This is a genomic window from Arsenicibacter sp. R0_47, assembly GCF_057652235.1.
In genome coordinates this window covers 1-57671 of the sequence record NZ_JBYFCJ010000038.1, presented here as the reverse complement: position 1 = coordinate 57671, position 57671 = coordinate 1, and the positions used below count along the sequence as shown (strand labels likewise).

Annotated in this window: 44 protein-coding genes and 1 other RNA gene (1 of these 45 running past the window's edge); 20 read left to right on the top strand and 25 right to left on the bottom strand. The window is 54.1% G+C overall.

Annotated features, from left to right (window positions below; translation table 11 throughout):
• Nucleotides 1-1193: the 3' portion of a DUF3344 domain-containing protein gene (locus tag AC23NW_RS32615; protein WP_487454835.1), read on the top strand. Its footprint begins 385 nt before the window's first position; only the last 1193 of its 1578 coding nucleotides appear in the window; its start codon lies beyond the left edge, outside the window; its stop codon occupies nucleotides 1191-1193.
• Between the two features lie 440 nt (nucleotides 1194-1633).
• On the opposite strand, the gene AC23NW_RS32610 is transcribed toward AC23NW_RS32615, so the two are convergent.
• The 3 genes from AC23NW_RS32610 to AC23NW_RS32600 form a co-directional block, all read right to left on the bottom strand.
• A complete protein-coding gene (locus AC23NW_RS32610) occupies nucleotides 1634-4042 on the bottom strand; it encodes an ABC transporter permease (RefSeq protein ID WP_487454834.1) in 2409 nt (802 codons plus the stop codon).
• Nucleotides 4043-4145: 103 nt separating this feature from the next.
• The gene (locus AC23NW_RS32605) at nucleotides 4146-6314 is read right to left on the bottom strand and encodes a cation:proton antiporter domain-containing protein (RefSeq protein WP_487454832.1); all 2169 of its coding nucleotides are present in this window, start codon (nucleotides 6312-6314) and stop codon (nucleotides 4146-4148) included.
• A gap of 13 nt (nucleotides 6315-6327) precedes the next feature.
• Nucleotides 6328-6897, bottom strand: a complete 570-nt coding sequence (locus tag AC23NW_RS32600; protein ID WP_487454830.1) for a hypothetical protein — start codon at nucleotides 6895-6897, stop codon at nucleotides 6328-6330.
• A 231-nt stretch (nucleotides 6898-7128) separates the two neighbouring features.
• Here AC23NW_RS32600 and AC23NW_RS32595 point away from each other — a divergent pair, with 231 nt between their 5' ends.
• From AC23NW_RS32595 to AC23NW_RS32575, 5 genes are read left to right on the top strand one after another with little or no spacing between them, the layout of a single operon-like run.
• A complete protein-coding gene (locus tag AC23NW_RS32595) occupies nucleotides 7129-7740 on the top strand; it encodes a hypothetical protein (protein WP_487454828.1) in 612 nt (203 codons plus the stop codon).
• A 9-nt stretch (nucleotides 7741-7749) separates the two neighbouring features.
• Nucleotides 7750-8892, top strand: a complete 1143-nt coding sequence (locus AC23NW_RS32590) for a serine hydrolase domain-containing protein (protein WP_487454826.1) — start codon at nucleotides 7750-7752, stop codon at nucleotides 8890-8892.
• Entirely contained in the window at nucleotides 8889-9620 is a 732-nt protein-coding gene (locus tag AC23NW_RS32585) for a hypothetical protein (RefSeq protein WP_487454824.1), read from the top strand. Before AC23NW_RS32590 ends, AC23NW_RS32585 begins: the two co-directional genes overlap by 4 nt.
• 6 nt (nucleotides 9621-9626) lie before the next feature.
• Nucleotides 9627-10694, top strand: coding sequence for a sensor histidine kinase (locus AC23NW_RS32580; RefSeq protein ID WP_293843917.1), 1068 nt, complete (start codon nucleotides 9627-9629; stop codon nucleotides 10692-10694).
• Nucleotides 10691-11470 (top strand): LytR/AlgR family response regulator transcription factor, encoded by a 780-nt coding sequence (locus AC23NW_RS32575; protein ID WP_487454822.1) that lies wholly within the window; start codon nucleotides 10691-10693, stop codon nucleotides 11468-11470. Before AC23NW_RS32580 ends, AC23NW_RS32575 begins: the two co-directional genes overlap by 4 nt.
• Nucleotides 11471-11537: 67 nt before the next feature.
• On the opposite strand, the gene AC23NW_RS32570 is transcribed toward AC23NW_RS32575, so the two are convergent.
• Both AC23NW_RS32570 and AC23NW_RS32565 read right to left on the bottom strand, forming a co-directional pair.
• Nucleotides 11538-12683 carry a glycerate kinase gene (locus AC23NW_RS32570; RefSeq protein WP_487454821.1) on the bottom strand — a complete coding sequence of 382 codons (1146 nt, stop codon included), beginning with the start codon at nucleotides 12681-12683 and terminating at the stop codon, nucleotides 11538-11540.
• Between the two features lie 8 nt (nucleotides 12684-12691).
• Nucleotides 12692-14338, bottom strand: coding sequence for an L-lactate permease (locus tag AC23NW_RS32565; RefSeq protein WP_487454819.1), 1647 nt, complete (start codon nucleotides 14336-14338; stop codon nucleotides 12692-12694).
• Nucleotides 14339-14775: 437 nt separating this feature from the next.
• On the opposite strand from AC23NW_RS32565, the gene AC23NW_RS32560 reads away from it, so the two are divergent.
• A complete protein-coding gene (locus AC23NW_RS32560; RefSeq protein ID WP_487454817.1) occupies nucleotides 14776-15735 on the top strand; it encodes an OmpA family protein in 960 nt (319 codons plus the stop codon).
• 7 nt (nucleotides 15736-15742) lie between these two features.
• Here AC23NW_RS32560 and AC23NW_RS32555 read toward each other — a convergent pair whose 3' ends face one another.
• Nucleotides 15743-16327 carry a hypothetical protein gene (locus tag AC23NW_RS32555; protein ID WP_487454815.1) on the bottom strand — a complete coding sequence of 195 codons (585 nt, stop codon included), beginning with the start codon at nucleotides 16325-16327 and terminating at the stop codon, nucleotides 15743-15745.
• Nucleotides 16328-16492: 165 nt separating this feature from the next.
• On the opposite strand from AC23NW_RS32555, the gene AC23NW_RS32550 reads away from it, so the two are divergent.
• A complete protein-coding gene (locus tag AC23NW_RS32550) occupies nucleotides 16493-17728 on the top strand; it encodes an MFS transporter (RefSeq protein ID WP_487454814.1) in 1236 nt (411 codons plus the stop codon).
• 56 nt (nucleotides 17729-17784) lie between these two features.
• Here AC23NW_RS32550 and AC23NW_RS32545 read toward each other — a convergent pair whose 3' ends face one another.
• The gene (locus AC23NW_RS32545; RefSeq protein WP_487454812.1) at nucleotides 17785-20208 is read right to left on the bottom strand and encodes a beta strand repeat-containing protein; all 2424 of its coding nucleotides are present in this window, start codon (nucleotides 20206-20208) and stop codon (nucleotides 17785-17787) included.
• Between the two features lie 628 nt (nucleotides 20209-20836).
• Nucleotides 20837-21052, bottom strand: coding sequence for a hypothetical protein (locus AC23NW_RS32540; RefSeq protein ID WP_293844803.1), 216 nt, complete (start codon nucleotides 21050-21052; stop codon nucleotides 20837-20839).
• 197 nt (nucleotides 21053-21249) lie between these two features.
• On the opposite strand from AC23NW_RS32540, the gene AC23NW_RS32535 reads away from it, so the two are divergent.
• Nucleotides 21250-22107 (top strand): SMP-30/gluconolactonase/LRE family protein, encoded by an 858-nt coding sequence (locus AC23NW_RS32535; RefSeq protein WP_487454811.1) that lies wholly within the window; start codon nucleotides 21250-21252, stop codon nucleotides 22105-22107.
• An 89-nt stretch (nucleotides 22108-22196) separates the two neighbouring features.
• Nucleotides 22197-22526 (top strand): hypothetical protein, encoded by a 330-nt coding sequence (locus AC23NW_RS32530; protein WP_293844797.1) that lies wholly within the window; start codon nucleotides 22197-22199, stop codon nucleotides 22524-22526.
• 137 nt (nucleotides 22527-22663) lie between these two features.
• On the opposite strand, the gene argH is transcribed toward AC23NW_RS32530, so the two are convergent.
• From argH to AC23NW_RS32510, 4 genes are all read right to left on the bottom strand, one after another.
• Complete coding sequence (gene argH / locus AC23NW_RS32525) at nucleotides 22664-24013, bottom strand: argininosuccinate lyase (protein ID WP_487454809.1); 1350 nt, start codon at nucleotides 24011-24013, stop codon at nucleotides 22664-22666.
• Between the two features lie 107 nt (nucleotides 24014-24120).
• Nucleotides 24121-27273, bottom strand: coding sequence for an efflux RND transporter permease subunit (locus AC23NW_RS32520; RefSeq protein ID WP_293843962.1), 3153 nt, complete (start codon nucleotides 27271-27273; stop codon nucleotides 24121-24123).
• A gap of 52 nt (nucleotides 27274-27325) precedes the next feature.
• Complete coding sequence (locus AC23NW_RS32515) at nucleotides 27326-28522, bottom strand: efflux RND transporter periplasmic adaptor subunit (protein ID WP_487454807.1); 1197 nt, start codon at nucleotides 28520-28522, stop codon at nucleotides 27326-27328.
• A gap of 284 nt (nucleotides 28523-28806) precedes the next feature.
• Nucleotides 28807-29454: a hypothetical protein gene (locus AC23NW_RS32510; RefSeq protein ID WP_487454806.1), complete on the bottom strand. Its 648-nt coding sequence runs from the start codon at nucleotides 29452-29454 to the stop codon at nucleotides 28807-28809.
• A 77-nt stretch (nucleotides 29455-29531) separates the two neighbouring features.
• Between AC23NW_RS32510 and AC23NW_RS32505 the strand changes: the two genes are divergently transcribed.
• Both AC23NW_RS32505 and ssrA read left to right on the top strand, forming a co-directional pair.
• Complete coding sequence (locus AC23NW_RS32505; RefSeq protein ID WP_487454805.1) at nucleotides 29532-31940, top strand: TonB-dependent receptor; 2409 nt, start codon at nucleotides 29532-29534, stop codon at nucleotides 31938-31940.
• Between the two features lie 69 nt (nucleotides 31941-32009).
• Nucleotides 32010-32379: a transfer-messenger RNA gene (gene ssrA, locus AC23NW_RS32500) on the top strand.
• 361 nt (nucleotides 32380-32740) lie between these two features.
• Here ssrA and AC23NW_RS32495 read toward each other — a convergent pair.
• The 6 genes from AC23NW_RS32495 to AC23NW_RS32470 all read right to left on the bottom strand — a co-directional run bounded on the left by AC23NW_RS32495 (nucleotide 32741) and on the right by AC23NW_RS32470 (nucleotide 40377).
• Nucleotides 32741-33295 carry a hypothetical protein gene (locus tag AC23NW_RS32495; RefSeq protein WP_487454803.1) on the bottom strand — a complete coding sequence of 185 codons (555 nt, stop codon included), beginning with the start codon at nucleotides 33293-33295 and terminating at the stop codon, nucleotides 32741-32743.
• A 142-nt stretch (nucleotides 33296-33437) separates the two neighbouring features.
• On the bottom strand, nucleotides 33438-36977 hold the full coding sequence (locus tag AC23NW_RS32490) for an ABC transporter permease/M1 family aminopeptidase (protein WP_487454801.1): 3540 nt from the start codon (nucleotides 36975-36977) through the stop codon (nucleotides 33438-33440).
• A complete protein-coding gene (locus AC23NW_RS32485) occupies nucleotides 36931-37818 on the bottom strand; it encodes an ABC transporter ATP-binding protein (protein WP_487454800.1) in 888 nt (295 codons plus the stop codon). The genes AC23NW_RS32490 and AC23NW_RS32485 overlap by 47 nt, the downstream gene beginning before the upstream one ends.
• 168 nt (nucleotides 37819-37986) lie before the next feature.
• The gene (locus tag AC23NW_RS32480) at nucleotides 37987-38196 is read right to left on the bottom strand and encodes a helix-turn-helix domain-containing protein (protein WP_293843944.1); all 210 of its coding nucleotides are present in this window, start codon (nucleotides 38194-38196) and stop codon (nucleotides 37987-37989) included.
• A gap of 2 nt (nucleotides 38197-38198) precedes the next feature.
• Nucleotides 38199-38717 carry a DUF2975 domain-containing protein gene (locus AC23NW_RS32475; RefSeq protein WP_487454799.1) on the bottom strand — a complete coding sequence of 173 codons (519 nt, stop codon included), beginning with the start codon at nucleotides 38715-38717 and terminating at the stop codon, nucleotides 38199-38201.
• 130 nt (nucleotides 38718-38847) lie between these two features.
• Nucleotides 38848-40377: a M81 family metallopeptidase gene (locus AC23NW_RS32470; RefSeq protein ID WP_487454840.1), complete on the bottom strand. Its 1530-nt coding sequence runs from the start codon at nucleotides 40375-40377 to the stop codon at nucleotides 38848-38850.
• A gap of 512 nt (nucleotides 40378-40889) precedes the next feature.
• Between AC23NW_RS32470 and AC23NW_RS32465 the strand changes: the two genes are divergently transcribed.
• From AC23NW_RS32465 to AC23NW_RS32445, 5 genes are all read left to right on the top strand, one after another.
• Nucleotides 40890-41453, top strand: coding sequence for a hypothetical protein (locus AC23NW_RS32465; RefSeq protein ID WP_487454798.1), 564 nt, complete (start codon nucleotides 40890-40892; stop codon nucleotides 41451-41453).
• A 189-nt stretch (nucleotides 41454-41642) separates the two neighbouring features.
• Nucleotides 41643-42212 (top strand): carboxymuconolactone decarboxylase family protein, encoded by a 570-nt coding sequence (locus tag AC23NW_RS32460; protein ID WP_487454797.1) that lies wholly within the window; start codon nucleotides 41643-41645, stop codon nucleotides 42210-42212.
• Nucleotides 42213-42297: 85 nt separating this feature from the next.
• Nucleotides 42298-45090, top strand: a complete 2793-nt coding sequence (locus AC23NW_RS32455; RefSeq protein WP_487454795.1) for a TonB-dependent receptor — start codon at nucleotides 42298-42300, stop codon at nucleotides 45088-45090.
• Nucleotides 45091-45152: 62 nt separating this feature from the next.
• A complete protein-coding gene (locus AC23NW_RS32450; protein ID WP_487454793.1) occupies nucleotides 45153-46367 on the top strand; it encodes an MFS transporter in 1215 nt (404 codons plus the stop codon).
• A gap of 88 nt (nucleotides 46368-46455) precedes the next feature.
• Complete coding sequence (locus AC23NW_RS32445) at nucleotides 46456-47010, top strand: carboxymuconolactone decarboxylase family protein (RefSeq protein WP_487454792.1); 555 nt, start codon at nucleotides 46456-46458, stop codon at nucleotides 47008-47010.
• 195 nt (nucleotides 47011-47205) lie between these two features.
• Here the strand turns inward: AC23NW_RS32445 and AC23NW_RS32440 are convergent, their stop codons facing one another.
• The 4 genes from AC23NW_RS32440 to AC23NW_RS32425 form a co-directional block, all read right to left on the bottom strand.
• Complete coding sequence (locus AC23NW_RS32440; protein ID WP_487454790.1) at nucleotides 47206-47718, bottom strand: HPP family protein; 513 nt, start codon at nucleotides 47716-47718, stop codon at nucleotides 47206-47208.
• Nucleotides 47719-47729: 11 nt separating this feature from the next.
• Entirely contained in the window at nucleotides 47730-48731 is a 1002-nt protein-coding gene (locus AC23NW_RS32435; RefSeq protein ID WP_487454789.1) for a TSUP family transporter, read from the bottom strand.
• Between the two features lie 375 nt (nucleotides 48732-49106).
• A complete protein-coding gene (locus AC23NW_RS32430) occupies nucleotides 49107-49478 on the bottom strand; it encodes a hypothetical protein (RefSeq protein WP_487454788.1) in 372 nt (123 codons plus the stop codon).
• Between the two features lie 57 nt (nucleotides 49479-49535).
• Nucleotides 49536-51410, bottom strand: coding sequence for a glycoside hydrolase family 44 protein (locus AC23NW_RS32425; protein ID WP_487454786.1), 1875 nt, complete (start codon nucleotides 51408-51410; stop codon nucleotides 49536-49538).
• 90 nt (nucleotides 51411-51500) lie between these two features.
• On the opposite strand from AC23NW_RS32425, the gene AC23NW_RS32420 reads away from it, so the two are divergent.
• Nucleotides 51501-52415 (top strand): helix-turn-helix domain-containing protein, encoded by a 915-nt coding sequence (locus AC23NW_RS32420; protein WP_487454784.1) that lies wholly within the window; start codon nucleotides 51501-51503, stop codon nucleotides 52413-52415.
• Between the two features lie 72 nt (nucleotides 52416-52487).
• Nucleotides 52488-52952, top strand: a complete 465-nt coding sequence (locus AC23NW_RS32415; RefSeq protein ID WP_487454783.1) for a hypothetical protein — start codon at nucleotides 52488-52490, stop codon at nucleotides 52950-52952.
• Between the two features lie 108 nt (nucleotides 52953-53060).
• Here the strand turns inward: AC23NW_RS32415 and AC23NW_RS32410 are convergent, their stop codons facing one another.
• Together AC23NW_RS32410 and AC23NW_RS32405 are read right to left on the bottom strand one after the other, a co-directional pair.
• Nucleotides 53061-54455: a lactate utilization protein B gene (locus tag AC23NW_RS32410; RefSeq protein WP_487454781.1), complete on the bottom strand. Its 1395-nt coding sequence runs from the start codon at nucleotides 54453-54455 to the stop codon at nucleotides 53061-53063.
• Entirely contained in the window at nucleotides 54445-55152 is a 708-nt protein-coding gene (locus AC23NW_RS32405) for a (Fe-S)-binding protein (RefSeq protein WP_487454779.1), read from the bottom strand. The genes AC23NW_RS32410 and AC23NW_RS32405 overlap by 11 nt, the downstream gene beginning before the upstream one ends.
• Before the next feature lie 184 nt (nucleotides 55153-55336).
• On the opposite strand from AC23NW_RS32405, the gene AC23NW_RS32400 reads away from it, so the two are divergent.
• Nucleotides 55337-56281, top strand: coding sequence for an AraC family transcriptional regulator (locus AC23NW_RS32400; RefSeq protein WP_487454778.1), 945 nt, complete (start codon nucleotides 55337-55339; stop codon nucleotides 56279-56281).
• A 184-nt stretch (nucleotides 56282-56465) separates the two neighbouring features.
• Here the strand turns inward: AC23NW_RS32400 and AC23NW_RS32395 are convergent, their stop codons facing one another.
• A complete protein-coding gene (locus tag AC23NW_RS32395) occupies nucleotides 56466-57347 on the bottom strand; it encodes an SDR family oxidoreductase (protein WP_487454776.1) in 882 nt (293 codons plus the stop codon).
• Between the last annotated feature and the right edge of the window lie 324 nt (nucleotides 57348-57671).

Here is a 57671-nt window from a genome sequence, read left to right as displayed (position 1 = left end):
CGACGACCATCACGCTCGAAGTCCCTGGCATTGCGTCACAAGCAATAACGCCGGTTGATAACTCGACGGTTGCGCTGAATGGTACGTTTTACCAGACCGTATCGGATGTAACAGAGTTTGTTCAGCAACAGGGAAGCGGGAATTACAGAGTTTCGGGTGTCAGTAGTGTTGCGTTAGCTAACCTGAACGATGCTACTGTAGCCGTGGGCTGGAGCATGGTTATTGTGTATGAATCCTGCACGGAACCCTACCGGCAGATACAAATCAAAGATGGGCTGAACCTGATCATTGATGGAAGTCCCGCGTCAGTAACTTTTTCGGGACTCAACGTGGCCAGTGGAACAGCCTCTCTGGGTGTTTTTGCTCTGGAAGGTGATGATCCGTCGACGGGTGATGCGTTAAAACTAAACGGAACCGCCTTGTCTAATGCGCTAAACCCGGCGGATAACTTTTTTAACAGCACCCGTTCTTCCAGTGGTACGGCGGTGAGTGTTTCGGGAGATTTGCCCCGGCTAACGGGCGGTGCCAGAAGTATGTCCGGTGTTGATCTGGATATCGCTGATATTACCGGCAGCCTGACAACCGGGGATGCTTCGTTTAATGTACAGGCCGAGACTAGCGGGGATACGTATGTGGTTGGCTTGTTGGTAGCAGGCATACCGGCTCCGGAACCTGCCAGTGCGCTGACGGTCAGCATCGCTGCCACGCCAAGCCTTACGGCGGGGCAGGGCCAAAGTCTTACCCTGACCGCATCCGGCGCCGATTCGTACAGCTGGTCCGGCGGGGAAAGTACTACGGCTATCTCGGTTACGGCCAGCGGCACGTATTCGGTAACCGGTATAACCGGCTGCGATTCAGGTACTGCCCGTGTAGACGCTACCGTTCTGACGGCTCCTCCCTGTGATCCGACAGTAGTCGCCCGAGCCGTTTCCGTAACCCAGACGGCTGCCCTGGGCGTTGGTGCGTGTGCTGTGACTGTACAGGGTACCGGATTTGGAACCTCGTTCCGCCTGACCGGACCGAACGACTATGTCTACAGTGCAGTCTACCGCCGTCCGGGTAATTATAACCTGAATGCCCTTGCTGTCCGGCAACCGGGTACCTACACCTTCATGGCTGCCTATCAGGATGCCTGCGGGCAGGAAAGCACGCAAACCATGACTTTTATCGTTACTGGTACTGCCTGTCCGTAATCCGAAGTTGTCTGTAACATGCGAACTGCCGGTCAACCATGTGGTTTGGCCGGCAGTTCGCATGTTCGGGCTTTAGGCTAATGCGTGGTTGGATGTGACGTTGTGTTCGTTTGTCTTCCCGCCTGCCGGATGTAGAGACGCAACATCTTGCGGCTCCGGGTCGAAGTGGTGTTTTGGGGTACTGCCTGCCTGCCGGTTGTAGAGACGCAACATCTTGCGTCTCCGGGTCGAAGTGGTGTTTTGGGGTACTGCCTGCCCGCCTGCCGGTTGTAGAGACGCAACATCTTGCGTCTCCAGGTCGAAGTGGTGTTTTGGGGTACTGCCTGCCTGCCTGCCGGTTGTAGAGACGCAACATCTTGCGTCTCCGGGTCGAAGTGGTGGCACCATTGTTTTCTGGTACTGCCTGCCTGCCGGTAAAGGAGACGCAAAATGTTGCGTCTCTACTCGCCCTTCAGTACGTCCGTCGGGTTTGTTTTGGCGGCTTTCAGCGTCTGGGACCCGATCATCAGAAAGGCAATCAGCAGGACCGCCAGCAGCCCGGCTACCAGCTCGGTAAGGCCGATGGGGGTGTGGTAGGGAAAGCGGGTGAGGATCATCTTCTTAAAGTACAGGTACGTCACCGGCAGGGCAATCAGGGCCGAGGCCGACAGCTGGACGATGAACCCGCGGCTCAGGAGGTAAATCAGGCTAGCCCCGCTGGCCCCCAGCACTTTCCGGATGCTCAGCTCCTTCAGGCGGGTTTCGGTGGTGTAGGCCACCATGCCGAACAAACCCATCGACGCAATCGAAATGGCAAAGAACGACAGTAGCCCGATAATCCGGATCAGCATCGAAAACTCGCTGTAGGCAGCCTCAATGGCTTCGTCGTAGAACTGCGCCTTGAGCGGATGCACACGGTCAAGGGCCTGCCAGGCAGCTTCGATCCGGGCGCGGGTCGCTGCGGGATCGGCACTCTGAATCTTCACATTGACCACGGTCGGATCGCCGGGTGCCCAGGGCATAAACGCCACCGGCCCGATCAGGTTGTCGACCTTGCCGTAGTGAACGTCTTTCATCACGCCGACAATCGAAAGCCGCCGTGTCCCCCGGAAATTCCGGAAGGTCACTTCCTTGCCGATGGCCTGCTCAGGCTGGTTGATACCCAGGTTAAACCGCTTCAGAAACTGCTGGTTGACGATAATTTCGGTAGCCGCATCGGCGGTGACGGGCCGCGACCGGAAGTTTTGGCCGGCAAGCAGTTTATACTCGTGCAGCGTCAGGTAGTGTTCGTCTACATGGTTGGTCATGACCAGGGCTGAGTCGCGCGAATCGGTGTGCTTAACATAGCCGCCCCACGCATTGCCGATGCTCGTCACGATCAGTGAGCGTGAAACGGCTGTCACTTCGGGCATTTCGCCGAGGGTTTTCATCAGGGCGTCAGGTTTGTTGCCCTGCATGTCGATGTTCAGGATGTTTTCGGTCCGGAAACCGAGATCGAATGCCAGCATGTGTTTGTACTGAACGTAGCCGATGGCGGTGGTGGTGATGAAGATCAGCGTAACCGTGTATTGCAGCACCACCAGTGCCCGCCGCAGGGTCATGTGCCGGAACACCTTCACCGACGACACGTTCCGGAGCGCACTGATGGCGCTTACCCTGGCAAAAAACAGCGCAGGCATCAGACCCGCCAGCAGGCCTACCGCGCCGGCAAACAGCACGAAGGCGATTACCATCGGCAGTGTCAGCCTGAGCTGTACGGTACGCTGCATCTCCGGTGCCAGATTGATCAGGAGGGGACGCAGGCCCAGAAACAGGATAAACGATAACACCAGCGCGGCGAGTGCAATAAGGACTGATTCGGCCAGAAACTGCTGCCGCACCTGCGCCTTGCCCGCGCCGATGGCTTTGCGGAGACCAATTTCCTTGAAACGGCGCATAGCACGGGCCATCGACAGGTTAGTGTAGTTGAAACAAGCCGACAGGATCACCACAAGCGCCAGCCCGCCGAGCAGCCAAAGCACCCGCGGCGACAGGTGAGGGCCAGTTGCCCCGCCACCGCCTTCGGAACGGCGGAGCGTTTCACCGACGACTATATCGTACAGCGGCATCAGTTCCAGCTGTACCTGCGTCTGCTCGCCGGCCCGGTTTTCGGCTTGGGCCACGGCGTCGAGCTGCGTTTGCACGGCCGTCAGGTCGGCAGCGGGCGGGAGGCGGAGGTACACAAAATCCGACGATACCTTGCGTCGGGCATCGCCTTGCTGAACCGGTCCGAGGGTCGAAAGGGAAGCCAGCGCCTCAAACTGAATATGGGAGAAAAACGGCACATTCTGCATGACGCCCGTTACCTGATACGCCACCGAATCAAACCGCACCGACCGGCCGAGTGCCTGCCCTCCGCCGAAAAGTTTCCGGGCAGTGCTTTGGGTAAGGACGACAGAATACGGGTCCCGGAGGGCGGTTTCGGGGTTGCCTTCGAGCAGCGGAAAGGTAAACACCCGGAACAGCGAGGGGTCTGCCCAATAGCCCTTAACCGGCACAACGTCTGCACCGGCAGCGGCATCTTTCGAAAAGTCGGGCCGGAGAACCGTCACGTCCTCCACGCCGGAAACCTTATCGCGGATCAGCTGCGCGGTTGTCGGGGCAGTGGTAGCAAACTTGCCCTGGTCGCCGTTGGTTGTTACGACGCTGGTGATGCGGTAAATCCGGTCGCCGTGTTCGTGGAACCGGTCGTAGGTCCACAGGTCGAGCAGAAAGGCAATCATCAGCAGGCCGACCGACATGCTGATGGCGAGGCCGGCGATGTTGATGGCCGAAAACAGTTTGTTCCGCAGCAGGTTGCGCCCCGCTGTTTTAAGGTAGTTCCTGATCATGCGCTGGTTCACGGGTATGTTGTGCAGCAAGGTACCAGTCTGTCACAGTGTCCGGGCAAAAATGGGACGAACCAGCCTGAAAATGGGATGAGTCCGGTCCTGCTTACCGGAACACCTTTCCGATAATCTTGCCGATCTCCACAAAATCGCCGTGGTTACTCACCGAGCGTTCCTCAATGTACACTTCCTCATCGGCCGTTTGCGGGAACACAAGCAGGTAATTGCGGTCCGTAAAATGGTTATTGAGCATGTCGGGGATGACACGCATCTGCGGCATGTACGACACCATGTCGCGTTTGGCCATGAGCAGAATCAACCCTTCGTCCTTGCCGATAGTGCTGATGGCCCGCTCCATCTCGCGCCAGTTACTGACCGCCGTAAAGTCCGCCTCGATGGTAACTTTCCGCAAAATGTTCTGCAGCATATCAATCGTATCCTGCTCGCCATAGAAGCTGAGAACCGCTCCCGAGTTGCGCGCAATGTTCCAGATGCGGAGCAGGGCGTAGAAAAAGCCGGGCTCGGTATGCGACCGGAAGGGTAATATAACAACGTGGCGCTTTATGGTCGAAATCGGCTGTATGGCGTGGTAGACCAGTACATTCGTTTGTCCGCCAGGTAAATAGCCGTTGTACAGGTTATACACGAAAGATGGCGAAAAGCCCTTGCTGCCGTCGAGTCCGATCAGCAGGTCGGTGATTTTCTTTTCCTTAATCACGTTGTTGATGCCGTTGATGACATCGTTGTCGTAGCGCGTCAGCGGGGTAAGCGTTACATCGGCAGCAGCGGCAATATGGACGGCTTCGTGCAGGATTTTCTCCGCGTTTTTGAGCGACGATTCCTGCTTTTCTTCGTTAATGATGTTGAGTGCAAACAACTGATCGTGGTTGGCTTTGGCCTTGATGATTAAGGCCAGATTGACCATCCGCTCGACGGTTTCCGGGTAATTGACCGCCAGCAGAATATGTTCGGTCTCCTGATTGGCGTTAGCTGCCTGTGAGCCGGCCACCGGAATGCCGGCCACCGGAATGCCGGCCACAGTGTTTTCGTGGTCGGTTTCGGCAATTTTCCGGGCATTGGCCATTGACACAAACGACGATACGGTACACGATACCAGAATCATCAGGATGCTGCCGTTCAGTACGTGCTCGTTCAGTAACCGGACCGGTTCGCCGGTTTCGGTTTCCGAGATAATAATGTTGTAGCCCACCAGCACTGCCGCCAGCGTGGCCGCCGCCGAGGCCGAACTAAGCCCGAAAATAAGCCCGCCTTCTTCCTTCCGCAGCCGGAACGTTTTTTGCGTCGCAACGGCCGCCAGGTATTTGGCGCCAACCCCGACGAGGGTCATCAGGGCCGCTACCTTAAGCGTTTCCAGACTCTTGAAAAAGACAGAAAAGTCGATCAGCATACCGACGCTGATCAGGAAAAACGGGATAAAAATGGCATTGCCGACAAACTCAACGCGGTTCATGAGCGAGGAGGTGTGCGGGATCAGCCGGTTCAGGGCCAGCCCCGCCAAAAACGCCCCGATGATGGCTTCCACACCCGCCAGCTCGGCCAGCAGGGCCGCCAGGTAAATCATGACCAGCACAAAAATGTACTGCGAAATTTTGTCGCTCACCCGCTTGAAAAACCACCGCCCGATAATTGGAAAAATAAGCAGGACAATGAGTCCGAAGATCACCAGCGAAACCGACAGCCTGATCCAGAATTCACTGCCGACATCGCCCTGTGCCATACCCACCGATACCGCCAGCACCAGCAGGGCCAGAATATCGGTGATCATGGTGCCCCCGACGGTGATATTTACCGCCAGGTTTTTAGCAACCCCCAGTTTGCTCACCAGCGGATAGGAAATCAGGGTGTGTGACGAAAACAGACTCGCAAACAGAATCGAGGTCAGTGGCGTGAAACCGAGTAAATAATAGGCGCCGAGGTAGCCCAGCACCAGCGGAATCGTGAACGTATACAGGCCGAAGGTCAGGCTTTTCCACTTGTTCCGTTTGAAATCGCCCATGTCGATCTCCAGCCCGGCCAGAAACATGATGTACAGCAAACCGGTAGTGCCGGTGACGACAATGCTGCTGTCGCGGGCCAGAATATTCAGGCCGTTGGGGCCAATAACGGCGCCGGCAATGATGAGGCCAAGCAGGTGGGGTACTTTGATTTTGTTCAGCAGCAGCGGGGCAAACAAAATAATGACCAGCACGACCAGAAATTTCAGTACAGGGTCCTCAATCGGCAGTGTCAGGTTGTGTATATTCAGAAAAAGCATTGCGGTGGCGGGGTTAATTCGTGATACGGCTTAGTTCAACGGAGAATCGGGCCGCACATTTATTATCAACACTGATGTTGCGGGTGCCTTTGATTTTATCGCGGGAAATCTCATTCAGCAACACACTCATCTCAACCTGTTTGGCGGATGTGGAGTCTGTTCTGAAACTAAGGTTGATCTGGTTATCTGCGAAGGCCGCAGTATAGACCCTGACCAGCTTGTTGTTGTTGATGACCTTGGTGATAATCCGGGTCGAGTCACTGCTGAACTCCCAGACATCATTCCGCTGGTCGCCGATGACGTAGTCGGGGCAGGTCGATTCGGTGCAGATCAGTTTGCTGTTCCACTGCCCGGCAATATCAGCCGGCCACTCCCGCAGGAAGGCAATCGTATCATGGTTGGTAGTCAGGCTGTCGCGCATCCGGAGCAGTGACTGGTATTCGGATTCTTTAATGGCAAACCGGGCTTCTTTTTCGGCTAAGGCTTCTTCGCGGGCGGCCAGTTGCCGTTCGCGTTCCTTGTCGCGGCAGCTGGTCAGCAGCAGTACCGGAAGCAGGAAAAGCAGGGGGATGTATCGCTTCATAAGGTTGATTGGTTGGTGTCCAGAGTTGAGTAAGAGGGGTTAAAGTATAAAATATTGCCGGAAAAGCAAATCTGAACGGCAGGAAAGCCGGAATCCAGGGGCAGAGGGAGGGGCGTTCAGGCAGATTTCCCAACAACTCAGTCGCTGATTCTGACCCTTCGCACAGGCCATAGTTTTTGCCGGAGGACCTGCTTTTATTTTTGCGCCGTAAACAACAACTACACGAACATCATGTACAGAAACAGTTTGTTTGTGCTGCTATGGCTGGCGGGCTTGTCGCCCGTCGCGGTCGCACAACGCACAGCCCCAGGGCCGGCCGGCCGGCCCCTGACGGTATCCGTTTTTTCGCATGGCATCAGCCTGCCGACGGTCACGCCTCAATTAACCAGCCTGAATCCGGGCCTCCGGATCGGCACGGAAATCTATTACCGGAACCGGCGTCGCAGCCAGCTTTTCCAGACCCTGAATGCAGGCGGCTACCTGCATAAAAATCTCCAGAACGCGCTTTTTGTCACAACTGAACTTGGTTACCGGAAATTTATCGGCGGTTTTTTTGTGGAGGGAATGCTGGGTGTCGGCGCCCTGGGCGCGTCGTATTGGCTCAAACACTACCAGCCTGACGGTAACGGCGGGTATCAGGCGGCATCTCCGTTTGTGGTGAAAGCCGTTCCTACGGTGAGCCTTGGCGTCGGATATCGGTTTACGGGCGGAAGTCCGGTCAGTGTGTTTGTGCAGGAGAGTGCGTTCGGTGAAGTACCATTCGGTTTTCGCGGACAGCCGGTGCTGCCCCATGCGGCTCTGCACGTAGGTATGCGTATGTTTTTCAACCAAAACCAGCACTGATCACACGCCATGAAACGACGTTATCTATTACTGTTATACCCTCTGGTAATCGCCTGTCAGACAGAGGAGGTACCACAACAACAGGCCGGTACCTGTGCACCGGATGCCTATGCGCAACACGCCAAACACCAGACCTATCAGGCCGAACTGGCCCAATACCGCTCGGCAACCAATGCACCCGGCAGCCTGATGCGGATCGTGCGCCAGGGTGAAGCCATCTGGCAGGGAGTCGCCGGTCAGTCGAATCTGGAACACCAGACCAACCTTCGCAACTGCGATCAGTTCCGGGTCGGCAGCATCACCAAAATGTTTGTCGCCGTGGCAGTTATGAAGCTGAAGGAGCAGGGTAAACTGGGGCTGGACGACAACCTGGTGCAGGTCCTGCCGGATAAGGCCGGTAACATTCCGCAGGCAGACCACATCACCGTCCGGCAGTTGCTGTCGCATACGAGCGGGATTGTCGATCCGCCCAATGCCAGCATGACCTATCAGCTGAACATTGTCAGCCAGGCAGCGGCGCATTATAACAAATCCATCGATCAGCTACTGGCGGAGTACGTATACGGAAAGCCGTTGCAGTTTACGCCCGGCACCGGCTTTAGCTACAGCAATGCGAACTACTGGATTTTACAGCAGATTATTGAAAAAAAGACCGGTAAGCCGCTACACGATGTTCTGTCCGACGTGGTGTTCGGACCCCTTCAGCTGAATGATACCTATCTGGAACGGCGCGCCGACCGGAATGTGGTCCGGGGGTATGCTGATCTGTACGGCAACGGTAAGCTGTTCGACGTCAGTAGCTGGGACCGTGCCGAAGACGACGGTAAGGCTGCGGGCGGTATTATCTCAACGGCGGCCGATCTGACCGCGTTCATGAACGGCTTGTTTGGCGGGAAACTCCTGTCGGCCGCGAGCGTCAGCGAAATGATTGATTCGGTAAAACTGCCTGCCTGCCCCAACGGCGACTGTGAGTATGGACTGGGTATAGAAAAATGGTTTACGGGGGCAGGCATCGCCTACGGCCACAATGGCGGATCGGTAGGCTTTGAAGCAAACCTGTTGTATTTTGTGCATAACAAAGGCATTTTTATGCTCTACAAAAACAATGGCAACGGGTCGGATAAGCGACTGATGGACCGGTTAATGAAATGATACAAGCAGAGAGACAAACCGCTCCGGCTGCCCTACAGAAACCCGGACGAAACAGTCTGCTGGTCTATGCGGGATTTGTGGGCCTTGGCCTGCTGACCTGGCTGACCGGACTGTATCTGACGGGGCAGGGGAACACCGGTATCCGGATTTTCGGGCCGGAAGAAATCGGGATAATCCTCCTGGGAGGTGTGGGTATCTGGCTGGCTCCCCGCACCGGTTTCCCCGACCTGCTCGATGCCCGGATACCGGATCAACAGCGGTTTTTGTGTCCGTTCATTATTGGCCTTGGTTTTGCCGGGGCCGACATTGCCGTCTTTAAACTCGTCATGCACCCCGGACCCGTTACGGAGATGATGCCTTTTATGCAGCCTTTTCCGTACTCAGTGCTGTTATACGGGTCGGGTGCGCTTTATACCGACACTTTATACCGGCTGATCCCGATTCCGGTGCTGATGTGGGTGGGTGGGAAGCTGTTTCTGAAAGATGCAAAAAACGAGCATCTGTTCTGGGGGCTTGCCGTATTGACATCGCTCATTGAACCGATTGACCAGTTGATTACCGACTCGCCCGAACTGATTTTGTATAGTTTTATCACCGGCTATGCCATGAATCTGCTTCAGGCGCTTTATTTTCGTCAGTCGGGGTTTCTGGCCGGGCTGATGATACGGTTCGGGCATTATACGCTCTGGCATATCCTGTTCGGCCTGTGGGTTGAACTACTGAACTAACCGCGTATGAATCGCCTTAATGACCGGACATTACGGATTGCCGGCCCGCTGGTCCTGTGGCTCATCGGGACCGTGTTTTTCAACATGGACGTGATTTTCCGGAATGAGGTCCGGCTGGAGCGATTCATACCTTACGGTATCCTGACCCTGTACCTGAGCTGGTTTTCGATCCGGTGGCTGGTATTACAGGCGCAGCGACGGTATCCGGAGATTGAACGGACACAACGCCGCATCATCTGGATCGGCCTGACCGGCGTTCCGATGACCATGCTGTTGGTCGGGGTGCGGTTGTTACTGACGAAGTACTGGGTATTTGTGGGTGAAAAAGCGTGGGAGTACGGTGATATTCCGTTTATGGCCGGGATCGGGTTGTTTTACCTGACCATCATCGGGGCAATTTATGAGGCACGGTATTTTTTCGGGGCATGGCTGAAAGAGAAAATCATTTCCGAAGAGTTGCGGCGGTCAAAACTTGAAATGCAGCTGCGGTCGCTGAAAGAGCAGATCCAGCCGCATTTCCTGTTCAACAGCCTCAACTCATTACAGGCGCTGGTAAAAGCCAACGAAAATCCGAAAGCGGTTCAGTTTATCGGTGATCTGGCGCAGGTATACCGCTATCTGCTCCGGAGCAACGACGAACCACTGATCGCTCTCGACAAGGAACTGGCCTTTACCCATGCGTACCTTGGCCTGCTGAAAACCCGCTTCGAGGACGGTCTGCACCTTGATATTGCCATTGATCCCGCGTTCAGGACCTGTTATCTGCCATCGCTGACGTTACAGCTGCTGGTTGAGAACGCAGTCAAACACAACGTGGTGTCGATCAGTAAGCCATTGACAATTAAAATCTATACGCGCGGAGATGGATGCCTGACCGTTGAAAATAAGCTGCAGCGCAGACCCCGGCCGGATGTTACGTCGGACCGGAAAGGGTTGCTGACCATCAGCCAGAAGTACCGGTTGCTGGGGCACCCGCCGATTGACATTCAGGAAACGGAATCGGTCTTTATGGTAACCGTTCCGTTGATTCACGACAACAGCCTGCGAAAAGCAGCAGCACAGAGCCCGTTATGAATGTATTGATTATTGAAGATGAGCCCCTGGCCGCCCGCCAGCTCCGGACGATGGTGCTTCAGTGTGATCCGGCCATCACAATTGTGGCGGTGCTTGATAGTGTAGAAATGTCGGTTAACTGGCTGTCGGGCAATCCGCACCCCGATTTGCTGCTGGCCGATGTGGAACTGGTTGACGGGCAAAGCTTTGATATTTTCAATCAGGTGCCGGTCAGCTGTCCGGTAATTTTTACGACCGCTTATGACGAGTACGCGCTGAAAGCCTTTCAGGTACACAGTGTTGATTATCTGCTGAAACCGATCAATGAAGCGGCTCTACGCCGGAGTCTGGACAAGTTTCAGGAAATGCGCCGGTTATTCGGGCGGGGAATCCCTGCCCTGGACGTGCAGCAACTGATGGCCATGCTGCGGCCCGCACCGGCCCCGCAGCCTCCCGACTATCGGGAGCGGTTTCTGCTCCGGCAGGGTGCCCGGCTGATTCCGGTTGAGGTCACCGACATGGCTTACTTCTTCACCCGCGACCGTGTGACGTTTGTGCAGACGTGGGAGGGACGCACGCTGATGATCGATTACAACCTGGACGATCTAGGGCAAAAGCTAAATCCACAGCACTTTTTTCGTGCCAACCGGCAGTTTATCCTGAGTGCCCGGTCTGTCAGCGACGTACACCTGCATTTCAACGGCCGCCTGAAGCTGGACCTCACCCCGCCCGTCGGGGAAGAGGTTTTTATCAGCCGCGACCGGGCTGCTGACTTCAGGGCATGGCTGGGGGAATAGGGCACTTTTGATAGTAGTTAAGGTGGGTAAGGTGGAATCGGTTTTGGTTAAATCAGGGTGAAGAGGTTTAGCGGAGATCGTTTGTGTTGCGCCAGGCCAGTAAATTCCCGAGCTGCCGCGCCGTCCGTGACAGGTTCGCTTCGGTGAGGGTAAAGGCGGTGGCGAGGTCGGTGGGCTCGTGACCAATGGCGAGCAGCATATCAAACCAGGCTTCCAGATCATTGCTGGCAGTGACCGGAACGCGGCCGGCCAGACCAATTACCGGTAGCACCCGGCCTTTGGCGGCATGAGCGACGCCAAACGGGCCTTTGCCGTGTAAGGTCTGTTCGTCCAGGCTGCCTTCGCCCGTAATAACCAGATCGGCTTTGGCCAGGTGATTGGCAAAGCCGGTGAAAGACAGGAAAAAGTCGATGCCATTCACCAGCTGAGCGCCGAGTAAGGCATGCAGCGTGGCCGACACGCCACCGGCCGCGCCGCCGTGTTTTAGTCCGGCGATGTCGATGCCGGTACTTGCCTGTACCGATTCCGCCAGTCGTGACAGGCCCTCGTCCAGTTGCCGGACCATGGCCGGAGTCGCTCCTTTCTGCGGGCCGAAAACTGCCGCTGCACCCGTCGGCCCGACCAGCGGATTGTCCACGTCGCAGAGAATACGGATGTCGAGGCCCTGGAGGCGCGGATCAAGGCCGGAGTGGTCGATTCCGGCAAGGCTGGTAAGCTGCTCCGGTGCTTCGATGGGGTGGCCTTCCGGATCCAGGAAGCGGATGCCGAGCGCGCGCAGGATGCCCGTGCCACCGTCTACCGTTGCCGAGCCGCCAATGGCCAGAATCAGCTGGCTGATGCCGTGATCAAGTGCGGCGCGGATGAGCTGGCCGGTGCCAAACGACGTGGTCCGCAACGGGTTGAGTTCCTGACTGGTCAGCAGGTGAAGCCCCGAGGCATTAGCCATCTCGACCACCGCCGACTTCCCGCCGTTGACCAACCCGAACGATGCCCGGACGGGCCGGCCAAGCGGATCCTGTACATCAACCTGAATGCGTTCACCGTTCAGGTGGTGGATGATCAGGTCGCCGGTGCCGTTGCCGCCGTCGCCAATCGGGAAGCAGGTGCAGCGGCAGTCCAGTTTGCTGGCCAGAAAGCCGGTTTCGATGGCACGGGCGGCGGCGGTGGCGTCCAGGCTGTGTTTAAACGCATTCGGGGCAATCAGAATATGCATTTTGTTTTCTATGGGATAAGCAACTTAATGAGCAACACGTAGTTCGGAATAATCCATTTGATCACATAAGCCTGGGCGAGTGTGAGAACGGAAATGAATCCGAGCATGATAAAGCTGTGTTTGACGGTGAACCGGAACAGCTGCGCTTCCTGCCCGACGAGATCACCGGCTGCGGCGGCCACGGCAATCGACTGGGGCGAAATCATCTTACCCACAACCCCGCCCGATACATTGGCCCCGACCGTTACGACCGGATCAACGCCGATGGTTTGGGCGGTGGCGAACTGTAACTTACTGAACAGGGCGTTGGCCGATGTATCCGAACCGGTAATAAAAACGCCCAGCCAACCCAGCACGGGCGCAAAAAACGGGAACAGCAGGTCGGTGTTGGCCAGTACATCAGCGAGGGTGAGGGTCATGCCCGAATCGTTCAGCACATAGGCAAACGCCAGCACCGAGGCAACGGTCAGGATCGGGAAACGCAGCTGTTTCAGCGTACCGGCAAACACCTGCGCACCTTCACGCGGGCTGAGGCCCACGAGCGGAACCGACAACAGACCGGCCAGCAGAATAGCGGTGCCTGCCGCCGACAGGTAGTTGAATTTGAAAATTTTCGCAACGGGCATCCCGCTCTGGTTCAGAATGGCATTGTGCAGGCCCGGAAACTCAAACTGAAGCATACCGGTGGCATTGAGTGCGTCTTTAACGGGTTGCAACCCCCAGGCAATGATCAGCAGGGTAAGCACCACAAACGGCGACCAGGCCCGGATAATCTGCCCCGTCGAATACAGTCCGGCCGGCTGAACAACCGCCGCCGGTTCGTTGGCAAACCGCCAGACCTGCTTCGGTTTCCAGAAGCGCAGCAGCACCATCAGGCAGACAATTGATCCCAGTCCACCGATGACGTCGGGCAGTGATGGCCCCAGAAAATTCGACGACAGGTATTGCAGCAGGGCAAAGGACAAGCCCGACACCACGAGCGCCGGCATCACCTCACGCGCTTTGCTGACGCCCGAAATGATGGACACGAGGTAGAACGGCAGGAAGACAGAGAGCAGGGGCAAGGTACGTCCGACCATCTGCGAAATTGCCAGTTCGGGAATGCCCGACACCTGCGAGGCCACCGTAATGGGGATACCGATGGAGCCGAAGGCCACCGGCGCGGTATTGGCAATCAGGCAGATACCCGAGGCATAGAGTGGATTGAAGCCAAGGCCCACCAGCATAGCGGCGGTAATGGCGACCGGCGCCCCGAAACCGGCCGTTCCTTCCAGAAATGAACCAAAGGAAAAGGCAATGAGTAAGGCCTGTAACCGCCGGTCGTCGGTAATAGTGCCCATTACATATTTAATGATCTCAAACTGACCGCTTCGGACGGTGAGGTTAAACAGAAAAACGGCCATGATCACGAGCCAGCAAATTGGGAAGAGGCCGTACAGGGCACCGTGACTGACCGACAGCAAGGCGAGTTTCACCGGCATGCCATAGACCGTCAAGGCGATGATCAGGGCAATGGCGGTAGCGATGAGGCTGGCCTGATAGCCCTTCATTTTGCGGATGATCAGCGCCCAGAAAATAAACAGAATCGGGATGGAGGCCACGAGCAACGACAGGCCGATGGAATTGAGAGGGTCAATGGATTGTTGCCAGGTCATAGGCGTCAGGATCAGGAATCGGGACGGGTAGCCCGTTTGACAGGAAAAAGGCAATCACCGCCCCGATTTACCGTTACCCCGTAGGGGCAACCCCACGTGGTTGCCCTGATTACCCCACGTGGTTACCCGATCACTGATAATTTTGACAGGATTACAGGATTAACAGGATGTGACATGTAATCATAGGAACCCTGTCTGAAAAATACATGGACAGGATTGACAGGATGTAATATGTAATCATAGGAATCCTATCTGAAAAATACATGGACAGGATTACAGGATTAACAGGATGTATTGTGTAACATGGAAATCCTGTAATCCTGTCAAAAAACATTCCGGCTGTGACAGCAGAATAAATCCGTAATTTTGCGGCTTACTCAACAAATTTGGGTGTATTGATGATAAATAATGCAACAATTACCGTACTGATCAGCGCTTTGTGGACCATTCTATCGCCTGTAGAGGCACAAACCGTTAAACAGGTACGCGTGAATGGAAGCAGCTATAATGCCGGTTCCGGTGCCGATCTGCCGGTAAAAGTATCGTTTGGCGAAGGAAAAAAACGCACAAAACTCGGCGAAAGCAATGAAAAAGGCCGCTTCGATTTCAGGGTGCCATCCAGTGCAAACACCCTTATTTTTGACGCAAAAGGCTATCATACCATGACGATACCGGTGCATTTTGTCGGCGTCATCGATCCCGAGTATGTGTTTAACATGATCATTCCGATGCGGTCGAAAGATACCACAGCCGTCAGACCGACGAACCAGTTGTACATGGGATTCCACCGGAAGGATACAACCAATATTACCTACGAACTCCAGTACGGCAAAGAGCTGTCGCACGTCACTAAATTTACGTCGAAGCAGTTTAAGGGAGCGTCCAGCTTTCTGCTGCGCGATGCCCGTCCCGGGGAATATACCATTGCTGCCTGTACCGCCGATGGTTTTCTGTTGTTTCAGGAACGTTTTATAGTCGGGCCGGGCGTTAATTTTAAAGCCCTGGCGGTGAAAGGGATGGTGTACCGGAAGCCGGAAGTCGAGGAAAAGACGCCCCCGCCAACCGACGTTCAGGTGATCTATTTTGACCAGAGCAGCTACGACTTACGGGCCGACAACAAACCACCGCTGGACGTTATTGCCGGTTCCCTGCAAAAACACCCTGACTGGAAAATCCGGATTACGGGCTATACCGACAACGTTGGTCCGCGTCAGCCGAACATGGTGCTGTCGGAGTACCGGGCCAAAATTGTGGCCGGTTACCTGCGCATGAAGGGCATTCCGGAGCAGCAGATGGAGGTTATCTGGAAAGGCCCCGACAAGGCCGCCGCGCCGAACGATGACGAAACAAACAAGGAAAAGAACCGCCGCGTCGAGGTGCAGCTGCTGAGTCTTTGACATCTGACTACTTCATTTGCCGGTTAATGAGTTGCTCCGTCAGCCGGATAAGGACACTATCGCTTTTCGGGTATTGTTTCTCCAGCACATTGGAACCGTACCGGATAACTGAATCCGTTTTCCGGTCGAATACAACACTGGTATTGATTAGATAGCCTGTCTGATCCGGGCCGGTTGTGCCAAGATGAACCAGGCCGAAAGCAACATCGGCATCAGACTGGTTCAGCAGCTTCTTCACGGCAGAGGGCAGGGGAATGCCACGGATGTGCCCTTGTTTATCGATGGCTCCGAACACCGTAAACAACTCTGACCATAGCGAATCACGGGTAGCCGGGTCAGGTTTCGCAAGTATTGTTTTGTATCGGGCGGTTAATGTTCTTTCTGTTAATTGATTGAACAATAGTTCTTTTTGCTGAGAAAGAGTTGTGTCAACAGTTGTTTCCTGTTGTTGCGGGTTATGTTGCTTTATCTGAACATACACAGGAAAGAGAAGAACTGTTGCCGAAGGATTCACCGGTTTGCCGGTCCGGAAAGCGTGTTGACAGCTGTTAAGACAAATTAGTGAAAAGAGAAGCAGGGTAATTTTCGGCATATGGGTTTTTACATAGATGATGCACGTGCCAACCAAATTTCACAACCCTAAAAAATACCGCTAAACGGAACTGAGCGAACGCAGAATTGTTGACTAAATAACCCCTGACGATTCAGGTGCCCTGGTTTATCTGCAATTTACTGCCGGACTGCCGGCTTCTCTGGAATGGCTGACCCCTACGCTGCGTTACGAATACCCGATTTCCGTTTTTTTGTGGCCAACAGTTTTCTCATCACCGCTACCTTGCTGATGCAGGAGGTGATTCTGGGTTACGAACTGTATAAACTTACGCACGAACCGCTTGCGCTCGGCCTCGTCGGGCTGGCCGAAGCGGTGCCGTTTATTGCAATCTCGCTCTTTGGCGGTCACCTCGCCGACCGGCGCAACAAACGCCGGATTCTGCAACAAAGCCTTCTGGTGATCATGCTGGGATCGGTCATTCTGTACCTAGTATTTCAGCCGTCGGTGGTCGGGCAGATGAGTCAGACCGCGCAGCTGGGCATTATTTACGGGGTGCTGATGCTGATCGGAGCCGCCAAAGGCTTTTATTCGCCGGCCAGCTCATCGCTGAAACCGTTCTTGGTTCCCCGCGAACTTTACCCTAACTCATCGACCTGGAGCAGTTCGTTCTGGCAGGCGGGGGCCATCATTGGCCCGGGCATCGCCGGTTTTCTGTACAACTGGCTGGGCCTCGACCATACGCTGATTGTCATCATCGCCCTGTTTGTGGTCTGCTACATCCTGCTGTCGATGATCAAATCAAAGCCTGTGCCGACACCGGTGGATGGCGCATCGGTCAGTTTGTGGGAGAGCCTGAAAGAAGGATTTGACTTTGTGTTTAAAACCAAGATCGTATTTTATTCCATTTCGCTCGATCTGGCAGCGGTTTTGTTCGGTGGGGTAGTCGCCATTCTGCCGGTGTTTGCCGAAGATATTCTGAAGGTCGGCGCCGAAGGGCTGGGTTTCCTGCGGGCCGCACCGTCGGTCGGGGCGGTGCTGACAATGATCTTCATGACCCGTTTCCCACCCATCAACAATGCCTGGCGGAACATGCTGCTGGCGGTGCTGGGCTTCGGACTTTCTACGTTGATTTTTGCCATGTCGACCAACTTCTACCTGTCGTTATTGATGCTGGCGCTGACGGGTGCGTTCGATAGTGTGAGTGTGATCATCCGGCAGACGATTCTACAGATCTTTCCGCCCGATCACCTGCGGGGCCGGGTAGCGGCCGTAAACGGCATTTTTGTAAGTTCGTCCAACGAGATCGGCGCGTTTGAGTCGGGCCTGCTGGCGAGTGCCATGGGGGCAGTGCCATCGGTCGTGCTGGGCGGTTGCCTGACGCTGGTGGTCGTGACCTACGTTTATCTGCGGTCGAAAGAACTGCTGTCGGTGCGGTTGTGAAAAATGCGGATAAAAGACCTTCCTGGAAGTTTAGACCTTCCAGGAAGGTCTTTTATTTACGGACAAGCCGTCCCCGTAACCACATAGGTTATGATATCGGTACTGGTTTTCCCGCAGGCATTGGTGGCGCTGGCCGTAAAAGTATAAGTCCCTGGCTGTTTGATACCGGAAGCAGCGAAGGAATAGGTGCCTGTGCGACGGTAAACCGTACTGAATACATAGTTATCAGGACCAGTAATGACAAATGAACTGCCCGTTCCCTGCCCCTGAATATTGACCGAGCAGTTGCCTGGTCCTAACACGGTTACCACCGTTGCTGAAATAGCTTTTGCAATCGGGTCTGCACAGCTTACCGAAAGTGGCTGCGTTGCTACACCTACACAACCATTCCGGGTTCCAGTCACCGAATAGACCGTCGTCGAAACCGGCGAAACGGTGATCGGGTTTGCTGTCGAACTCGTACTCCACGTATAGCTATCGGCTCCAGAAGCGGTCAGGGTAGCGCTTTGTCCCCCGGATAATACGGTCGCTGATGCACCAACCGAGACGGTCGGCGAGTCCTTAGCCGAAATGGTGGCGGTAGTTGTTCCGGTACAGGTACCGTCATTGACGGTCAGGCTAATCACCGTACTACTGGTCGGGGTGAAAATTGTTGTTTCGCCGGTGCTGCCCGTCGACCAGTTGAATAGTAAGGATGGTGCGGCAAAAGTGGTAGCTACCCGTGGCGACAATCCGCCCGGCAGGCCAGTTGCCGTCAGGGTAACACTTTTACCGGCGCAGACGGTCAGAGCTGGTAAGGCAGAGATACTGGCCGTGGGCAAACTGCGGGCATCGAAATATACTGATGTAACAGCACTACAGCTGGATGCCGTTGTGCCGGTAACAGAATAGGTATTGGTTAGGCTGACGCTGATGGCGGCGGTTGTTTCTCCTGTACTCCAGCGGTAAGACCCGCCTGCACCCACGCCGCTGGCCGTTAGGGTAAGGGTATTGCCGGCACAGACGGTCAGTGCAGGCGATGCATACGGGCTGATGGTAATTGTAGGGGTAAGCGTATTTCCGTAAACAGTGGTTGTTGCCGTGGTCGAACAGCCGTTTCCGGTAGCGATCACCGAATATACGCCCGAAACACTAACCACGCGGGTGGCCGCCGTTGAGTTGTCATTCCAGGTATAGCCGCTGCTGCCGCTGGCGGTCAGCGTGACGCTCGGCTGACCACAGGTAATCGTAGCTGAGGGAGCCGCCGTAATGCTGACGGACGAGACTGATTTTACGGTGAGGCTGGTATTGATCGGCAGCGACGTACAAACCCCATCGTTGACCGTCAGGCTGATGACCGAATTGCTCGTTGGTGTAAAAATGGTTGAGGCTGTATTGCTGCCCGTCGTCCAGCTGTAGGAAACAGGCGGTGGGGCTTTTGTCGTAGCAATCCGCGCCGGTGTCCCTCCGATAGTGGCAGTCAGCGTAACACTCTGACCCTCGCAGACGGTCAGGCTGGGCAAGGCCGAAACCGTAGCCGTTGGCCGGTTGTACCGGGTGACGTTCACGGTGGCGGTTGCTGTACAGCCTGTAGGCGTCGTAATCGTTAAGGAGTAGGGTTGACTTATACTGACAATGATTGAGGCACTCGTATCACCTGTTTCCCATTGATAGGTGCCGCCACCCGACGCAGTAAGCGTCAGGCTGCTGCCTTCGCAAAAGGTGAGGTTTGTGTTCGGCGAAATACTGGCGGTTGGATTATCCACATTGAAGCTGACAGTACTGGTGCTGACCGGGCTGCCGCCCGAGCCCGTAACGGTGACCGTGAAGGTTTTGAGCCCCGACGTCAGGGCATTCACAGTGATAGTGCTGGTATTATTAGCGCCACTAATGGATGCGCCGGAGGGGGCATTCCAGAGATAGGTATATGGTGTTGATCCGCCCGTCGCCGTTACGGAAAGCGTGGCCGAGCTATTTATGCAGACAGAAGCTTTTGATGCTTTCGTTACAAGCGCAATGCCTGCCGGAGGCAGAATGGTAAATGGAGTGGTGCTGACGATTGTCGAAGTTCCGTTTAAAATGAATACGTTAATTTTTCGGTTGTTTCCGGCAGAACCCGATTCAAACGTAGCAACGATTGTACCACTGGTTACACCTGATCCCAGTGCCAGCTGGTTACCCGAAGGGCCGAAGTCCTGATTGCTATAGCCACCATCTCCGTCTATATCAAAGCCATAGCTGGTGTTTTCTCCTAAGTTTGTTACGGTAACGGTTACGCTTTGTCCTTCGGTGTAGTTCGGGGAGGCAGGGAAAATGGAAATGCCTGGACAGGTGTTGTTTACGCAAAACGGGGAAGAACCGGTGCAGGAATACTGACTGGCATCTGCAATCCAGCCGGTCAGGGGAACCTGGTTAGACGTTGACTTATTATAAAACGCCGGTACTGCCCCGCCAAAGTAGACAAACCACTTATTTTCTGTTTTGTCGAATACAAAACTCATTTGTGTTAACCCGAGGTCTTGAGTGGTTACGTTCCCGTCATAAATTGGCTTTGTCGGATCATCTTGCGACATTCCGGAATAAGAAAGGGAAAATGTTCCGGTGAGACACGCCCCCGAAACGGTAAGGGATGATGGAAAACTCTGTGCATTGACCATGTGCGCAAGGCATAGCATAAAACATACAGCTATCAACGAACGGAAGTAATCGCGCAACCTGTAATCGTTAGTCATAAGCGTAGTGTATAGAATTTGTTTTTGTTAATTGGTATGTGTGAAATAACCAAAAGGCAATAATTTACCTTTTGGTTAAATATGTCCTAAAAGTGTTACTACTTTTGATGATTTGCAACAAATACACATATAGAATTATGAAAAAAAAGGATTCGTGGCCTGATAAATAATAGATTGCAGATCAGGTAGTTATGTCAGGATAGCTGTAAGCGTCTGTATACCAGTTATTTTGTTAGTTATAAGCTTACAATTTTAATAGTAGTATGGCGTGGCCGAAGAGACGGGAATTTATATAAAAAGTATTGGAAATACGATTGGTAAGTGCACGCTTACGGGATATATAAAAATCAAAAAAGCGCTAACCCGGGGGGATAGCGCTTTTTCGTACCGTACCGGATTAAGCTTGACCATGCGGAGATGAGTGCTGAAGTTCGCGGATGAAGGCATCGACATTCACGTCCTGATTCAGCAGGACGCGGGTGTTAAAGACCTCCCAGAATAGCTCGTCAGAAAGTTGATAATTGGTTTGGAGCCGGATCATGTCCCGGATGCTTTGTTTGAGTTCCCGCGTAGCTAAGGGTGCGGAAACCAGTACATTGTGTTGAGAGTTCATGAGTTGACTAAGTTTTTTATCACGCATTGAACATTCTCATTATCAAATTGTTTGCCAGTTTTTTGTGCCTGTTGTCTCCATCTTCGAATAATGATAAACTACCCTCTGATCCCGGTTAATTAACTAACATTCGCACAGATAATTTGCAAGCATTTTTAATCTCTGCTTGTTTTGCGGAAAACTAAGCAGTACAAAAAATGCGAACAAAATACCTCATCTTGTGGACCCTGATGGGCATGGCCTGTCTCATGGCCGAAGCAAAGCCAAAGCCCAAAAAACTGGTAAAAGTCTGGGAAACAGATACTACGCTTCGGGTTCCGGAGTCCGTACTCTACGACAAACGCAGCAAAATCCTGTACGTAGCCAACATCGACGGCAAAGCTGATGCCCTGGATGGCAGCGGTTTCATCTCAAAAGTATCGCTGGATGGTAAGATCCAGAACCTCCGCTGGACATCGGGGCTTAACGCACCGAAAGGCATGGGTATCTACAAAAACATGCTGTATGTTACCGATATCTACCGGCTCGTGGCCATCAACCTGGAAACCGGTCAGGCCGAGAAGACGTGGGATGCGCCCGATCCGAAAAACGCGTTCCTGAACGATGTGACCATAACAAACGACGGAACGGTATATGTCTCCGACAACCGCTTCGACAAAATCTACCGCCTGAAAGACGGCAAGTGGGAGGTCTGGATGCAGGGCGAAGAACTGAACCGGCCAAACGGCTTGCTGGCCGTGAAAAAGAACCGGCTGATGGTCGGGTCAACAAAGATCGGGGCCCTGCGGGTACTGGACACGGAGACCAAAACCTTCATGACCATTGCCGATGGTATGGCGAATACCGATGGGATCGTGACGGATGGAAAAGACTATTTTGTCTCAGACTGGAGCGGACAGATTTTCTTCGTAACTGCGGAAGGCAATAAGGAGCAATTGCTGGATACCCGCGAACAGAAAGGCAACTGCGCCGATATTGAATACGTCGCCAAAGAGAAACTGATCATTGTGCCGACGTTTCTGAAAAATAAGCTGGTGGCCTACCGCGTCGAATAGCGCAATCATACCGATGTATGAGGGTAGTCATATATATGGCCCTGCCGGTGCTGTACTTTTGCTTCATCACAAGACAACACAGTACGGCCATGATTACCCAAACGACAACATCATATGCTCACGAAACCGAAACCGGTTTCATGGCAAAATATCATACATTTATTGAGAAAGCAGAGTTCACACGTACAGGCTGGGCGGCAACCGCGATGATGATTCAGGGTTGCATTTTATCGCCTGCTCTTCTGCTGTCGATGTCCTACCTTGGCGGTGGCGACTGGCAGTTCCTGGCGTCGATGCTTGGTTTCCTGACGGTACTGGTACCGATCCTGGGAGCCTTGCCAGTGAAATACATCGTGCCGGCCTTCGGGTTTAGCCTGACGCTGCACGTGCTCATCATTCTCAGTAATCTGCTCTTATAGGTTGAGGCTTACATGGAGAATAAGATAAAGCCCGGTCGATGACCGGGCTTTACTTTTTTGGTTTCGGGATGACGGCTTTAACCTTCCAGGAAGTTTTGAACTTCCTGGAAGGTTAAAGCCGTCATCCCGAAATTGACTTACGCCAGCAGCGCTGCCGTTGCCTGACTGATCCGGTCCATACCGAAACCAGCCATAGCCGTATCCATCTGCTCGACAATCAGGTCATTCCCTAAGTTGCCGATGCTGCCCTCGTGCGAATGCTTCAGCTCGCGGGAGGCTTTATAGGAACCTTCATTAATTTCTTTTCCGACAATCCGGTAGGCCTCGCGGAACGGTACACCCTGCAACACCAGTTCGTTGACCCGTTCTACACTGAACAGCAGGTCATATTTTTCGTCGGCCAGCAGGTTTGGTTTTACCTGAATGTTTTCGAGCGTAAAAGCCAGAATCTGCAGGCAGTCCAGTATCTCATCGAAGGCCGGCATCAGCACTTCTTTCAGAATCTGCATGTCGCGGTGATAGCCCGAGGGCAGGTTACTCATCACCATGGTGATCTCCATCGGCAGGGCTTTCAGGCGGTTGCTTTTGGCCCGCAGCAGCTCGGCGACATCCGGATTTTTCTTGTGCGGCATGATGCTCGACCCCGTTGTCAGGGCATCGGGCAGGGTCAGGAACCCGAAATTCTGGCTGTTATACAGGCAGATGTCCATCGCCAGCCGGGAAACCGTAGCAGCAATGGCGGCAATGGCATTCAGGGCAGTTTGCTCGGTTTTACCGCGGCTCATCTGGGCGTAGACCACATTGACGTGCATGCCCTCAAAGCCAAGCAGCTGGGTGGTCAGTGTCCGGTTGAGCGGGAACGAGGACCCATAGCCCGCCCCGGAACCCAGCGGATTGCGGTTGGCCAGCCGGAACGCCATCTGGAGTGTCAGCATGTCGTCGGCGAGGGCTTCGGCATAGGCCCCGAACCATAACCCGAACGACGATGGCATGGCAATCTGCAGGTGGGTATAGCCTGGCAACAGGTCGTTTTTGTGCTGCTCCGACCGCGCAATCAGCTGATCGAATACCAGGCGGGTGGCTTCGGCAACCGTCCAGAGCTGTGCGCGGGTATATAGTTTCAGGTCAACGAGGACCTGATCATTACGCGACCGGCCGCTGTGAATTTTCTTGCCAACATCCCCCAGCTTGCGGGTCAGCATCAGCTCTACCTGCGAGTGCACGTCTTCAATGCCGTCTTCGATGGTAAAGTTGCCTGCTTCGATGTCGGCGTAGATCGTTTTCAGTTCTGCCCGCAGTTGGGTCAGGTCATCGGCCGTCAGCAGACCAATGGTTTCGAGCATGGTCGCATGGGCGAGGTTCCCCAATACGTCGAACGGGGCGAGGTAAACGTCCAGTTCGCGGTCCCGGCCAACGGTAAACCGGTCAATTTTGGCGGCTGCTTCGGACGGTTCAGCCCCGAATCCTTCTTTTTGCCAGAGTTTCAAAGTAATGTATGTATGTTAACAATCTAGCTGCAAAGGTAGGGATTCTGATAACGAAAAGGGCGAACCGACTGATCAGTTCGCCCTTTTCTTCCGTTTACCGGCCGGAATTAATGGTCCAGCCGGACTTCCATTTGTTTTGGATCTTCCGAATCGCCGGTTGAGCGGCCGGCCGGCTGCGGAAGCGGCCGTTTGGCATCGGCCGGATGAATTTCGTCTTTACGACGCGTCATGTACGTATAAATCGCCGGAACGACGTAGAGCGTCAGCACCAGGGAGAACAACAGCCCGCCCACGATCACAATACCGAGCGGCATCCGGCTTTTAGAAGCCGCACCCAGAGCAAGGGCAAGCGGCAGGGCACCAAAAGCCGCCACGAGGGTTGTCATCAGAATCGGACGCAGACGCATGGCTGCCGCTTCTACGGCGGCATCGTACTTGTTCCTGCCTTCCTTGCGCTGTTCGTTGGCAAACTCCACGATGAGGATACCGTTTTTGGTAACCAGACCCACCAGCATGATGATACCGATCTGGCTGAAGATGTTCAGCGTCTGCCCGAATAACCACAGCGACAGCACCGCACCGGCAATCGCCAGCGGCACCGTAATCATGATGATAAACGGATCGACAAAGCTGTCAAACTGCGCCGCCAGAATGAGGTAAACCAGAATGAGCGCGAGGCCGAAGGCAAACAACGTGTTCGATGAGCTTTCGGCATAGTCACGCGACGGGCCCGAAAGCGCCGTCTGGAACGTATCGTCGAGGGTCCGGGCAGCAATGGCCTGCATGGCTGCTACCCCGTCGCCGATGGTTTTGCCGGGGGCCAGACCGGCTGAGATCGTCGCCGATTTAAACCGGTTGTAGTGATAAACCTGCGGCGGTGAACTGACTTCCTGAAACTTCACCAGGTTGTCGAGCTGAATCAGCTGCCCCTGATTGTTCCGGACGTAGAATGCCGCCAGATCGACCGGTTCGTCGCGGTTGGCGCGGTCTACCTGACCTACCACCTGATATTGCTTCCCGTTCATGAGGAAGTAAGCCAGACGGCGGTTACTGAGTGCTAACTGAAGTGTATTCGACACGTCGAGGACCGAAAGACCCAGACTGGTGGCTTTCTCCCGGTCAATCGTAATATTTAATTCAGGCTTGTTGAATTTGAGGTCAACGTCGGGGTTCTGGAACGTCGGATCTTTCCGGACTTCATCCATAAATACCGGCAGTTTTTCCCGTAGTTTTTCAAAATTCAGGTTCTGGAGGACAAACTGAACCGGCTGACCACCACCGCGGCCCACCTGAATGGTTTGTTCCTGAGTCGGGAACATCCGGGCATCACTGATCTTCCGCAGGTTGGCCGTCAGGAAGTCGGCAATCTGCTGCTGGGACCGTTTACGCTCGGATGGCTCCGACATGTTAATGAAAATAAAGCCGGAGTTTACCGCGCCGCCGCCCGAGAAGCCCGGCGCCACCACACTGAAGGTCAGCTTTGTTTCCGGAATCGAGTCGAGAACCAGCTGGGTAACGCGTTCGGTGATGTTGGCCATGGCGTCAAAACTTGTTCCTTCCGGAGCCGTAATCGGCACCCGCAGACGACCACGGTCTTCCAGCGGTGCCAGCTCGGATTTCAGCATGCCGCCGACACCGACAATGATCGCAATACAAACCCCGATCATCGCCAGTGACCAGCCCCGCGATTTCATGAAACTGCTCAGAGAACTCCGGTAGCTGCTGTCCAGCCATTGGAAGAACGGCTCGGTTTTCTTGTAAAACCATGAATCTTTACCGTGGTTTTTGCTGGTCAGCTTCACGCTCAGAACCGGTGTCAGGGTCAGGGAAACGAAAGCCGAAATCAATACCGCACCGGCAACGACAATACCGAATTCGCGGAACAGACGGCCCACGAACCCTTGCAGGAAGATGATCGGCAGGAACACCACCGCCAGCGTAATCGACGTGGCAATAACGGCGAAGAAGATCTCATCCGAGCCTTCCTTAGCCGCCTGTTCGGTGTCCATGCCCTGCTCAATTTTCTTGAAGATATTCTCCGTCACCACAATACCGTCATCCACCACCAGACCCGTTGCCAGTACGATACCTAACAGTGTTAACACGTTGATACTGAAGTCGGCAATGTACATGATGAAAAACGCACCGATGAGCGACACCGGAATGTCAATGAGCGGTCGGAACGCAATCAGCCAGTCACGGAAGAAGAAGTAAATAACCAGTACCACGAGCACAAACGAAAGCAGCAGGGTTTCGCCCACTTCTTCGATGGCTTTCCGGATAAACGTACTGCGGTCAATCCCGATACTCACCTGAATATCGTCGGGCAGTTCTTTTTTGAGCTGCTCATACCGCTTGTAGAACTCGTTGGCAATATCAACGTAGTTGGCACCCGGTTGCGGAATAAGCACCAGAATTACCCCCTGTATCCCGTTTTGCTTCGACTGGGTCTCTTCGTTTTCCGGCCCCAGAATGGCATTCCCGATATCCTTAAAGCGGACGATCTGACCCGACGTCTGGCGGACAATCAGGTTATTGAAATCGTCTTCGGTCAGCAGCCGGCCGACCGACTTAACGGTCAGTTCGGTATTGTTGCCGTAGATTTTACCGCTTGGCAACTCTACGTTCTGCCGCGACAACGCCTGTTCAATATCCTGAATCGTCATATTGTAGGCGGCCAGTTTCAGCGGATCAATCCACAGACGCATGGCAAAGCGTTTCTGCCCGTAAATGTTTACCTGGCTAACGCCCGGAATGGTCTGCAACCGTTCCTGCAACACGTTTTCGGCGTAGTCGGACAGCTGCATAATGTTGCGGCTCGTACTTTGCACCGGCATAAACACGATAGGGTCGGAGTTGGCATCGGCCTTGGTGACGACAGGCGGGGCATCAATGTCCTGCGGAAGCTGACGCTGCGCCTGTGATACCTTATCCCGTACGTCGTTGGCGGCCCGCTCAAGGTCAGCACCGAGTTCGAATTCGACGGTGATTGAACTAACCCCCAGCGAACTTTGCGACGAGATATTACGGATCCCTTCAATACTGTTGAGCGATTTTTCAATCGGCTCCGTAATCTGGGATTCAATGATTTCGGGGTTGGCCCCCGTATAGCTTGTCCGGACGGAAATAATCGGCGGATCAATGGCCGGATACTCCCGGACGCCCAGGAACGTAAAGCCAATGACACCGAACAGAACGATGACGATTGACATCACCATCGCGAAGACCGGCCGGTTCAGACTTAGTGAGGAAAGACTCATAACTTAGTTGATCTACGTTGTCAATAGCGGCAGTTTTCTGTCCGCTTACGCCCTAAAGCTTTGCCTGTTTTGTATCGGCGGCCGGTACACTGTCCGGTTGCGACGGTTTTGCGCTGCCGGGCTGTTCAATCGGTTTGATACTTTGCAGGGTTACCACACGGCTGACCTTCACATCACCGTCCGGTTTGAGGAACAGCAAGCCGGTGGTTGCCACCGTATCACCGACCTGAATACCCGATAAAATCTGGATTGTACTGGCCGAGCGGATGCCGGTGGTTACGTCTTTAAATACGGCCTTACCGTTTTTCACCAGTACCACCTGCTTACTGCGGGTTTGCGGAATGACGGCCTGAGTCGGCACAATCATGCCGCTTTCGTTCTGAATGGTCAGTGTTACCTTGGCAAACGAGCCCGGACGCAGCTGAGCGCCGGTATTATTTACGCGGGCGCGGATGCGGAGGTTACGGGTCGCTTCTTCGACAGACGGCTCGAGCGCATACACCTGACCGGAAAACGGTTTGCTGTAGGCATCGACTGTAAACCGCACGTCGCTGCCCTGACGAATCGACACCCCGTATTTTTCGGGAACCGAGAAATCAAGTTTCAGCGAAGAGGTCTGCTGCAGGCGGGCGATCAGCGTGTTCGGTGTTACATAGGCACCTAAGCTGACATTCCGCAGACCGATGACACCCGAAAACGGTGCCCGGATTTCGGTCCGGCGGAGGTTTGCCTTAACCACTTCGATATCGGCAAGGGCACTTTTGAGGTTCGTCACAACGATATCGTATTCCTGCTGGCTGATACCGCCGCGGGCCAGCAACTGCTTGTTCCGGTCTTCGGTCCGGCGGGCGTTTTCTTCCTGTACCAATAACCGCTGTAGCTGGGCTTTCAGGTCGGCGTCATAGAGTTTGACCAGCAGCGTACCGGCGGCAACCGGTTGTCCTTCGCGGATATTCAGCTGGGTAATCCGGCCTGATACTTCCGGAAAAATATCAACCTGCTCGTTCGCGAGCAGAGAGCCCGTCGCTACAACTTCTTCCTTCAGGGCCTGTTTGATAACAATAAAGCCGTTGACAGATGTAGGTCCACCGCCACCGGGGCCGCCTTTTCCTTTTCCGTCACCGCCTTTTCCGCCTTCTGCTGCCTTCCCTTCGGGGCCTTTCTCTGATCCTTTCTTAAAATACTTGTTGTACACAAAAAGCCCGCCGACGATCACAACGACAAGGCCTATAGCAGTCCATCTTTTCACGTTTATGCTGGAAACGATTCGTTAACTGAGTGCTAAACCGGAAAATCAACGCTTTGTTCAGGCCGGTAGCCGGAGCGTTTTACAAGCCGGAAAACACTATTTCACCAATAATTAAACGGAAAGTTATCCTTTATTCCCCGACGTAGACAAACGTGGCATAGTGAGAATATACTAACGGGGTGTTTTCATAGATGGAATAGAACCACAAATCGACCGGAAACGGGCCGCAAAACCGATGCTGACGGAGGTAGTTATTCGCAGTTACAAAAACAGATGAAGGGAGACTAATTGGCTGAATAATGCAACAGATAGGCAATGAGGCGTTCAAACTGCAGCTGTTCGTGGGGGTTCTGTGTCTGTCGCTGCAATTCGAGCCGGTACCGGTCAATCAGCCCGTCGAAGTGGGGATTGTGGTTGAGGTGTGCCGCAATGAGTCCTTTATAACAGCGATGCGTCTGGTTGTAGAGAAACTTGCAGGGCTGATCGGGCTGGCTGTTCAGCAGCGTGTCGATGGCATCAATACGCCCGTGTTTGTCGAGAAAAGCAAAGCCATCCTTCCGGAAAAACGATTCAACGTCGCGGCAAAGTGTTTCTGTCGATTCATCCGGTTTGAGTTTGTAGCGGAAATAAGGCGTGTCTCTGAATTTGCCGAGGGCAACAATTGTCGTGTTGGCATGGTCGCGGAATTCCGGGGTATTCCGCAGAAACTGTTGGGCAATCTGTTCGATCTGCTGGTTGCGGGTACCGAACAAAATATCTACCCAAATTTCATCCTGGTAAAAAGAAGGAGAAAAAATGACGTTTTGAAAGCCTGTAGGCGTAATTTTGCGAAATTGTTTTTGGTCAGCCAGTAACAAATAGTGGTGATCAGCAAAGAATTGCGACAAATGCCGGAAGAGGTTGGTTTCGAACGGGGTGTTCATGGTTGGCATAAGCGTACTTGTTTTGCACAGACTGATGAAATGACAAATTAACTCACTAACAAAAAATAAGTTTGCACAATCCCGCAATGCCTATCGTACGACACCTTTACATTTTTCTTATTTTGCTGGTTGGTCTTTCATCATCGTCCCTGGCACAGCTGGGACCAAGCCATCCGACCCAAACTATCCGCGGGCATGTGCTGGATGCTGATACGGAAAAGCCGCTGCCCGGTGCGGGCCTGCAGATCGAAGATGCCACCCAGGTGTATAACCTGACGACTGAAACTGACGGCAGTTACCGGATGCCGAAGCTGCCTGTCGGGCGCTACCAGCTTACCTGCCGTTTTGTGGGGTATGAAACACAGATTATTCAGGAAATTCTGCTCGAATCGGGTAAGGAGCAGATCATTGATGTCCGGCTGAAGCCAGGGAGTGAAATCCTGGCCGAAACGGTAGTGAAAGGGAACCGCCCCGATAATACTATCAGCAGCATTCAATCCATTTCGACGGAGCAGATTCTGCGGTTTGCCGCAACATACCTTGACCCGGCACGGCTGGCGACCTCCTTCCCCGGCGTGGTCAATACCAACGATCAGGCCAATAACCTGTCGGTGCGGGGCAACTCGCCGGCCGGCACCATCTGGCGGCTCGAAGGCGTTGAGATCGTAAACCCGAATCACCTCAGCAACGCCGGTACCATCGGCGACCGGCCCACGTCGTCGGGGGGCGGGGTAAATATCCTGAGTGCCCAGCTGCTGGGAGCCACGCGCTTTCTGTCGGGTGCTTTTTCGCCGGAATACGGCAACACCATCGGCGGTATTCTGGACATGCGGTTCCGGACCGGCAACAATGAGAAACACGAATTTACGGCCCAGGCGGGGCTGATCGGCCTTGATCTGGCCGCTGAAGGGCCGCTCAATAAAACCAGAGGCTCGTCCTACCTGGTCAACTACCGCTACTCATTTACGGGTCTGCTTGGTCTGATGGGGGTATCCTTCGGCGGCGAGACTATCAAATTTCAGGACTTGTCGTTTAACCTGACGCAACCGCTGAAAAAAGGCGGGACGCTGACCTTTTTCGGGATGGCCGGCAACAGCAGCAACGATTTCAAAGCCCCTGAAGACCCCGCCGAACGACTGGCCGACAAGGACCGCTACAATATTTATTTCAGCTCACGGATGCTGGCCACCGGCCTGACCTACAGCCGCGCGCTGAATGACCGCTATTCGATCAAAGTATCCGCAGTGGCATCGGCCAATACCAACAACCGATTCCAGTCGCCGGCAGAGGCGATGGCGGTGAATCTGCCGGCCTACGTGCGCGACCGCTCGACCAATGGCCGCGCCACCATTCATGCCGCCCTGACGCGCCGGATTACCGATCAGCGCCGGTTACAGACAGGCCTGTACCTGACACGCTGGTACGGATCGGCCGGTTTGTGGCAGAGCCAGACCGCATTTACCCCGCCGCCACGGCAGGGGCGGGTGCAGGAGGGCGTCTTACAGGCATGGCTGATTCAGCCTTACGCCAACTATCAGTGGACGCCGAACGAAGCGGTGATGATTAATGCCGGTCTGCACGCCAACCTCTTTACCCTGAACAGCAAAAGCCTGTCGCTGGAGCCACGGCTGTCGGCCCGCTTTGCGCCCAATGCGGTGAATACGCTGACTTTTGCGTACGGTCTGCACAGCCAGACGCAGCAGCCCATGACCTACATTGCGGCCAAAGGCTCACCGCTGGACGCCGTTAATGGGATCAGTAATACCGGCCTTGGCTTCACCAAAGCCCATCACGCCGTGGCGGGCTATACCCGTGCGCTGACCGAAACCTCATCCCTGAAGGCGGAAGTCTATTACCAGTATCTGTTTAAGGTGCCAGTTTCGGTAAATGCCGGCAGTGTGACGTCGGCCCTGAATTTTATCGACATCAACGAGTTTGCGGCCCGTCCTGAGCAGCTGGCCAACACCGGCAAAGGCCGGAATATGGGACTGGAACTGACGTATCAGCGGTTCCTGACCAAAGGCTATTACCTGCTGCTGACCGGATCGGTGTATGATTCGAAGTACCAGGCCAACGACGGCGTCTGGCGGAACACGCGTTTCAACGGCCGGCACACGCTCGCCCTGACCGGCGGTAAGGAGTTTACGCGGCTGAAATACGGCAGCACCCGTACGTGGGGTGTCAATGCCAAAATCACACAGCTGGGCGGCTACCTGGACCGCACGATTGATGCGGTTGGCTCAATGAATGCGGGCCGGACCGTATATAAAGGCAATGATTTTGATGTCCGTCTGCCGGATTATTTCCGTGCCGATGTGCGGGTTTACTGGCGGAAGAGCAAGCCGAAATACAGCCGGACCTTATCGCTTGATTTGCTGAATGCTACGGGGGCGAAGAATGCCGCGTACAGCTATTTTGATGCGTTGCAGGGCAAGGTTGTGCAGCAATACCAGCTTGGTCTGGTGCCGGTACTGAACTACCGGTGGGAGTTTTGAGGCGGGTTGGGATAGTGAAAAACCAAACTTTTTTCAGTACGTTTGCGTTTCTATAGTACACGCATATCTGGGGGCGACCGGAATTGACAGCTTGCAGAGGTCGCGTGTAAGCATGCCGGGAGTGGGCGACAGTTCCCGTCTAAACAAATCGTCGAACAATAACTGGCGAGTATAACTACGCCATGGCAGCTTAATCCCGAGCGGATAGCATAGCCATTGTCTCCCCGGCCTACGTGCTGCTGGCTGGATCAGGAGGCATCGACTCGCAGCGCTGGCCCGGCTAATGGTCTTGACACCGGGTAAGATCCTAAGACCTAAGGTTTCTGGTCGGCCTGACGCGAGCCAGCCTTAAGCCCGACAATCCAATCGCTTCTAAGCATGTAGAAAGCACGACGGGTTCCTTGACTGGACGAGGGTTCAACTCCCTCCGTCTCCACATTCCCAAAGCGCTGTAAGTCAAGTACTTACAGCGCTTCTTTTTATTGTCATAGCAAGTGTGGCAAAAGTGTGGCAAAAAAAAGTGTATCCAACCATGTCACTTTTAGAACTATTCCAATATAAACTACCTGTACTTTCTAAGCCAAAAGACAATATAACACGACCGATTGGTTGATGGAAAACGAACAACTATTTGCTAACCCCAATGACGACAATTGGTTAGAACGGGCAACGCCTGACTCAGGTGGCAGTGTACGGATTTGTATCAAACATGATGATTTATTACCTGGAGACGCTTCACTGGGCTTTTACTACCATACTGTAATCACACTAACAATCAAAATTCAACCTTCCCGCGTACATTATTTTACCGATAGCATCATCCGAAGCGCCTGATTAAACCGGCGGGCGCGGGCCGGCCAGTATTCGACGTTGTACGGGGCCAAAGGCTCTTCATTGATCCGGATAGGGTTGATCCGGATGTAAGCGATCAGGTGCTTGCTGAGCAGGTCAAGATGCCCTGGCGTTAGTTCGGCCTGTACCTGCAACACACCATTCAGCGTGTGCCAGCCCCTCATAACCGGCATATCCAGTATCTGCCCGTTCTCCAGCCGCACCAGCACTCGCGCCGAATCCGGCATGTCGTATTGCTCCCTGTAATTGCGGATGATCTGTAACATGTAGGGCCGGCCTTCCGTTTTGCTGACCGTAACATGGTTCGGAATGATCCGCCGCGACCCTTCCGGCCGTGCCTGTATCACCGACGGAACCGATTCGGGGCTGTAATCATCAACACTATAGGAAGATACCTGACGGGTAAAGGGATCTTCATGGCGGACAAAATAGAAATTCCCGTAATCAGCGCAGCCGGTTAACCATACGCTCAGGGCAATCAAGAGTGGAAAGGTGCGTTTCATAATGTTGTGGTTTGGTGCCTGTAAACTACAGTAGTTTCGACACTTTACCAAAATGAATGTACCGTAAACAGGTTATTAGTTGACTAATTTTCAGACCAAAGACCGGTCTTTAGCGTCGTTGAGGTGATGCGGTTTTCAGTTGTTACGGCCTTAGATCGATCCGTTTATCTTCCTCACGTCGGTTCAGCAGTTTTCCGTCGGGATCAAGAACAGCCGTTTTCGGGGCAAAGCGGACGGGGAAAACGGCGCGGAGCTTACCGGCGGCAGGCCTGAGGACAAACCGCTGCTGTTGTCCGCCGGTACCGGTAAGCAGGACATCAACCGGTTCCCGAAAGGCAATCAGTTTACTTCGTCCATACCCGTCTTCACGGTATTTGTTTACCTGCCCGCTAAGTGCCACCGCATAGGTTCCGTCGGGCCGGCGACGGGCAGTGGCCTTTGTCAGCAGGAGGTCATAGGTGACGATGTCAGTGAACAGCTCGCGGATTTTAGCCCGGTCAGCCGGAGTAGCCTGTGCATAAAAAGCAGCCAGCAAGTCACGGGCTGTCGGCGGGCGGTGTGGCCAGGCATTGGCCGCATAAAATTGCCGTAGCGCCTTATTCAGACGTACTTCCCCCATCTGTTTATACAACTGGTACATGACTACCGCCCCTTTGTCGTACGACAGATAGGTCTTATCGGGGTGCAGACTGACCAGCGGGTCTTCCGGCATGGCATGGCGATTTTGCAGGTACAGGTCCTTGTGGACAGCGACCCGCGCCGGCAAAATGGCTTCGCCGTAGAGGCGCTTATACAGCATCAGTTCGGTATACATGGCCAGCGTTTCGGTCAGGAGGGGGCTGCCCGCCCGTTCATCGGGACTGATCCGTTCATTGCCCCACCACAGGTGCGAAAGCTCATGGGTTACCAGCTCTGTCAGGATGTCGCGTTCGGGCGCTCCGGTCAGCAGATTCTGGTAGCCATAATGTTCGCGGCAAAACAGACTGCCGGGGTAGGCAGTACCTGCAAAGCCCTGCGCTGCATCCGAAATTTCGGCAAACCGGACCGTTTTATGCGGCGACGGCCCGAACGCACTCACATTATAGGCCAGACTCGTGGCGGCAACCCGCAGCAGGTGGTCAATATTACGGCTGTGTTCCGGATGAAAACAGGCTTCAATGGTTGTGCTGCCAACGTTTATATTGCGGATGGCATACCGCGCTGAGGCCACGGCAAACCGGAACGGAATCGGGGTGGTACTGCGGTAATGGAAATAGGTGCGGTTGCCGGTTGTGCGGCGGGAGAGCAGCTCGCCCGGACTGATGACCGTCTGCGGCGCCTCCGTCGAAATCAGGGCATCGTAGCGGATAAATGAATGGTCGGTTGCAGGCGGGGCGTCGAGTGGCTTCAGGGTAACAGGGGGCAAGTGCCGTGACTTCCGTTCGGCCGGGTCGGTAATCTCATTCCCGGATTGATACCCTGGCTGCGGGAAATACCGGCTGATCCGGATAAATGACCCGTTAGCGACAATAGCGTTGAATGCCGCCGGTGCATTAAAGCCGGAATCGCTGTAGGAAAACCGGAAGGTAACCTGTACGGAATCATTGGGCATCAGGGATTTACGCAGCCCGAAAATGGTGTAGCCAAAGGCATTTTCCTGCCGGATCTGCTGCCCGCCGGTGACGCGAATCCCCGCCAGATGTATATCCTGACTACTATTCAGGTACAGGGTATCAATTGGTTTTCCGGTTTTATTCTGTAGCTGGTACGCGCCCCTGACCGTATACCGGCCTTCACCCGGATACAGATCAATGGTGGTCTGAACCGATACAGGGGTTGGCTGCGGGTAGGTTTTCAGAAAGCCATACGTTTGTTCATACGCCTGCTGCCAGTCGAGCCGCTCGCTACGGCTTTTGTGGTCGGTATTCAGGAAAATAAACACGCCAATGCTGAGTGACGCCATTGTCAGACAAACCGGCAGGAGCATGCCCCGAAACGTGATTGTCCGGGGTGAACTGCCGCGAAAAAGCCGTGTAAGCGTAAACAGCAGGAGGGTGATAAATGCCCAGAACACCAGATGATAGCCAAAACCGGTCAGGTTCGGACCAAACCCCGCCATGTCGCTGTACTGGCCCCGAAACGTGTTTGCGAACCGGAGCAACGGATGCCGCAGGCCGAGAACAGCTCCGAGGGTTGTATGCGAGATCAGCAATAGAACACCCGAAACGGCCATCGCCGCATACCGTTGGTTGATTAGCGCCTGCAAACAGATAACGAGTCCGGCGTTCAGCATCAGCGGCATACCAATGAGATAGAACAGCGACGCATAAAGCCCGTGGCAGATGGGGGCGTTGCCTTTTAGCAGCTGGATGCTAACGCCGGTGCCGATACTGATTAGCAGTACTATGCTGATAATCGTGCTGGTTGATAGCCAGCTGGCGGCCAGTCGGACACTGCCGGAAAGCGGTGTGCTGTTTTCAAGCGCATCAAAGCGGGTAGTGTGGCTGCGCCAGTAAACCTCACTGCCGAAGATCAGGAGGGCAAACAGTCCCATCATCGGAAATGCTGATAGTATGTTGTTGACCATGAGGCCGGTAGTGGTAATTTTTTCGGGTAACCGGCTGCTGCCGTCTACATCGCTGAGGGTTTCGATCAGCAGAAAACCGACCCATCCTGGTGTGAGCAGCAGGAACGGAATGCTCCGCACAACGGCGCGTGTATCCGTAACCCACAGCTGCCAGAGGCAATGCAGGTTATAGTTCATTCCATGCGGCCGGGGTAATACAGGCCGGTAGTTCGTTGTTACCGGTAGTTGTTCATCAGCCGCCCGGCGACGGGAGCGGGGCTGGTTATCGGTCGTAAACCGGAACCGATGGTAGGCAATGATGAGCAACAACCCGGAAAGACCCAGCACTGCCAACCGGTTGAGCAGCAGGTTTCCCGTCAGGCTGACCAGCTGATTGTTTCGCTGCCAAGCCGTCCAGTGCTGCGTCTGGGCCAGAAAACCGGCAATCCCGAACGGATCAAGCAGGGCTGCGCGGTGCAGGGTAGCCTGCGGGACGGGCGCGCTGTTGGCAATCAGCGGGGAGTTGGTGTAAAACGAAATGCCCCAGTACAGAAAATACAGAAAAATGCCGGCAACATACACCAGCAGCTTTTGCTGCGTCAGTAACCCGATGCAGCAGGCAAGGGCCGTGCACAGAACAATGTTTGGCAGCAGGAGCAGCCCGAAGGGTGTCAGGTAATTGAGGCTCCTGAACGGGCCGATGTTGTCCGTACTGCCTGCGTTCAGGGCATGCCCTGCCCACAGCCCGGCCAGCAGTACACCATAGCTTGCCAATGTCAGGCCGCAAATTACCGAGAAACGGCTTAGTACGTACGGCATTTTGCGGACCGGGGTGGCAAACAGAATGGCGTCGAAACGGGCATCCTGTTCACGGAAAAGTGATTGGGCACCCAGTAAGGTGGTAGAGAAAATGGCCAGCAGTGAGGTCAGGCCGATGCTATACGTCAGCACATACGTGCCGTTGACGTAGGTATCGGGAAACGGAAAACGGGCGCCGGTACCCATGAAAACCCCAAGCAGGAGATAGGCAGCCAACAACAGCAGAAAACTCTTTTTACGGGCAAAAAATTGCCATTCGAAACGGAGGAAATCAGTAAACATGCTGGTTGGGTTGGTGTAGCTGAATAAAGTAAACATCTTCTAAATCAGGATTTTTCGGCGCGAATCCGGCATCGGGTTGCTGGTCGGCATAGACGCTGATGTGTGGCTTACCGCCGTGGAGCTGGGTAGAAATAACGCGGGCTGTCTGCTGATAAACAGCTAGTTCGCTGGTCTGAACAGGTTTTGTCCACACTTTACCGGTAATAGCGCTCACAAACGCATCGGGATTACCGGCCGCAATCACCGAACCATGCAGCATGATGGCCATGTGGGTGCAGAGGTTACGCACGTCCTCAACCAGATGGGTCGACAGGATAACGATAATCTGCTGCCCGATTTCGCAGAGCAGGTTATTGAAACGGTTACGCTCTTCGGGGTCCAGACCAGCGGTTGGTTCGTCGACAATGATCACCTGCGGATCGCCGAGCAGGGCCTGGGCAATGCCGAACCGTTGCCGCATCCCGCCCGAAAACGCGCTGACAGCTTTGTGGCGGTGTGCATACAGGTTCGTTTTGTCGAGCAAGGCCATAATCTGTTCGTTCCGGCGGCGGCGGTCGCGGATGCCTTTCAGAACGGCCAGGTGATCGAGCAGGGTGTAGGCCGACAAGCCGGGATAGACACCGAAATCCTGCGGCAGATAGCCAAGCTGCTGCTTAATAAATGACGGATCAGCGACCAGATCGACACCGTTGAGGGATATACGTCCCGCGTCCGGTGGTTGCAGGCCGGCCAGCGTACGCATTAGGGTTGACTTCCCGGCACCGTTCGGCCCCAGCAGGCCAAACATACCGTTGGTAAGGGTTAATGTGATGTTATTCAGCGCTTTCGTGCCGTTAGCATACGTCTTCGAGACGTTCTGCAGAAGTAACGTGTTCATCGTTGTTCAGTAATTGTTGGCAATAGCATTCCCCGCAGCCGTTCAGCTGTCAATTTTTTTACAAAACCGATTTATTTTTTCACCACATAGTCACATAGAGAAACAAAGAGTTTTAAGGGCATTGAGTGGTGTGTAGATGATTAGGTCAACGTGTCGCTCAATCACTCATTACTCTTCATCCACAAACTCCAGAATGTCGCCGGGCTGGCAGTTCAGGGCTTTGCAGATAGCGGCGAGGGAGTCGAAGCGGATACCTTTGGCTTTTCCGGTTTTCAGGATAGAGAGGTTAGCCGGCGTTACGTCCAGAATATCAGCCAGTTCCTTTGACTGCATTTTGCGTTTGGCCAGCATGACATCCAGATTTACAACAATCGGCATAGTTAAAAAATTAAGTCCTGTTCTTCCTGCAAGTGAAGGCCTCTGCTAAAAATTACGGCCATGAAGTAGGCAAATATCCCCAAAACAGCGTGTAAAACCGTCAGAATAACGACAATTTCTACTTCATACTGACTTGCCACGTGATAAATCAGAAACGGCAGCGGCAAGAGGAAATTCAGCAGATAAAAGATTCTCAGCCGGCGCACACCCCGCTCTGTGAACAGTTTCTGCTCCCGGAAAATCTGGAAAATATTGCCCAGCAGCCAGAAAAAAAGCCCGTAGAGCGCGATAAAGGCAATCAGCTCGAAGACATACATAAACCCTGAATCGTCGCCGATCAGAAAGCGCTGGTCCGTAAACGGGAAGTTGATCACAAACCGGCCTTTATCAATCGGATGCACCAGCGTATCCGGAAACATAAAGCAGATCAGGCAGTAGGCAGCCGTTGCCAGATAGGGGATGGCAGCCGCTCTCGACAAGAAAAGTAAGGCCGAAGCCAGTGTTCGTACTTGTTGCATCATGTTCGTTGTTTATGCAAACATAGTAATTAGTTATTGTAAAACAATAATTAATTACTGTAATGTGATGAGTGGTAATTATGAAAAAGCCCGCCGTATCAACTACGGCGGGCCGGTAATCAGTTAGGGAGATTTAGTTGCTGCCAGCCAACGGCACCAGCTTCGCGTTCAGATCGGGTGTTTTCATGTCTTTGTCGAACGGAAACATCGGACGTTCGATGCGTTTGTAGGGGAGCCGGAATAAATCCTGATCAACACCGCCGGGTGTCAGGGCCATGATCCAGTCTTTCTGCATGGCATACAGCTCCGGTTCGAGGTAGCCGATTTTGACCACCACAATATCGGCCTTGCGCGGTGCCAGTCCCAGTCGTGTAAAATCGTTCTCTTTGTGGTATGGTTTGCGTTTCCGGGTAACAATCACCCGCACGCTGCCGACCTTCACCACGACTTCAACCTCCGCATCGCGGTCGCCTTCGACAATGGACTCAACCGTACCTTTCAGGCGGACCGGTTTGGCATAGCGGGCATCGACACTAGCTCCGGCTGTACCATCTACCTGTCCGCCGACACCGGCCGCTTTCGCTTTCTGAATAAACTCCGGTCCGGGAATGGAGGCGTAAATCAGCGCAGGTCCGTCGGGCTTCTGAAATTCGGGACGTGCCAGAATCTGCGTCAGCGTCCAGGTCACGTCACCGGCACCGCCGGCCGTCGGGTTATCGCCGGTGTCGCTGATAAAAAACGGCTTTTTCTGGCTGACAATGGCCTTGGCCAACACATCTTCCAGCTTACCGACGGGGGCTACAAAATCGAATTGATCGCGGACGGCCCACATGGCCGCCGCCAGTTTTTCGGCCGTTTGGGTGACTTTGGTTTTATCGTCGCCGACGACCATGACCGCCGCATGGTTACGGGGTTCGTCGGCCCAGGCATAACCGATCCAGATGCCACCGTCAACAATGCCGTCCTGCCCGTCAACGGCCGGAGCGACCTGCTGATACAGGCTTTTGCCGGGTTCAATGCGGGTACTGGTTTTTTCGCCGGGCAGCAGAATCGGTACGTTGATCAGGGCCTTGTAGGCTGGTTTGCCCTTGCCGCTGTTCAGGCGGTTGAGGAGGTTGGTAACCGCGCGCTCCTTGGTCTGCATGGCATCCTCGTGCGGCGCCATGCGGTAGGTAGTCATCAGGTCGGTGTTTTGGGCCAGCCGCCGTGAGACGTTGCCGTGAAGGTCCATAGAGGTCGAGACCATGGTAGTATACCCGATAACCTGCCGGATGCGGGTAATCAGATCGCCCTCGGGATCGTCGAGGCCCTGCACGCTCATGGCCCCGTGAATGTCGAAATACAGCCCGTCGTAAGGCGCATATTTTTTGAGTGAATCCAGCATTTTATGCACCAGCGATTCGTAAGCTTCGCGCGAAACGATCCCGCCCGGCAGCGATTTTCCGACAATGGTCGGTACCCAGACCGCTTTTTTGCGCATGGGCGACATCGGCATCATAAACGGATAGGCGTTGAAGACCTCGCCGCTGTAACGCGCATGAAAGGCCGGTTCCAGCGTAACCGCCGGTGAAAACGTACTGGATTCAATACCCAGACCGGCGATGGCAATGCGCGGCAGGCGGTTTGTTGTCGATTGGGCATACACGGCTTGCGTCAAAGCAATACACCCCAGTAGAGACGCAACATCTTGCGTCTCAGCACCGAACAATAAGCGTTGTCCTAAGCCCCAAGGTCGTTTAGGGCTACGTCCCGGTAGAGACGCAACATCTTGCGTCTCAGCACCGAATAATAAGCGTTGTCCAAAGCTCCAAGGTCGTTTAGAGTTACGTCCCGGTAGAGACGCAACATATTGCGTCTCAGCGCCGAACCACAAGCATCGTTCAAAGCCGAAGAGTAATTTCAGGGTACGTCTGAAGGTAAACCATAGCGGTAGTTTCATAGTGTAAATCCGGGTTTCATGTGAGGTATTTTGCAATATAGGCTGTCTTTGGTTTAGAAATTGGTAAGCAGCTACAAAATGACGGCTGATGTATGGATGGATGCGGAAAATATTGAAAGATGAGACAGCGGAATTGTGTTTATGGCATATTTATTGCTAAATTTTTTTGTGTAAACTTGCCTTTGTTGTAAGAACACGTTTCTGAAAAATCAACGTTTCTTTTCTGTACAATCACCGTGAAACTGCAAAACACCTGGATACGGCGGATCATCAGCTTAGGGTTACTGACCCTGCTGCTGTACCATGCCCTGGGTACGGTGCTGGTTTCGCTGGGTGTCTGGTGGCAGGAAGAGCACGATCTGTCGCAGCGGCTGACAGTTTACCGCTCGGTCGATAGTCTCGTCGAATTTCAGATTGCCCTGACTGATCATGATACGGGCGAGGGGGTGCTGAAAGCGACGGAAGAAGGATTTACCTATCGCGGCCATTACTTTGATGTGGTCAGTATCGAGATAAAAAATAATGTCCTGTACGTTGCGGGGCTTGAAAACAAGCAGGCTTCCTTCTGGCAGCGTGATCTGCTATCGTTCATGAAGGAAACGATTCATGCAGAATCAAAATCGGAACGGAAGGCAAACAACTGGCTGAAATTACTCCTCAAAGAATACTCTCCCAATACCAGAAACGTACTCTGTTTCTTTTTGTATGACTGGCGCGACCATGCGCGTATCCCGGCAGGAGACAGTCTGTTTTCTACCCGCTCAATGCCGGTTCATTCGCCCCCGCCACGGTTTGTATAACCTTATCGTATTGGTTTTCATACGGCGTATTCTGCCCGTATGGTATGGCTGTGGCTGCCGGTTAAACCGGTTTGCCCGAAACATACCACACGCCGGAATGGCTGTATGACCAACAGATGGTTGGTTGTTTCGTGCGCCCGGATGGCGCCTGAACAGCCCGGTTATCCCCTTACAAACCGGATTCTTCATATGCCTCATATACCATTACCCGATCATTTACCGGGTATCACCGGACTGCTTGAGTACCGGCTCGATACCGCTATGCCTATCCGCGAGCTGACACAGATTCTGCTGCGTGGTGAGTCAACCCTGACGCAGGGCGAACGCGAACTTATTGCGTCACTCGTTTCATCCCGTAACTGCACCCGCTTCTGTACAGCCGCACACACGAAAGCCGCCGACATCCTGCTGGGTGACGATCAGACCGCAAAGGCTGTAATTGACGATCCTGAAACTGCGCCCGTCAGCGACAAAATGAAGGCGCTGCTACAGATTGCGGCACAGACCCAGACCCTCGGCAGCGCGGTCACGGAAGAGGCCGTAGCCCGCGCCCGAAACGCCGGCGCTACCGACCGCGAAATCCATGATACGGTGCTGATTGCGGCCTTATTCTGCCTGTATAACAAGTATGTTGACGGGCTGGCCACCGTAGCACCGGCCGACCCCGCGTATTACGACATACTCGGCGACCGGATCGTGCATCGCGGGTATGTGCGGCCACCGGGCGGGTATCCGGCACCGGCTGTAACAAACGGATAGTCTTCCGCAAAAAACTGACAGGCCTTCCTGCTGACCCGAATACGGGCCGGACGGGGGTGTATTAACCAAAAAAACTGACATTATAATGACTTTCTATATTTCTGCTGCGCGTATGGCGTGGCTCGTGCTGCTGCTTTGCCTTTTTGGAACGGTAACCATGGCACAAACGATTCAACTGACCGGCAAAGTGACTGATCCGGCAGACAACCAGCCGCTGACCGGCGTAACTGTTACCGTAAAGGGCACCCGGACCGGAACCACCACGGATGGCGCCGGAGCCTTTAAACTGTCGGCCGAAGGCAAAGGGCCGCATACGCTGCTGATCTCCATGATCGGCTACGAAACGCAGACCCGACAGGTAAAAGCTGCCGGGGAGCCGGTGCTTATCCGGCTGAAACAGGCAACCAGCACCTTACAGGAGGTGGTTGTCGGGGCATCGCGGGTCGAAGAAAAGCTCGTCCGTGCGCCGGTTACCATCGAAAAGATGGATGCCCGCAGTATTAAGGAAACCCCTTCGCCGTCGTTTTACGAAGGCATCAATAACCTGAAGGGTGTTGATATGGTGACCAGCGGCCTGACGTACCGCCAGATAAATACGCGTGGGTTTGCCAGCACCGGTAACAGCCGGTTTCTGCAACTGATTGACGGGGTCGATAACCAGCCGGCGGGCTTCGGGTTTTCAGTCGGCAACATGTTCGGTCTCAGCGACCTGGACGCCGAAAGCGTGGAACTGGTACCGGGGGCGGCTTCGGCCCTGTATGGTCCCGCGGCGTTCAACGGTGCCTTACTGATGACCAGCAAAGACCCGTTCAAATACCAGGGACTGAGTGTGCAGGCCAAAGTGGGCGTCAATCACCTCGGCGACCCGAATACCAATGCGGCTATGTATAACGACCATGCGATCCGGTATGCCAAAGCCTTTTCCAACAAATTTGCGATCAAGCTGAACGCAGCCTACATGTGGGGTCTCGACTGGTACGCAACGGATTATACCGACGTTAACCAGACGACACCGGCCGAACAGCGCGGGGCCAAAAATCCGGCCTGTAATGCCGTCAATATCTACGGCGACGAAGTGGTCAGAACGCTTACCGGTATCGGTCAGGTTTCGCGGACGGGGTATAAGGAGCTGGATATGACAGATTACAATGTATACAGCCTGAAACTGAACGGCGCCCTGCATTACCGGATTACCCCGAAACTGGAGGCTATCTACGCGGCTAACTTTGCCAAAGGAACCGCGAATTACACCGGCTCAAACCGGTTTTCGGTCAACGGATTTTCGCTCATGCAGCATCGGGTGGAGCTGAAAGGCAGCAACTTTTTTGTACGCTGGTACAGCAACGCCGAAGATTCACACGACTCGTTTAATACCCGTTCATTGGGTCAGCACGTCAACCGGACCTGGGTGCGGGACCTGAGCGGCAACGTGGTAACGCCGGACAAAGCCGATGATATGTGGTTTACCCGTTATTCGGCGGCCTTCACCGGAACCATCCCGAACGTGACCGGCAACGATCACACAGCTGCACGTGCCTTTGCGGATCAGGGACGTTTGCTGCCCGGCTCGGCAGAGTTTGCCGCGCAAAAGCAGCGACTGGAAGGCATTCAGGGGTTAAACGGCGCCGGTATTCTGAGCCAGACCAGTATGTGGCACACCGACGGCCAGTATAACCTGACCTCATTGCTGAACAACAAGGCAGAGGTGCTGGTTGGGGGTAATTACCGGCAATACAGCCTGTTTACGAACGGCACCCTGTTCGACGATAAGGGCGGACGAATTAAGTATTATGAGTTCGGGGGCTTTTTACAGGTGAGCAAGTCCCTGCTGGCCGACCGGCTGAAGCTGACCGTTTCCGGCCGGTTTGATAAGAACCGGAATTTTGCCGGCTACTTTACCCCCCGTGCGTCGGCCGTGTATTCGGTAACTGATCGCCACCACTTCCGGGCGAGCTACCAGACCGGTTTCCGGAACCCGACACCGTCTGACCAGTTCATTAAACTCAACGTGGGGCCGATTACCATCCTTGGCGGTGCGCCGGGCAATAGTGCCGGTATGAACGTCTATGAGAACTCGTATACGTCGGCCAGTGTGAACCAGTTCGGGGCCGGTTTTGGAGCCGATGTCAACAAGGTGGGACCGCAGCAGGCCTTGCTGAACAATAAGGACAAACTCCAGAAATCGAACGTGCCCTACATCGCACCGGAGCGGGTAAACAGCATGGAAGTGGGCTATCGGGGCCTGCTGACCGGCAACCTGTCGGTTGATGCGAACTACTACTATGGCGTTTACGACAACTTTATCCTCAACACGGTGGTGCTGCGGCCGAACAGCCCGGTACTGGGGTCTGACGGCAAGCCGAACCCGGCGGCAGCGCAGGACATTCTGAGCGGGCGGGTACAAGCCTTCCAGCTGTATACCAATGCTCCCGACCGCGTATCGGCACAGGGCGCTACGCTTGGCCTGACCTACCGGACCAACAGCGGCTATCAGATCGGGGCAAACGGTACCTGGTCGTCGTTTGATATCCGCAACGCTAATCCGAACAACGTGGCGGCTTTCAACACGCCCCGCCTGAAAAGCAACGTAACGATTGGGCACCGGAATGTGCTGCCGAACCTCGGCTTCAACGTAGCCTGGCACTGGCAGGAAAGCTTCAGCTGGGTGGGCTCGTTCAACTCCCTGATTCCGGGCCAGGTACCGGCCTACAACCTGCTGGATGCGCAGGTAAGCTACCGGATGCCGGCTACGAAAACCATGCTGAAACTGGGGGCGTCGAACCTGACGAACCGCTACGTGGTGCAGGCTTATGGTTCACCGGCAGTGGGTGGTTTATACTACCTGTCGCTTGTTTTTGATGCTGGTTTAACGAAATAATCACCCTGAACCGGACGCGGAAAACGATTACCGTGTACTTGTTATCCGCTTCCTCCTGAACCATGGAAGCAATGTTTGTACCATCTGCCATGCAGACAAAAAAATGGTTAGCCTTCGGCCTGTGTGCGGTTTCTTACCTGCTGGGGGGCACCGCCTCGACACTCATGGCCACCTTTCTGCCGGTTGCGGTACCGGAACTGCTCGGCCGCAGCACGACAACTGTCAGCGCAGAAGACCTGAGTGCCTGGATCAGCGCGGCTTTTTTGTACGGCTGGATGACCGGCGGCGTGGTATTTGGTTTTGTCAGTGACCGGCTGGGCCGCGCCAGAGCCGTTGCCTTTGTGACCTGTTTGTATGGCCTGAGTATGCTGATGACTGTTTTCGTTACCGACTGGCCGGTACTCCTCGTGCTGCGGTTTCTGACCGGAGCGGGTGTCGGCGGGGTGCTGCTGCTGACAACGGTGTACATTTCCGAAATATGGCCGGCGCAGCAGCGGGCGGTGGTCCTGGGCGTGTTGGCCGTCATGTTTCCGGTCGGTATCGTCACTACCGGCATTCTGAATGCCGGTCTGGTGAACTGGCGGGAGGCATTCTGGGTCGGTGTAGTTCCGGTGTTGGTATCGCTGACAATGCTCGCCGGGCTGCCGGAGTCAGGGCACTGGTCTGCTCACCGGCAGTCGGCAACAACACAGGTTGCCTGGACAGCCCGCGACAAAGCTAATCTACTGACCGGCGTACTGGTGTTCGGCGCGGTACTGGTCGGGTTGTGGGGGACGTTTTCCTGGATTCCGAGTTGGGTGCAGACCCTGCTGACCGATGGCAGTTCGGGGAACCAGGAGCGCGGGTTCACGATGATGCTCCTGGGCACAGGCGGGATTCTCGGCGGCATGCTATCCGGTGTTTTGCTGAATACACTCGGCACACGGCGGACCCTGCTGCTGACTTTCGCCGGCTGTACCGGTGGCTGTGCCCTGCTGTTTCTCACGAACCATACCTTTTCGCCGGTCATTTACGCCGAAACGGCTTTTCTGGCGTTATTCTTCGGCATCAGTCAGGGAGCGTTGTCGAGCATTATCCCGGCTTTATTTCCGGTGCATATCCGTGCGGCGGCTTCCGGCATCAGCTTTAATGTAGGCCGGTTCTTTACCGCCACGGCAGTATTTTTTGTCGGAACCCTGGTAGCGTTACTGGGTGGTCTGGGCAATGCGCTGCTGGTCTTTTCCGCCGCATTTCTCCTCGCCTTCCTGCTGGTCTATCTGAGAATCAGGGATAAATAAACAACCGGAAGCGTGAACGAGCGGGCCGTGTACGCCTCAACCCACTCTTTCACTCTTTCACTCTTCCGCTCTTTCACTCTATACCAACATGCCTCACATTCAACTAAATAACGACGCGCCGGGCATCCGGAGCCTGGTCCTTTACCGGCCCGATACCGGCAAGTCCCTTTACGAACTGGCGCAGGCCCTGCTACGGGCGGGCTCGCCGGACAGCACACTGACCGATGCCGAACGGGAATTAGTGGCGGCCTACGTTTCGGGCCTGAACTGCACCAGCTTTTGCCGGAACAGCCATGCCGCTGCCTCGCGGTACTTATACGGTCAGGAGCGTGATCTCGTGGATCAGGTACTGGCCGACCCGGAGACAGCGGAGATTTCTGATAAACTCAGAACGCTGCTGGCCATTGCCCGGCAGGTAGCCGACGACGCCAGAGCCGTATCGGAAGCCCAGACCGGACGGGCCAGGACTGAGGGCGCTACCGATGGTGATATTCACGATACGGTGCTGATTGCCGCTTCGTTCTGCATGTACAACCGCTATGTAGATGGTCTGGCAACCCTGACGCCGACGGAGCCGGACGCCTATGAAGCCATGGGTGAGCGGATGGGAACACTCGGGTATGTATTACCAAAACCACAGTAAAACAACGTACGTATGCCGCGTTCTGTATGTTTAACCGTTATGTCGACGGACTGGCTACCACGGCACCGGTCGATGCACCGGATTTTTATAAAATGCGTGCGGCTGGTGTGGTGGCGAACGGATATGCCGCCAATGATCCGAAATAGCTGGCAGCAAACCGTCAGCTAAAACAAAAACGGGTAGCCTTTTGCGAGGCTACCCGTTTTTTATGGCCGAAAAGATAGTCGAGAAGCCCGACTGATTCGGCTCGGCCAGCGGTAAGGGGTTCGGCCGTGATTCCGGAAAAACCTGGGCGTGAAACCACTGTGCGGCAAAATGAAACCCCAGCATACCGCCCACCAGCGCGACCATGATCAGGTATGTCTGGAAGGGGGCGGGTGCTTTGGATAACTGAAACAGAATGGCAATGGCCGGCGGATGAATGCAGGGCACGGTTGCCAGCAGGGCTACTGCCAGCAACGTTATCACGAATAAACAAAACAGATTGTTCCCCCAGAATACACTGTTCAGCAGCCCGAGGTGCCCTACCAGCACATAGGCCAGCAGAACGGTTTTAGGCCGGGCAAAAACGCCCTGCGGATTGGCGGCCAGCAGCACAAAAGAAGCAGCCAGGGGAGGTACGACCCCCACCTGATTGGTCTGTAGTGCGACAAGAAACAGAATTTCGATACCCAGAATGTAGAGCGCCCAGCGAACAGCAGCTTGCATGGAAAAACAGATTATTGATTTGAGGCTACATAACCGGCTGTCCGTGTGGGCTGACTGGCCCGGACAGTGGACAGCCACCAGAAAAAGAGGAAGCCACCAACCACCGTACCAAAGCTGATCAGAATAACCGGGACCGGTGGCCGTAAGGCAAACAACGCCCCGACGTATTGGATTACTGTGGTAATATACAGGAAATTAGCGATAGCCTCGCGGGTCAGGAAGTTAATGATATAGGCCCCGAACGGAGCCATCAGAATCGCCACCGGAATCGCACACATCCAGTACTGAAACGTCATCGGCTGGAAGTCCTGCAACACAAAAACGTGCAGCAGAAAACCAACGATGGTATGAATCGTCATGATGATGATCGACGTGGGAGTCGCAATCTTCTCGCTGGTTGCGTAGTAAAGCGTGAAGAGGCAGAACGTGAAAATATTGATGCCGTCGCCGAAAATGGCCGTGATAACACCACCGATAAAGGCAAATGTGAGGATTCGTGCGTAATCGGTTTTACTGAGCACCCCTAATCCATTGGTGGTCTGCCGGCCGGTCTTCCGGTTAGCCAGATAAAGCGCAAACGCAAAACTGAGCCAGAGCGAAACAAAAAAGATTTTGGTCATTGGGCCGCTGATGAGCGGGACGATAAAAAAGGCCCCAAACAGCAAACCGGGAATGCCGCCAACCGTTACAAGCCGGATAGCCTTCCAGTCGACTTTGATTTTCAGGCTGATAATAAGCAGACTGGCGGAGGTCATACCAATACTCTGAATGGCAAATGAAAAGTTTCGTGCTACCGGCGGGGGGAGCTTCAGGAGCAGAGTAAACACCGGAAAGGCTACGGCACCGCCCCCTTCAGAGGTGGCCCCGGCGACGAACGAGCCGAAAAACATCGTGACTGCTGCCGGCCAGTGTTCCTGATAAAATGAAAAGCCGTTTTGGGTACTCATATAGATGAGCCATGACGGCATCACAATAGCAAAGAAGAGCAAATAGGCGAGGGGTAATTTTTTCATAAACGAAGCATTTATTCAGAAAAAATGACGCCATAATCATGCCAGAAATGCTGCTGAATCGCCTGATTAGCCCATTATGTTGACAAAAAGATTTATTCATGTTATAGTACAATTATATACGTAAATCAGAAAATAAATCCGGCTTTGTGCGACACAAAACAGTTAATATACCTGATGTTACTGATGCTGGTTTTTTATTAAACGGCAGGAAAGTTACCGGATCAGGCGCCGGGAACTGATTTTCATTACATCTGATGGAGACATTCTATATTAATGTGTTAATTATCAAGCTTTTTGTTTATATTTGAAGGCATTTTGAAAGAAATGTGCGTGATTAGGGAACATGCCCAGCCAGCTTGGTTGGGCTTTGTCTATTTATATCGATGCCTGACCGGGCTTAACAGAATACTGAATAGAAATTACCCGTTTGGCAGCACCCGCCTCTTTTTTGTTTGAGAAACCTTCAACAACAACTCCCTTTTGTCCTAATTCCCGCTTTGCTTTCCGGACGTTCCGGTAGCGCTTGCCATTGAGGTAATAGATGACCGAATCGGCCGGATAGCTGAATGGATTAAACCGGATCGAATAGGCAGATTTCCGGCCTGCCGGGTGGTCAATTAGTTCACCATGCTTCGGTTTGATGTCTTCGTAATCCGGAAAGGTTTTCTGATTGGTCTGTGCAAACAGCGCAGGGCTACCTGTAACGAAAAGCAGCAGCAGGGCGGGGGTAATAAGGCGATAACGCATAGCGGTAAAGGTGTTTATCCGCTAAGATACAGAAAGAGCCGGTCAGGTTGGAACCGGTCACTGTTTTATTAGCCGAAGCACTTTTACAACGCGCTCACCCTGCCGGAAAACGGCTACATATGGCCCCGCCGGCCATTGTTGCCCGAACACAGGATTCGTTTTTGTATCGAACGAGGCTACTTCCTGACCGGCGGTATTGAATACCGTACATTGGCCCGTAAAGGGCTGCGTTAACTGAAAGCCCACTGTACCCGGATTCGGAGCGACGACAATGTCAGCTGCCGGGTCGAGGCCCAGGATGGCATTGCCCTGCCTGCCGGTGAGCTGTATGGATATGACCGACATAGCCGGTAAATCCAGTGACAGGCCATTGTTAAAGATATGTACTGTGCTTGTTTCCAGAGCATTGTTGCTATGCGAGAGGAATGTTTCCGTAGCAGGAAGGTTAGCCAGCAACCGCAGCGGGGCAAACTGACCTGATGCAATAAAGTTTTTGAGAGTAAGCTGCATTGGTTTGGTTTCGGCCGAGCGGTTAACAAGAGCGATGGTCAGCGAGTCGTTAGCTTGGTTGACCGTAGCATAGGCCGATACTTGGGTTTCGGCCGTCGATAGTGCATCTACATGGATCGACTGGTTGTACCGGCTGAACAGGTGGAGTACCTCCCACATGCCCGGCTGCCATGACCACGGCGCGAAGATATCCACCTCATTGTTCATGAATTCGCCGAGGGTAGAGGCGTACCAGATCGCCTGCGTGTTGGCGTTATTAGCGTTGTTCAGGCCGGCTTCGGTCAGGCCGAGGCCCACACCATGATTTGGGCCCATGTATTTGTCCAGCCATTCCCGGCAGCGGCCAAAGATGTATTCCTTATTCAGGCTGGTGTCGTAGCCGCCGGTGATGGTGCGGAGGCCGTTGGCTTCGGGAAAGGCATAGGTGCGGTCGAAGAAAATGCGGTGGTACTGCACAACCTCGTCCGGTTTGGTGCCGGACGGGTAAAAATGCACATCCAGCACATCGAGCAGCCGCACGCCCGTACGCTTCTGCTCCTCGGCCATGCGTTTGATGAAAAACTCCAGCCACGGGTACTTTTGTCCGGTAGCATCGGTGACAGGTTTATTATCGTAGTTGTACCACTGCCACTCATTCGCCGTTACGGGGCCAACCAGTTTAATGTCCGGAAACCGGCTGCGGGCCTTGAGGGCTACTTCAACGTATTTCTGGATAAACGCTTCGGCCGGGAGCTGCACCGGCATAATATCATCGTGCGTACCCGACCAGATTTCGGGCTCGTTATCCATATTCCAGTACCGGAAGCTGTTCTTGTTGAAGCCTGAACCGCCTGCGCCGAACCAGTGATTCAGCAGCCCGACGGTAGAGTCGGCGGGCCAGTTTTCGAGGTATAGATCCGGATTTCCCTCCCTGAGCGCTTTGTTGGCGTTGCTGGCCGGATTGACCGTACCGCCGCCGGCCAGATTCTGGTTAACGCCCTGCCACCACTGCGACTGGTTATATGCCCAATCGTTGAAATTGGCGGTCTGCGTGCTGGCCGCCTTACCGATGAGCTGAAAGGCCCACATGCCCTGTGCCTGCGGAAAATAGGTTGTGAATTGTGAGGCGGCAAAATCCCAGTCGTTGGGGTAGACGTTGTTATACCAGTCGGGGTGGCTCGACAGTTTTCGGCGCCAGTTGTATTTAGTGGCGTTATTGCCCGTACATTCGCGGAAAAACCGGACGCCCGCATCCCGTAAGCGTGTGATGTCGGACCTGGTCAAGCGCTTTTGCGGATCAAGGGGCAGGGAGTTGTTGCGCCCGTAGAGATAAGGGGATACCGGCTTGCGGTTAGCGAGCACATCCACCTGAATCTGTACAGATTGGGCCAGTGTTACCTGAGTGAGTCCGGCAAAAGAAAGGGCAAAGAGCAGCGCACGCATACGAATCGGGTTTATCGCCCAAAAATAAGCAGCACCAGAGCAGAATGTTGTCGGGTAAACCCTAATCTTTCGCTGAATAGTACCAGAACAATGACGAATGATCCCATAAAGACCTACGACGGCGTAGCGTTCCGCGAAAAATTTATCCGGAAAAAGCCGGAACTGGATGAAATACTGCGGCCGGACTACGCCCGTTTTTTCGTGGTCAAGGTCGAAGACATGATCCGGCTGATGCGGTTGCCGGTTCCGCCCACGCGCTCGCTCGGCAACACGATTATTTACTTGACTGAGGGGGAGGCGATCATGCAAATTGGCAGCGAGCGGTACCACATTGTGGCGCATGAGTGCCTGATTGTACCGGCGGGCGAGGTCTTTTCGTTTGATAACATTGACCTGAACCACGGCTATCTGTGCGCGTTTCAGTCCGAATTTCTGGTCGGGAAGTTTGCCGGCCGGGAGCTGATACAGGAGTTTGAATTTCTGAGTCATTGGGGCAACCGGTGTATTCAGTTACCAGCAGATGTCTCGGGCTATGTTGAACAGTTGTTCAGGCGGTTACTGGCGGAGTACATGACCAGCGGACTGGCTAACCCCGACATCATTCAACCGTATTTTATTGCCCTGCTCTGTGAGCTGAACCGCGCTTACAAACCGCTGACGGGCACGCGCCAGGGGAGTGCCGTTACGATTACGAACCGCTTCAAAGCCCTGCTGATGACGCACTTCCGGACCCGGCACCTGGTGTCAGACTATGCGTCGATGCTCAGCATTACGCCCAATCACCTGAACAAAACAGTAAAGGCTATCACCGGCAAATCACCGACGCGCTGGATTGATGAGGCCATTGTATTGGAGGCAAAGGTGTTGCTGGCCAACAGCCCGCTGACCGTCAGCCAGGTGGCGGCCGAAGTCGGGTTGTTCGACGCATCATACTTTACCCGCATGTTCCGGAAGTATGAAGGGACAACCCCGCTTCAGTACCGGCAATGGATTGGAAAGTCCTGAAAAAGCCGCGATCTGTCCTTGCCGTACCCCCGCCGGTTGGCGAACTTTGCCGCAATCTATTCTTCCGTCGATATGTATCCGGTTACCTTAATTATTCATTCGTATTTCCGCTGGCTGGTCTTGGTCAGCTTAGTATATGCCGTTTTCCGGGCCTTTCAGGGGATGCGGACAGGACGCGGTTTTTCAAAAACGGATGATTCAACCCGTCACTGGACAGCGACGATCTCGCATATTCAGTTGATGCTTGGTTTTGCGGTATACCTGAAAAGTCCGGTTGTCAATGCGTTCTGGGATAACCCGAAAGCGGCATCGGGGCAGATGGGCATCCTGTTTTTCAGTGTGATTCACTTTGCGCTCATGCTGCTGGCAATCATGGTCATTACCATCGGGTCGGCGAAGGCGAAACGGGCGGAAACAGACCGGGAAAAATTCCGGACGATGGGGGTGTGGTTTGCGATCGGCCTGGTCATTATTTTTCTGGCCATCCCGTGGCCTTTCTCTCCCCTCGCCAACCGGCCGCTGCTGAGAACCTGGTGAGGATTTGCATCAATAAGTTTACCACATAGGCACATAGATTTATTCTTATGAGTTCTATATGTCTATGTGGTATTTAATTTTTTACATCATCCCGGTGCTTGTCCAGTACTATTTCTTCCTGTTTTTGGCGTACCACTCCTGGAAGCTTTCGGGCGGTGCTTCCGGCATTTCGCGCTGGGTATACCACGGATTCAGCTTGTTATTGACAAGGAAGGGCAGATTCTTCACCGTCCATCGCCCGACTTTGCCGCCAAGACGATATACCGCCGGATGGCTGAACACCGTAGCCATGGCCTGCATGCTTACCTTTTTCGAGGCCGGGGCCAGGCCTTCGGCCATGAGGACCTGCCGCCATTTCCAGAGCTGGTCGTGAATGTCAATTTTTACCGGGCATACATTTGAGCAGCTGCCGCAGAGGGTCGAGGCAAACGGCAGGTCGGCGTTTTTGCGCATGTCCAGATTCGGCGCCAGAATCGACCCGATCGGACCGGCCACCGCATTGTGGTAGCTGTGCCCGCCGCTCCGGCGATACACCGGGCAGGTGTTGAAGCAGGCGGCACAACGGATACACTTCAGCGAGTTCCGGAAATCGGGCCGGCCCAGCTGTGTGCTGCGTCCGTTATCAACCAGTACAATGTGCATTTCCTGACCCTTGCGGCGCGGTTTGCGGAAGTGGCTCGAATAGGTCGTTACCGGCTGACCGGTAGCGCTGCGGGCCAGCAGCCGCAGAAAGACGCCGAGGTGCTTCTGCTGCGGAATAATCTTTTCGATGCCCATGCAGGCGATATGTACATCGGCGAGGTTCACACCAAGATCGGCATTCCCTTCGTTGGTACAGACCACAAAACCGCCGGTTTCGGCCACCGCAAAGTTGACACCGGTGATGGCAATCGAAGCCGCGACAAACTTCTCGCGCAGGTGTTGCCGGGCTGCCTCGGTCAGGTATTGCGGGTCGTTATTGCCTTTTTCGGTGCCCAGATGCTCATGGAAGGTATCGCTGACATCGGCCTTCTTGAGGTGAATCGCCGGCATCACGATATGGCTCGGAGGCTCCTGCCGGAACTGGACAATGCGCTCGCCGAGATCAGTGTCCACCACGTCGACACCCTGACTGATCAGGTACTCGTTCATGTGGCACTCCTCGGTCAGCATCGACTTGCTTTTCACCATCTTCGCAATGCCCGTCGGGCTGTGTTTCCGGATGATGCCCAGCACAATTTCGTTGTGTTCCTGCGCATTTGCGGCCCAGTGCACCTGCACCCCGTTGGCTTTGGCATTCGCTTCAAACTGAGCCAGGTAGTGATCCAGCCGTGAGAGCGTGTGGTTTTTAATCTGCGAACCCAGCTCACGGAGGTCTTCCCATTCCGGAATCGTATGGGCGATTTTATCGCGTTTCTGGCGGACAAACCACAGGGTCTGATCATGCCAGTCGGTGCGTTCTTCGTTCCTGATGAACTGATTGGCCGCTTCGGCGTGCGGGATAACGTGTTGATCAGTCTGCATTTAAGATTTCGGCTATATGTTTGACCTTAACCGGCGAGGCCTGCCGCCGGAGAATACCTTCCAGGTGCATCAGGCAGGAAACGTCGCCGCCGATGATATACTCCACATTGTTGTCCAGCTGTTCGCGGATCCGGTCTTTGCCCATTTTTACCGACACTGCTTCTTCGGTGACACAGAACGTCCCGCCGAAACCGCAGCATTCATCGGGGCGATTGGGAATAGCCACTTCCAGACCCGACACCATATTCAGCAGCTGCTCAACCTTGGAGAACGGCTTTTCATTGCGCTCCGACATCGACGCCAGCCGCAGCCCGCGGTGGCCGTGGCAGCTCTGGTGCAGACCGACCTTGTGCGGAAAACGGGCATTGAGCGAGCTGACATGCAGCACATCGGTCAGGAATTCGCAGAGCTCGTAAATCTGCCCGTTCAGCAGGTGATTATGCTCTTTGACGTGCAGAACGCAGGAGCCGGACGGAGAGACAATGTAGTCGAAACCGGCAAAGTTTTTCGCAAAGTTCCGGTCGCAGCCGCCCGTCATACTGGCAAAGCCGGAATTGGCCATCGGCTGGCCGCAACATGTCTGATTTCGCGGAACAACGACCTCACACCCCAGTTTTTCCAGCAGCTCAAGTGTCGCAATGGCCACCTGCGGATAAAACTGATCAATATAACAGGGAACAAATAATCCAACACGCATCGGATGCAACTGGTAAAGGGTTTAGCCGGATTCTGAGCCTAAAAGCAAAGACCGGGTTGTAGCTTACTTATTACGACAAAAGAAGGAGTTTTTCCGACGGGTTTGTTTCGTCAGATTAGCCATTATTACCGTTATTTTGGCAAAATATCGGGAATATTAGCCGGAAATTCGTAAATTAATCGGTATGAAGCCTCAATTGCTGCGTGTATCGCTTACGTCCGAAGACTCATTCAGTGTCCGCCGGGATGTGGTCCTGTACTTTTATGACCGCTGGCATTACCACCCCGAGATCGAACTGCTGCACATCGAGCAGGGGAGCGGGACGCAGTTTGTGGGCGATAATATTCAGAATTTTCAGGCGGGCGATGTGTTTCTGATCGGGCCAAACCTGCCGCATTACTGGCGGTGCGATAATGCCTATTTTGAAAACCGGAACGATCTGGTGGCGCAGGCGACGGTGGTACACTTTCTGGAAAATTTCTGGGGAGATTCATTTCTGCAATTGCCCGAAAACCGGCCGATTGCCCGGTTTCTGGAAAAGGCACGGCAGGGAATCCGTTTCTTCGGGGAACTGCGGGAGGGGGTGAAATCACTGATGCACGATATGCTGAACCAGTCCGGGACCATCCAGTCCGGAACCGTCCAGTCGGGGACCATCCAGTCTGGGACCATCCAGTCTGGGACCGTCCAGTCCAGGACCAACAAGGTTATCACACTCATGCGGATACTGGCGCTGATGGCGCAGTCCGATGAGTGGGAGACGCTGTCGTCCACGGAGTATCCTGCCCAATATGACGAGGCAGACACCGACCGGATCAATCAGATTTATGCCTACGCCCTCGCCAACTTTCAGCGGAAAATATCGCTCGAAGAGATTGCCGCAGTGGCCAACATGAGCCCCAATTCGTTTTGCCGTTATTTTAAATCGAGAAGCCGTAAATCCTTTTCACAATTTGTGCTGGAACTGCGGGTGCATCATGCCTGTAAGATGCTCATCGACGGGCAGTTGCCGGTTTCGCAGGTGTGTTTCGACAGCGGGTTTAATCAGTTTTCGACCTTCAATAAATACTTCCGGGAGATCACCGGAAAAAGCCCGGGACAGTATCGGAAAGAGTTTAAACAAGGGTAAAGCAGAAAGTAATGGGAATATTAGTGGCCACAGGTAAAACGCTGATCCTGTAGGGGTTTACCTGGTTATGTTTTGGTAGAATACCACATAGCCACATAGAAAAACAAAGATGTCTAATCTCTTCTGTGCCCTATGTGCCTATGTGGTAGATTCTTAAGAATAGTCAGTAATCATCTGCTTTGCTCTACACATTAACCGTCTTCGCAAAGTCTTCAATGGTAGTTCGTGGTTCGCCCAGGTCAGCCCACGTTTGGGCGGCTTCGAACACTTCAGGATAGCTATTCAGCGCCTCGCCGATGTGTCGGCCGTAATCGGCTTGCTGCGTAAACAAACTGCCTGTTTTCAGAAGAACCGGCGGTACGGTCAGCGTCATCAGCCGTGAGGCTGGGTAGGCGGAAACAAACCGTTCGGCGGCTTCGTGCTGGGTAATACCCTCTGGCCCCTGAATCACATATTCCTGTGGCTGATCACCGGCTAACAGCAGCGCGGCGGCGACTTGCCGGGCATAGTCCTGTGCGGCAATGTAATAGGGCTTAACCGGCGAGCGGCCAATCAGCAGCACAAAAGGCCCGAGACGCTGGGTGTGCAGGAGCGTTTCCATAAAACAGGAGGGATAAAAAATGCTGTAGGCCAGACCTGAGGCTTTAATACGCCGGACAGCTTCCTGCTTGATCTGGAAAACCCACCAGTCGAAATGGTGCATGCCCTGATACCGCATCACGATCGATGATAGATAGGCAATCCGCTGTACACCGGCGGCTTTCGCTGCCGCCAGCACATGCGTTAAGCCGTCTGATTCCGTATGAAAATTGCCTGGCTTTTCCGTTTGCTTAACCGAAAGGTTCAGGTAGACGATGTCGGCGCCCTGTAACGCTGCAAGAAGGCTGTCCGGCTGCAGGAGATCACCGGCTACTACTTCGGCTTTCTGGAAGAGCCGTTTGGCATTCTCAGGATTACGAGCCACAATGCGGACCGGAAAACCGGCGGCGAGTAGACCCTCCGTAACCGGCCGGCCCAGCATACCGGTCGCACCGATAACGGCTACAAGTGGACGTGAACGAGTCATAATCAGTCAGGGAAAAGGATTAAATTATTTGACCATTTATAGACTTTCAAGGGGCAAAGCGGGCAAAAGGAACGGAAACGTACACATAGCATCGGATCTTTGGCTTTCGTGAACATCTCTGATACAATTTCTGTTAAAAAAGGCCTTTCAATAGCTTTTAACAAATGGCATGTAATAGGTAAATCTGAAAAACAAACTTACCAGATAGACAAAGATCACAAGAAATACCACTAAACTACATAAAAAAGCAGGGCTTTCTCATAAAAAAAGGCAAGAACCAGTATGTCCTATTTTTGTGGTGACGAAACTACAAAACGATGACGA

Bases quoted from the DNA above. Each gene is read 5' to 3' on its own strand.
- AC23NW_RS32610 (WP_487454834.1), bottom strand. From the start codon at position 4,042: ATGATCAGGAACTACCTTAAAACAGCGGGGCGCAACCTGCTGCGGAAC.
- AC23NW_RS32605 (WP_487454832.1), bottom strand. From the start codon at position 6,314: ATGCTTTTTCTGAATATACACAACCTGACACTGCCGATTGAGGACCCT.
- AC23NW_RS32600 (WP_487454830.1), bottom strand. From the start codon at position 6,897: ATGAAGCGATACATCCCCCTGCTTTTCCTGCTTCCGGTACTGCTGCTG.
- AC23NW_RS32595 (WP_487454828.1), top strand. From the start codon at position 7,129: ATGTACAGAAACAGTTTGTTTGTGCTGCTATGGCTGGCGGGCTTGTCG.
- AC23NW_RS32590 (WP_487454826.1), top strand. From the start codon at position 7,750: ATGAAACGACGTTATCTATTACTGTTATACCCTCTGGTAATCGCCTGT.
- AC23NW_RS32585 (WP_487454824.1), top strand. From the start codon at position 8,889: ATGATACAAGCAGAGAGACAAACCGCTCCGGCTGCCCTACAGAAACCC.
- AC23NW_RS32580 (WP_293843917.1), top strand. From the start codon at position 9,627: ATGAATCGCCTTAATGACCGGACATTACGGATTGCCGGCCCGCTGGTC.
- AC23NW_RS32575 (WP_487454822.1), top strand. From the start codon at position 10,691: ATGAATGTATTGATTATTGAAGATGAGCCCCTGGCCGCCCGCCAGCTC.
- AC23NW_RS32570 (WP_487454821.1), bottom strand. From the start codon at position 12,683: ATGCATATTCTGATTGCCCCGAATGCGTTTAAACACAGCCTGGACGCC.
- AC23NW_RS32565 (WP_487454819.1), bottom strand. From the start codon at position 14,338: ATGACCTGGCAACAATCCATTGACCCTCTCAATTCCATCGGCCTGTCG.
- AC23NW_RS32555 (WP_487454815.1), bottom strand. From the start codon at position 16,327: ATGCCGAAAATTACCCTGCTTCTCTTTTCACTAATTTGTCTTAACAGC.
- AC23NW_RS32550 (WP_487454814.1), top strand. From the start codon at position 16,493: ATGGCTGACCCCTACGCTGCGTTACGAATACCCGATTTCCGTTTTTTT.
- AC23NW_RS32545 (WP_487454812.1), bottom strand. From the start codon at position 20,208: ATGAGTTTTGTATTCGACAAAACAGAAAATAAGTGGTTTGTCTACTTT.
- AC23NW_RS32540 (WP_293844803.1), bottom strand. From the start codon at position 21,052: ATGAACTCTCAACACAATGTACTGGTTTCCGCACCCTTAGCTACGCGG.
- AC23NW_RS32535 (WP_487454811.1), top strand. From the start codon at position 21,250: ATGCGAACAAAATACCTCATCTTGTGGACCCTGATGGGCATGGCCTGT.
- AC23NW_RS32530 (WP_293844797.1), top strand. From the start codon at position 22,197: ATGATTACCCAAACGACAACATCATATGCTCACGAAACCGAAACCGGT.
- AC23NW_RS32520 (WP_293843962.1), bottom strand. From the start codon at position 27,273: ATGAGTCTTTCCTCACTAAGTCTGAACCGGCCGGTCTTCGCGATGGTG.
- AC23NW_RS32510 (WP_487454806.1), bottom strand. From the start codon at position 29,454: ATGCCAACCATGAACACCCCGTTCGAAACCAACCTCTTCCGGCATTTG.
- AC23NW_RS32505 (WP_487454805.1), top strand. From the start codon at position 29,532: ATGCCTATCGTACGACACCTTTACATTTTTCTTATTTTGCTGGTTGGT.
- AC23NW_RS32495 (WP_487454803.1), bottom strand. From the start codon at position 33,295: ATGAAACGCACCTTTCCACTCTTGATTGCCCTGAGCGTATGGTTAACC.
- AC23NW_RS32490 (WP_487454801.1), bottom strand. From the start codon at position 36,977: ATGTTTACTTTATTCAGCTACACCAACCCAACCAGCATGTTTACTGAT.
- AC23NW_RS32485 (WP_487454800.1), bottom strand. From the start codon at position 37,818: ATGAACACGTTACTTCTGCAGAACGTCTCGAAGACGTATGCTAACGGC.
- AC23NW_RS32480 (WP_293843944.1), bottom strand. From the start codon at position 38,196: ATGCCGATTGTTGTAAATCTGGATGTCATGCTGGCCAAACGCAAAATG.
- AC23NW_RS32475 (WP_487454799.1), bottom strand. From the start codon at position 38,717: ATGATGCAACAAGTACGAACACTGGCTTCGGCCTTACTTTTCTTGTCG.
- AC23NW_RS32460 (WP_487454797.1), top strand. From the start codon at position 41,643: ATGCCTCATATACCATTACCCGATCATTTACCGGGTATCACCGGACTG.
- AC23NW_RS32455 (WP_487454795.1), top strand. From the start codon at position 42,298: ATGACTTTCTATATTTCTGCTGCGCGTATGGCGTGGCTCGTGCTGCTG.
- AC23NW_RS32450 (WP_487454793.1), top strand. From the start codon at position 45,153: ATGGAAGCAATGTTTGTACCATCTGCCATGCAGACAAAAAAATGGTTA.
- AC23NW_RS32445 (WP_487454792.1), top strand. From the start codon at position 46,456: ATGCCTCACATTCAACTAAATAACGACGCGCCGGGCATCCGGAGCCTG.
- AC23NW_RS32440 (WP_487454790.1), bottom strand. From the start codon at position 47,718: ATGCAAGCTGCTGTTCGCTGGGCGCTCTACATTCTGGGTATCGAAATT.
- AC23NW_RS32435 (WP_487454789.1), bottom strand. From the start codon at position 48,731: ATGAAAAAATTACCCCTCGCCTATTTGCTCTTCTTTGCTATTGTGATG.
- AC23NW_RS32430 (WP_487454788.1), bottom strand. From the start codon at position 49,478: ATGCGTTATCGCCTTATTACCCCCGCCCTGCTGCTGCTTTTCGTTACA.
- AC23NW_RS32425 (WP_487454786.1), bottom strand. From the start codon at position 51,410: ATGCGTGCGCTGCTCTTTGCCCTTTCTTTTGCCGGACTCACTCAGGTA.
- AC23NW_RS32420 (WP_487454784.1), top strand. From the start codon at position 51,501: ATGACGAATGATCCCATAAAGACCTACGACGGCGTAGCGTTCCGCGAA.
- AC23NW_RS32415 (WP_487454783.1), top strand. From the start codon at position 52,488: ATGTATCCGGTTACCTTAATTATTCATTCGTATTTCCGCTGGCTGGTC.
- AC23NW_RS32410 (WP_487454781.1), bottom strand. From the start codon at position 54,455: ATGCAGACTGATCAACACGTTATCCCGCACGCCGAAGCGGCCAATCAG.
- AC23NW_RS32405 (WP_487454779.1), bottom strand. From the start codon at position 55,152: ATGCGTGTTGGATTATTTGTTCCCTGTTATATTGATCAGTTTTATCCG.
- AC23NW_RS32400 (WP_487454778.1), top strand. From the start codon at position 55,337: ATGAAGCCTCAATTGCTGCGTGTATCGCTTACGTCCGAAGACTCATTC.
- AC23NW_RS32395 (WP_487454776.1), bottom strand. From the start codon at position 57,347: ATGACTCGTTCACGTCCACTTGTAGCCGTTATCGGTGCGACCGGTATG.